Annotated in this window: 50 protein-coding genes and 1 tRNA gene (1 of these 51 cut by a window edge); 15 read left to right on the top strand and 36 right to left on the bottom strand. The window is 66.1% G+C overall.

Annotation, left to right across the window (positions count from 1 at the left end):
* Positions 1-237: 237 nt before the first annotated feature.
* From Q5Z10_RS06270 to Q5Z10_RS06255, 4 genes are all read right to left on the bottom strand, one after another.
* Positions 238-351: a toxin C-terminal domain-containing protein gene (locus Q5Z10_RS06270; RefSeq protein ID WP_303638394.1), complete on the bottom strand. Its 114-nt coding sequence runs from the start codon at positions 349-351 to the stop codon at positions 238-240.
* Positions 352-357: 6 nt separating this feature from the next.
* Positions 358-2,841 carry a hemagglutinin repeat-containing protein gene (locus tag Q5Z10_RS06265; protein ID WP_303638393.1) on the bottom strand — a complete coding sequence of 828 codons (2,484 nt, stop codon included), beginning with the start codon at positions 2,839-2,841 and terminating at the stop codon, positions 358-360.
* A 350-nt stretch (positions 2,842-3,191) separates the two neighbouring features.
* Positions 3,192-3,491, bottom strand: coding sequence for a hypothetical protein (locus Q5Z10_RS06260; RefSeq protein ID WP_303638392.1), 300 nt, complete (start codon positions 3,489-3,491; stop codon positions 3,192-3,194).
* 20 nt (positions 3,492-3,511) lie between these two features.
* Positions 3,512-5,341, bottom strand: a complete 1,830-nt coding sequence (locus Q5Z10_RS06255) for a hypothetical protein (protein ID WP_303638391.1) — start codon at positions 5,339-5,341, stop codon at positions 3,512-3,514.
* A 140-nt stretch (positions 5,342-5,481) separates the two neighbouring features.
* Here Q5Z10_RS06255 and Q5Z10_RS06250 point away from each other — a divergent pair, with 140 nt between their 5' ends.
* Complete coding sequence (locus Q5Z10_RS06250; RefSeq protein ID WP_303638390.1) at positions 5,482-6,096, top strand: hypothetical protein; 615 nt, start codon at positions 5,482-5,484, stop codon at positions 6,094-6,096.
* Between the two features lie 354 nt (positions 6,097-6,450).
* On the opposite strand, the gene Q5Z10_RS06245 is transcribed toward Q5Z10_RS06250, so the two are convergent.
* On the bottom strand, positions 6,451-6,843 hold the full coding sequence (locus Q5Z10_RS06245) for a hypothetical protein (RefSeq protein WP_303638389.1): 393 nt from the start codon (positions 6,841-6,843) through the stop codon (positions 6,451-6,453).
* Positions 6,844-7,034: 191 nt separating this feature from the next.
* On the opposite strand from Q5Z10_RS06245, the gene Q5Z10_RS06240 reads away from it, so the two are divergent.
* From Q5Z10_RS06240 to katG, 4 genes are all read left to right on the top strand, one after another.
* Positions 7,035-7,427, top strand: a complete 393-nt coding sequence (locus tag Q5Z10_RS06240; RefSeq protein ID WP_303638388.1) for a barstar family protein — start codon at positions 7,035-7,037, stop codon at positions 7,425-7,427.
* Positions 7,428-7,560: 133 nt separating this feature from the next.
* A complete protein-coding gene (gene mutS / locus Q5Z10_RS06235; protein WP_303638387.1) occupies positions 7,561-10,152 on the top strand; it encodes a DNA mismatch repair protein MutS in 2,592 nt (863 codons plus the stop codon).
* A gap of 156 nt (positions 10,153-10,308) precedes the next feature.
* Positions 10,309-10,920, top strand: coding sequence for a DUF937 domain-containing protein (locus Q5Z10_RS06230; RefSeq protein ID WP_303638386.1), 612 nt, complete (start codon positions 10,309-10,311; stop codon positions 10,918-10,920).
* Positions 10,921-11,066: 146 nt separating this feature from the next.
* Positions 11,067-13,307, top strand: coding sequence for a catalase/peroxidase HPI (gene katG / locus Q5Z10_RS06225; RefSeq protein ID WP_303638385.1), 2,241 nt, complete (start codon positions 11,067-11,069; stop codon positions 13,305-13,307).
* Positions 13,308-13,499: 192 nt separating this feature from the next.
* On the opposite strand, the gene Q5Z10_RS06220 is transcribed toward katG, so the two are convergent.
* The 3 genes from Q5Z10_RS06220 to Q5Z10_RS06210 all read right to left on the bottom strand — a co-directional run bounded on the left by Q5Z10_RS06220 (position 13,500) and on the right by Q5Z10_RS06210 (position 15,458).
* The gene (locus tag Q5Z10_RS06220; RefSeq protein ID WP_303638384.1) at positions 13,500-14,693 is read right to left on the bottom strand and encodes a glycoside hydrolase family 5 protein; all 1,194 of its coding nucleotides are present in this window, start codon (positions 14,691-14,693) and stop codon (positions 13,500-13,502) included.
* Between the two features lie 108 nt (positions 14,694-14,801).
* The gene (locus tag Q5Z10_RS06215) at positions 14,802-15,209 is read right to left on the bottom strand and encodes an RNA-binding S4 domain-containing protein (RefSeq protein WP_303638383.1); all 408 of its coding nucleotides are present in this window, start codon (positions 15,207-15,209) and stop codon (positions 14,802-14,804) included.
* Between the two features lie 9 nt (positions 15,210-15,218).
* Positions 15,219-15,458 carry a hypothetical protein gene (locus Q5Z10_RS06210; protein ID WP_303638382.1) on the bottom strand — a complete coding sequence of 80 codons (240 nt, stop codon included), beginning with the start codon at positions 15,456-15,458 and terminating at the stop codon, positions 15,219-15,221.
* 62 nt (positions 15,459-15,520) lie between these two features.
* Between Q5Z10_RS06210 and Q5Z10_RS06205 the strand changes: the two genes are divergently transcribed.
* Complete coding sequence (locus Q5Z10_RS06205; protein ID WP_303638381.1) at positions 15,521-16,993, top strand: MATE family efflux transporter; 1,473 nt, start codon at positions 15,521-15,523, stop codon at positions 16,991-16,993.
* A gap of 9 nt (positions 16,994-17,002) precedes the next feature.
* On the opposite strand, the gene Q5Z10_RS06200 is transcribed toward Q5Z10_RS06205, so the two are convergent.
* From Q5Z10_RS06200 to ffh, 11 genes are all read right to left on the bottom strand, one after another.
* Complete coding sequence (locus Q5Z10_RS06200) at positions 17,003-17,413, bottom strand: DUF1801 domain-containing protein (protein ID WP_303638380.1); 411 nt, start codon at positions 17,411-17,413, stop codon at positions 17,003-17,005.
* 42 nt (positions 17,414-17,455) lie between these two features.
* Entirely contained in the window at positions 17,456-17,890 is a 435-nt protein-coding gene (locus Q5Z10_RS06195) for a DUF1801 domain-containing protein (protein WP_303638379.1), read from the bottom strand.
* Positions 17,891-17,971: 81 nt separating this feature from the next.
* A complete protein-coding gene (locus tag Q5Z10_RS06190) occupies positions 17,972-18,349 on the bottom strand; it encodes a DUF6404 family protein (RefSeq protein ID WP_303638378.1) in 378 nt (125 codons plus the stop codon).
* 81 nt (positions 18,350-18,430) lie between these two features.
* Entirely contained in the window at positions 18,431-18,832 is a 402-nt protein-coding gene (gene rplS / locus Q5Z10_RS06185; protein WP_303638377.1) for a 50S ribosomal protein L19, read from the bottom strand.
* A gap of 154 nt (positions 18,833-18,986) precedes the next feature.
* Positions 18,987-19,745: a tRNA (guanosine(37)-N1)-methyltransferase TrmD gene (trmD, locus tag Q5Z10_RS06180; RefSeq protein WP_303638376.1), complete on the bottom strand. Its 759-nt coding sequence runs from the start codon at positions 19,743-19,745 to the stop codon at positions 18,987-18,989.
* 8 nt (positions 19,746-19,753) lie between these two features.
* Positions 19,754-20,266 carry a ribosome maturation factor RimM gene (gene rimM, locus Q5Z10_RS06175; protein WP_303638375.1) on the bottom strand — a complete coding sequence of 171 codons (513 nt, stop codon included), beginning with the start codon at positions 20,264-20,266 and terminating at the stop codon, positions 19,754-19,756.
* Between the two features lie 44 nt (positions 20,267-20,310).
* Positions 20,311-20,571 (bottom strand): 30S ribosomal protein S16, encoded by a 261-nt coding sequence (rpsP, locus tag Q5Z10_RS06170; RefSeq protein WP_303638374.1) that lies wholly within the window; start codon positions 20,569-20,571, stop codon positions 20,311-20,313.
* Between the two features lie 190 nt (positions 20,572-20,761).
* Entirely contained in the window at positions 20,762-21,364 is a 603-nt protein-coding gene (locus Q5Z10_RS06165; RefSeq protein WP_107433542.1) for a suppressor of fused domain protein, read from the bottom strand.
* Positions 21,365-21,493: 129 nt separating this feature from the next.
* The gene (locus Q5Z10_RS06160) at positions 21,494-22,276 is read right to left on the bottom strand and encodes an aminotransferase class IV family protein (protein ID WP_303638373.1); all 783 of its coding nucleotides are present in this window, start codon (positions 22,274-22,276) and stop codon (positions 21,494-21,496) included.
* Positions 22,273-23,349 (bottom strand): NAD(P)H-dependent flavin oxidoreductase, encoded by a 1,077-nt coding sequence (locus Q5Z10_RS06155; protein ID WP_303638372.1) that lies wholly within the window; start codon positions 23,347-23,349, stop codon positions 22,273-22,275. The genes Q5Z10_RS06160 and Q5Z10_RS06155 overlap by 4 nt, the downstream gene beginning before the upstream one ends.
* A gap of 91 nt (positions 23,350-23,440) precedes the next feature.
* On the bottom strand, positions 23,441-24,817 hold the full coding sequence (ffh, locus tag Q5Z10_RS06150) for a signal recognition particle protein (RefSeq protein WP_303638371.1): 1,377 nt from the start codon (positions 24,815-24,817) through the stop codon (positions 23,441-23,443).
* A 122-nt stretch (positions 24,818-24,939) separates the two neighbouring features.
* On the opposite strand from ffh, the gene Q5Z10_RS06145 reads away from it, so the two are divergent.
* Positions 24,940-25,734: a cytochrome C assembly family protein gene (locus Q5Z10_RS06145; protein ID WP_303638370.1), complete on the top strand. Its 795-nt coding sequence runs from the start codon at positions 24,940-24,942 to the stop codon at positions 25,732-25,734.
* Positions 25,735-25,764: 30 nt separating this feature from the next.
* On the opposite strand, the gene Q5Z10_RS06140 is transcribed toward Q5Z10_RS06145, so the two are convergent.
* A complete protein-coding gene (locus Q5Z10_RS06140; RefSeq protein ID WP_442758940.1) occupies positions 25,765-26,223 on the bottom strand; it encodes a YqhG/Tai3 family protein in 459 nt (152 codons plus the stop codon).
* Positions 26,224-26,307: 84 nt separating this feature from the next.
* A complete protein-coding gene (radA, locus tag Q5Z10_RS06135; protein WP_303638369.1) occupies positions 26,308-27,684 on the bottom strand; it encodes a DNA repair protein RadA in 1,377 nt (458 codons plus the stop codon).
* 148 nt (positions 27,685-27,832) lie between these two features.
* Here radA and Q5Z10_RS06130 point away from each other — a divergent pair, with 148 nt between their 5' ends.
* Entirely contained in the window at positions 27,833-29,890 is a 2,058-nt protein-coding gene (locus Q5Z10_RS06130) for a putative bifunctional diguanylate cyclase/phosphodiesterase (RefSeq protein WP_303638368.1), read from the top strand.
* Between the two features lie 125 nt (positions 29,891-30,015).
* Here the strand turns inward: Q5Z10_RS06130 and cyoD are convergent, their stop codons facing one another.
* The 4 genes from cyoD to cyoA are packed head-to-tail and all read right to left on the bottom strand — an operon-like array spanning position 30,016 to position 34,032.
* A complete protein-coding gene (gene cyoD / locus Q5Z10_RS06125) occupies positions 30,016-30,357 on the bottom strand; it encodes a cytochrome o ubiquinol oxidase subunit IV (RefSeq protein ID WP_303638367.1) in 342 nt (113 codons plus the stop codon).
* The gene (gene cyoC / locus Q5Z10_RS06120) at positions 30,357-30,995 is read right to left on the bottom strand and encodes a cytochrome o ubiquinol oxidase subunit III (protein WP_303638366.1); all 639 of its coding nucleotides are present in this window, start codon (positions 30,993-30,995) and stop codon (positions 30,357-30,359) included. The genes cyoD and cyoC overlap by 1 nt, the downstream gene beginning before the upstream one ends.
* On the bottom strand, positions 30,992-32,989 hold the full coding sequence (cyoB, locus tag Q5Z10_RS06115; RefSeq protein ID WP_303638365.1) for a cytochrome o ubiquinol oxidase subunit I: 1,998 nt from the start codon (positions 32,987-32,989) through the stop codon (positions 30,992-30,994). Before cyoB ends, cyoC begins: the two co-directional genes overlap by 4 nt.
* Positions 32,990-32,991: 2 nt before the next feature.
* Entirely contained in the window at positions 32,992-34,032 is a 1,041-nt protein-coding gene (gene cyoA, locus Q5Z10_RS06110; RefSeq protein WP_303638364.1) for a ubiquinol oxidase subunit II, read from the bottom strand.
* Positions 34,033-34,366: 334 nt separating this feature from the next.
* On the opposite strand from cyoA, the gene Q5Z10_RS06105 reads away from it, so the two are divergent.
* A complete protein-coding gene (locus tag Q5Z10_RS06105) occupies positions 34,367-34,795 on the top strand; it encodes a VOC family protein (RefSeq protein WP_303638363.1) in 429 nt (142 codons plus the stop codon).
* 185 nt (positions 34,796-34,980) lie between these two features.
* Here Q5Z10_RS06105 and Q5Z10_RS06100 read toward each other — a convergent pair.
* The 3 genes from Q5Z10_RS06100 to Q5Z10_RS06090 all read right to left on the bottom strand — a co-directional run bounded on the left by Q5Z10_RS06100 (position 34,981) and on the right by Q5Z10_RS06090 (position 39,132).
* Positions 34,981-35,056: transfer RNA gene (locus Q5Z10_RS06100), tRNA-Thr, on the bottom strand.
* 84 nt (positions 35,057-35,140) lie between these two features.
* Positions 35,141-36,145 carry a 2-hydroxyacid dehydrogenase gene (locus Q5Z10_RS06095; RefSeq protein WP_303638362.1) on the bottom strand — a complete coding sequence of 335 codons (1,005 nt, stop codon included), beginning with the start codon at positions 36,143-36,145 and terminating at the stop codon, positions 35,141-35,143.
* Between the two features lie 101 nt (positions 36,146-36,246).
* Positions 36,247-39,132: an autotransporter outer membrane beta-barrel domain-containing protein gene (locus Q5Z10_RS06090; RefSeq protein WP_303638361.1), complete on the bottom strand. Its 2,886-nt coding sequence runs from the start codon at positions 39,130-39,132 to the stop codon at positions 36,247-36,249.
* Between the two features lie 288 nt (positions 39,133-39,420).
* Here Q5Z10_RS06090 and Q5Z10_RS06085 point away from each other — a divergent pair, with 288 nt between their 5' ends.
* The 4 genes from Q5Z10_RS06085 to Q5Z10_RS06070 all read left to right on the top strand — a co-directional run bounded on the left by Q5Z10_RS06085 (position 39,421) and on the right by Q5Z10_RS06070 (position 44,501).
* Positions 39,421-39,900 carry an RNA polymerase sigma factor gene (locus Q5Z10_RS06085; RefSeq protein ID WP_345783983.1) on the top strand — a complete coding sequence of 160 codons (480 nt, stop codon included), beginning with the start codon at positions 39,421-39,423 and terminating at the stop codon, positions 39,898-39,900.
* Positions 39,897-40,865: a FecR family protein gene (locus tag Q5Z10_RS06080; protein ID WP_303638360.1), complete on the top strand. Its 969-nt coding sequence runs from the start codon at positions 39,897-39,899 to the stop codon at positions 40,863-40,865. The genes Q5Z10_RS06085 and Q5Z10_RS06080 overlap by 4 nt, the downstream gene beginning before the upstream one ends.
* A 10-nt stretch (positions 40,866-40,875) precedes the next feature.
* A complete protein-coding gene (locus tag Q5Z10_RS06075) occupies positions 40,876-43,656 on the top strand; it encodes a TonB-dependent receptor (RefSeq protein WP_303638359.1) in 2,781 nt (926 codons plus the stop codon).
* Between the two features lie 164 nt (positions 43,657-43,820).
* The gene (locus Q5Z10_RS06070) at positions 43,821-44,501 is read left to right on the top strand and encodes a hypothetical protein (RefSeq protein ID WP_303638358.1); all 681 of its coding nucleotides are present in this window, start codon (positions 43,821-43,823) and stop codon (positions 44,499-44,501) included.
* Between the two features lie 31 nt (positions 44,502-44,532).
* Here Q5Z10_RS06070 and Q5Z10_RS06065 read toward each other — a convergent pair whose 3' ends face one another.
* Both Q5Z10_RS06065 and Q5Z10_RS06060 read right to left on the bottom strand, forming a co-directional pair.
* Positions 44,533-45,198 (bottom strand): lysoplasmalogenase, encoded by a 666-nt coding sequence (locus tag Q5Z10_RS06065; RefSeq protein WP_303638357.1) that lies wholly within the window; start codon positions 45,196-45,198, stop codon positions 44,533-44,535.
* Positions 45,195-47,078: a M61 family metallopeptidase gene (locus Q5Z10_RS06060; protein ID WP_303638356.1), complete on the bottom strand. Its 1,884-nt coding sequence runs from the start codon at positions 47,076-47,078 to the stop codon at positions 45,195-45,197. The genes Q5Z10_RS06065 and Q5Z10_RS06060 overlap by 4 nt, the downstream gene beginning before the upstream one ends.
* 447 nt (positions 47,079-47,525) lie before the next feature.
* Here Q5Z10_RS06060 and Q5Z10_RS06055 point away from each other — a divergent pair, with 447 nt between their 5' ends.
* Positions 47,526-48,326, top strand: a complete 801-nt coding sequence (locus Q5Z10_RS06055; protein WP_303638355.1) for a hypothetical protein — start codon at positions 47,526-47,528, stop codon at positions 48,324-48,326.
* 144 nt (positions 48,327-48,470) lie between these two features.
* Here the strand turns inward: Q5Z10_RS06055 and ispH are convergent, their stop codons facing one another.
* From ispH to murJ, 5 genes are all read right to left on the bottom strand, one after another.
* Positions 48,471-49,421, bottom strand: coding sequence for a 4-hydroxy-3-methylbut-2-enyl diphosphate reductase (ispH, locus tag Q5Z10_RS06050; RefSeq protein WP_303638354.1), 951 nt, complete (start codon positions 49,419-49,421; stop codon positions 48,471-48,473).
* A gap of 27 nt (positions 49,422-49,448) precedes the next feature.
* Positions 49,449-49,973 (bottom strand): signal peptidase II, encoded by a 525-nt coding sequence (gene lspA / locus Q5Z10_RS06045; RefSeq protein WP_303638353.1) that lies wholly within the window; start codon positions 49,971-49,973, stop codon positions 49,449-49,451.
* Positions 49,973-52,804, bottom strand: a complete 2,832-nt coding sequence (gene ileS / locus Q5Z10_RS06040) for an isoleucine--tRNA ligase (RefSeq protein ID WP_303638352.1) — start codon at positions 52,802-52,804, stop codon at positions 49,973-49,975. Before ileS ends, lspA begins: the two co-directional genes overlap by 1 nt.
* Positions 52,801-53,748, bottom strand: coding sequence for a bifunctional riboflavin kinase/FAD synthetase (locus Q5Z10_RS06035; protein ID WP_303638351.1), 948 nt, complete (start codon positions 53,746-53,748; stop codon positions 52,801-52,803). Before Q5Z10_RS06035 ends, ileS begins: the two co-directional genes overlap by 4 nt.
* Positions 53,749-53,821: 73 nt before the next feature.
* On the bottom strand, positions 53,822-55,426 hold the full coding sequence (gene murJ, locus Q5Z10_RS06030) for a murein biosynthesis integral membrane protein MurJ (RefSeq protein ID WP_303639143.1): 1,605 nt from the start codon (positions 55,424-55,426) through the stop codon (positions 53,822-53,824).
* A gap of 116 nt (positions 55,427-55,542) precedes the next feature.
* Between murJ and rpsT the strand changes: the two genes are divergently transcribed.
* Positions 55,543-55,812: a 30S ribosomal protein S20 gene (rpsT, locus tag Q5Z10_RS06025; RefSeq protein WP_135272729.1), complete on the top strand. Its 270-nt coding sequence runs from the start codon at positions 55,543-55,545 to the stop codon at positions 55,810-55,812.
* Positions 55,813-55,973: 161 nt separating this feature from the next.
* On the opposite strand, the gene obgE is transcribed toward rpsT, so the two are convergent.
* On the bottom strand, positions 55,974-56,984 hold the 3' portion of the coding sequence (gene obgE / locus Q5Z10_RS06020; protein WP_303638350.1) for a GTPase ObgE. It continues 42 nt past the right edge of the window; the window shows 1,011 of its 1,053 coding nt (coding positions 43-1,053); the start codon falls outside the window, past its right edge; it ends in the stop codon at positions 55,974-55,976.

Raw genomic sequence — 56,984 nt, 5'->3', positions numbered from 1 at the left:
ACTCAAGAAGCAGCCCAGAAAGAAAGACTGAGGAAATACCTAGCACTAAGCGTCATCACCGAAATAGAACAGCACGCACTTCCCTCCATCTTTCCCAACCAAGCTTATCGGCCGAACGGTATCACCACCATCAACTGAAATCTCTACATACATACCTTGATCCTCAAAAGTCATAAGCTCCTCAATTAAATCCTTGATTGTCTTACCACGAACTACCCAAGAAGACCCACTCAAAGTTCACCCCCCTATCCTTTTCAAACTGGAATCAAACGTACCAAGCCGGGTATCTCGGCTACCTAGCGCCTTCACCGATTTCGCTGCCTTCCAGGCACCACCATTATGGCCATCCACATCCCTTTAAATAAATATCTTTCCATTCGTAAAGACAAGCTCACCATCGTGAGCAGTCTCCTTTACACGCCTAAAGCCCAAAGCCGTGGCAGCGGCAGTCGCCTCCTTATTCGTTGCATAGACTGGCCCAGACGTCGCTCGCGGCAGTGCTTCGGAACTGCCCGCCTTCGCCCCCTTCCCGAAGCCTCCGCTCCCTTCGATTATGGTAACAGCGCCATATTTTCGAAGCAGTACCTTCGCAAGTCTAAGCCCCAGCTCAGCTGACGATTCCTTCGAGAAGAGGCCGTACTGATCAATCGTCCTGTCAAGATTCCCAGTCCACTCCGCCAGTGCAGCTACAGTGTGTTCCTGGGGCAGGATATAGACCGGCTGGATCCCCCCGTTCTCAAATATCAGCTCACGATAGGCACGTCCATTCATGGAGTGGGCAAACGAAGAAAGCGCCTCGCTACTGCGGCCGAGATCATCGAACAGGCCAAGCTCTCCGGGCCACGAGCCGTACTTGTAGGAGACGGCCGCATTGACAAACGCCTGACACGCGGGGCTCGCTGAGTTCGCAGTGCACACCGAGAGCAGCTCGTAATCCATTCTCTCCGACAATTGCTTGGCAACGTCGCGCACCGCCTTCTGGCATGACGTGTCGCCGCCGCACTCGTCGAGCTGCTGCTTCAGTACACGAGCCTGGTCCTCTGTAAGGAAGTTGTTCTCAACCGAATTCCTGGCAATCCCCGCATTCAACGCGATCTCAGCCAGATCCTGCCCCGACAGCCCACCTGCCAGCGCTCCCACCGCTTGTGATAGCGCCAGAACCGCCTCCCTTTGCTGCGGGCTGAGATTCGCCGGGTTGCCGCCGAACAACGTGTCCGTCAGGACCTTGGCTGCCAACTCACCACCACCGGCCACCAACGCCCCACTCCCCGCCTTGCCACCATTGGCCTCAGCCAACAGCGCGCCCAGCAGCGCGTGTGACAGCATCTGCATGGCCTCGCTAGGCGCAGCACTCTGCTTGTTCGGATCAAAGGTCTTGCCGATCAGTTCAGCCGCATACGGCGCCAGCGCGTTGGAGCCCAGCTGACCCAGCCCCTGCCCTTCAACACCACCGACCAACGCGCTGGTCACCGCGCTCAGGGCACGGCCGTACTCACCGCCATCACCCCATTTCTTCGCATCGTTATAGGCTTGGCTGTTTGCCGTCAGCACCTTATCGCGTTGCGCTGCGCTAAGTGCATTAAATGCTTTTTTATCGTCGGTTGACAGGCCATCGTAGTACGCCTGGGTTGCCTTCTTGCTCTGATAGGCTTGAACGTCCCAGGCAATCTGCTGGCTGGTGGCCATCACCGTCCCCGCCGCAGCCGCCATCGCCTGCTGGTCCGCTAGCAGCTTGCTCGCATCCGGCAATGCCTCCAGCGCGCGATGCGCTCCACTGGCATCGGTGTTGATGCCCAGCTCGGCCGCCGACGTCTGTTTGCCACCGATGGTGATGTTGCCCACGGTCAAGGTGGCCAAGATGGAGCTGCTGTCGCTGCCCTTTTTCATCATCGGCAGGCCCGGACCACCTCGGGGTGCGACCGTTCCCGGCTTGGGCGTCCAGCCATCCATCTGCCCGCCCGTACCACCACTGATGCTGCCGGAGTTGGCCGTGTAGTCCATGTGGTTCTGCAGGTCGGTGAACGTCAGCGAGCCCGCAGTCAGTTCACTGTTGCCCGCATGGGTGCTGGCAATCGCACCGCCCACCAGGTTCACGTGGCCGGCATCGACGTGGTACCCGCCATTGCCGGCGAACAGGCCGCTCTGCTGGCCAACACCCTGGTAGCTGCCGCTGGCCTTGCCTGCACTGGCATACCCGTCAGCATTCCATGCGGTGCCGATCGACACCTGCACGCGGCCACCCACCTGGCTGTTCCTGGACATGCTCTGGGCGATGTCCTGCAGCGATTCGATGGTCAGCGTCCCGCCGGTCTTGACGTCGATTCGGTCAGCGGTCGCCGTGGCGCCACGCAGCGTGGTATCGCCCTCCGCCTTCATCGAAATGTTCTTGCCGGTCAGCGTGGTGTTCTGCCAGGTAGTGCTGTCCGAGTTCGCTTTGCTGCTGCCCACGCTGGCTTCGGCATACACGTACACGCCCGTCTGCGCGCCCACCACAGCGCCGACGCCCACTTCAGCGCCAGCAGTGCTGCTCTTGCTGCGGTCTGCCATGTGCGCCTTACCTGCTTGCAGCAGGATGTCGCCCGCCGAATCCAGGCTGAGCGTGTTGCCCGCGCTCAGGTTGCCCTGCACCACGTGGATGTCGGCCGTGGTGCCGGTCAGGTTGACGTTGCCGCCGCCCTGGATGGTCGAGCCGCGCGAGACCGTGCTGCTGCCATCGGCGCTGCTGTTGGCCGTCTTGAAGCCGATGCCGGCTTCAGCCCGCTGCGACTGCAACTTGCTGGAGAAGCAATTGCCTGCCTCGGCCCAGAACTCCAGTCCCGCGAATTCTGCTTGAACAAGCACATGCTTCCGGAATGCATGACCGTCTTAGATTTTCTGAGCAATCAATTGAGCACGAGGCGTTGCCGCATCGACTGGGCTTTAGACTCCCGTAGCGTTCACTTCCCGGCTGGCGGTGGCGTTCTTATCGAATGTTATGAACCAACGAAGTTTGACGAAATCATGCTGCGACAACGTTAATGGCAACTCGACTGCATCGCGCGAGATTCCGGGCGACTACAGATCTGCCCATCCCGTGCAATGCTCGACCTCACGCCAAACCAAGACTATTGATCAGAAACTCCAGCAGCTCAGCGCATCGCCACACTCCCCAACCAACACAGCAACGACTAAATTCATCCACGATGACACCATCAACTCATAGTGCGAGCCATTTCGATATCAAATCTAAACGAAGCGGGTAATTTTCTATTCATTCTTAAATAATCAGCTATCGAGGAAACCGAGAAGTCTTCGACACCACTGGACGAAACCTCCACTTCGACGATTGATGAGCGATCCACCATCAAAACAAAGTACTCCTCCGCCTGACCAAAGTGATGATGAAGAACCACGACGGTTTGGAAGCCACCTAATTCCGCAATAAGCCGCTTCCTGATCAAATCCCCGTCCGGGGAATTAATCCAGCCACTTGTTGATTTCAGCCTATTCACGACCAAATCCCTATTCATATTCAGATACCCGGAAATGCGGTGACTATATTCCCATACTTGTCACTCATAGTGGTTATAAAGTTTGTAGGAGCGTTCCCTTTAAGATAATCAGAACCCACAATCCTGCCCATATCAACGCGCCGGATATATAAATATCCGTGACTCTTACTCTCCACAACTTCAACAATCGGGGAGCTAACGAGCCTCCGGCTTTGCAGAACCCCCCTAAGCTCGGCCTCGGATATGCTGAACTGACTCTTGTTTAGCTTTCCACTGAGGTGCTGCTTAATAATATGAATCATTCCGAATTTGCTATTGCCAGATGCGAGATTTATTCGGGATTGCACACTACCTGTTATAGGATTATTCACCACATCAACCAGACCGACTACTGTCCTTGCATTAGCCCCGGCCTTTTTGCCCGCACTTTTGACGACCTGTGACGCTAACGTCTCCGCGACCTCCGCTGCGACCTTCCCACCCGGGAGCTTGGTAGCGATTAACAGAGGAATTGCCGCAAGGCCCGCAGACTCGCCATCCCCCTGGGCCAGACTCTTGATGAAACTCCCCAACCCGCCAATTTCACCACTGAAAGTCTCGAGAATTCCTACGCCGTCCCTACCGCGCGCACTCGTGGCCAACTCAGCCAATTGCAGATTGTAGTCTAGCCTCACAGCTGCCTCTGTCATACCTCCCTCCCGAAGGGCGGTGGTAAGCAGATCGAATTCGTTTCTACGACTTCCTAGCAGATCCTTGTACAAGCTATGATCACTGCGCCGCCCGCTATCCAGCTCGATTAGTCCCTCATGCTGCTCGCCATCTGGTCCGACGAACGTCATCGGGTGCGAGCCAATGAAGCTGGACGCCGCACCGTCCGAGTCATAATCTCCATATATTGCATCTACACGCGCATAAGCTTCGCGCAACAAGCGCCCCCTCGCCTGCCTTACCTGATCAGCGCTACATATCTCCCCGCACCCGAAGAGCAGAGCGGCAAACTCCTCTGCTTTCCCGGCTAGGAAATTGATTTCATCAGGGTGCAACTGACGATTGAACCGATCTCCCAGCAACGCGACCGCTGCACCATCACTGCCACCTATCACGCCCCCCAGTGCAGCACTGGCCAACTCAATCAAACTGTTGAACTCAGCACTGCGCGGATCCATTCCCTGCCCCGTAAGGAACCTGATCATCGCGTCCTTGGCCAGCTCGGAACCGGCTGCGCCAGCTGCAGCGCCACCAATATCTCCACCGCTCAATGCCGCCACCGCTGCGCCGGTCAGGCCATGCAACAACACTTTGTTGCGTCCGCCCTCACCCCACTGCTCAATCCGCCGAAGCGCATCGACCTCGGCCTCGGCATCGCCATTGGCACGCGCCACTTCCAGGTCTGCATTTGCCTGGGCAGTCTTGTTTGCGGCCAGGTTGCCGATCACTTCAAAGCCGATGGCACCCAGCATCTGGGTCAGTTCCTGCCTCTCCTGCACCTTTCTCTCGTCAAAGATCGGCGCAAAGCCATTGGCGTTGTCCAAGCCCGTCACGCCACGCTGCAAACCTGCCAGTGCGGAGTCGTCACCGCTGCGGATCTCGACCGTTCCATCTGCCAAGCCACTGCGAGTTGTGGAACTCTTGCTGTCCCCTGTCGGCAGACCGGGCACCAGTGACGGATCGAACGAGAAGCCATCCGAGGGATTGCCACCGCCGCTTGTACCGCCACTGACGGACGCAGAAAGGAACTCGGCACGATTCTTCAGCTCCTCGAACGACAGGCTGCCCGTAGATAGCTGATTCTTGGACGGATCGGCAGTACTGCCGATCACAGCACCAGCGAGGTGGGTATTGCCCCCCACCTGCAGCTGGAATCCACCGCTACCCGCCGCGATTCCTGTCTGCTCGCGAACACTGCGATAGTCACAGATACTCCAATGCGCCACGAGACGTCCCGACTTCAGCGGACGAAGCGACTGACGCAGGTGGTGCTTTCCCACCCTTGGCCAAGGCTCCGCCCTTAACACCCGCAGCACTTGTGATCAGTGCGGGAGAACTCGCTTCTACTGCTGATCGCCTGAGAACGAATCAGCAGTTGCGGGCCGCGCTTCCCAAGAATCTGTACACCGATAGTGACGAAGCAACCATCGGGTTGTTCGAGAAGAACTTCAGAGCGAACGCGGGATCCTTCGGCTACACAAGCGTCGCCAACATCAGGGATGTCAGTATCAGCGACAAATCATTGACGCCGTCACTGAGCGACATTGAACTCCGGGAGTATCGCCAGAGGCCTGACATCAAATCTGAATCCAGCGCGAGTGACTTTGTTCGCCTGATATGGGCCTACCTTATTGCCCTCTATCAGGCTTCGGAGATGAGCAAGCCCAAGGGCCACCACCCAGGGTTCCTGCTCCTGGACGAGCCTGGCCAGCACTCGATGAGTCAGGAGAGTCAGCGGGCACTGTTCAAAGCACCCATTGCATCTCCAAACCTTCAGAGCATCGTCGCGGCGTCGTTCGATGAGTCCCCCACCATTTTCAGCTACGTGACAGACGGCGTCGCTCACAAACCTATCTCGTGGGAAGGGAAGCTCATTGCCCCACTTGATATTTCCTAGCATCTATCGAACGGAAATCCATGCAGTTGGGTATGTTCAACAGCAATCCGCGCGAATGTGGACGGCAGTCATATCAGGCAAGGAATTAGCACATACGCGCACGGCACGCCACGGAAGAAGCTTACCCCCGAGGATCTTGCCAAGCCCTACAAACGCGACGTGGAGATGCACCAACGCATCCACAAGGAGACCGAGTTCACGCAGCAATCGCTTCTTCTGTCCAGGCAGATCATCTCGGGCGCAATCGCCCTGCGCTGGATAGCGGAGACATCCACCCTCAGACAGATAGCTCCTTCGCCAGCGCTGCGCGGTTGGCGGCCATCTTCGCCCCACTCACTCACGTGCATCAAAGCATCACCGGCGCTCATCCACGGAAATTGACTCCCAAGATGGAGCAATCGAATTCTCCTCAAGATACGTCTCAAGATCCCTGAACGGAGAAACGCCGATATCCATCAAAGAAAACCAGAAGGCATCACATTCGTCGCAGACAACTATCTGAACACCACTCTCCTTGACGTGAGCCTCGAGCATCTCACCTTGCTCACAAAGTGGACAGATCAACGAGCACCTCACCGTACAGTGACACCCGAATTTTATTTTGCTGGCACCAGGTTCAACAATAGTTCTTGCGTTGTTCCCGCCAGCAAGGCCGATCACTCGCCCCGTTGGGCCGATGTGTGCTCCCGAATCTCCAGGCACCGCCGTTCCCTTCATTCTCCCGGTCTCGCCAACGAGAGAAATCAACCTGGCTCCATCCGCAACGAAAACGGCATGCGTCGACGTTGCAGGGTTTGGAAGCGCATGTGTCATTGCATGCTTGACACGCTTTCCAGTCGTAGAACCGATTCCATGGTCAAGGCCGCCCGGACTATCCCGGGTCCTGGTTCCTGCGTTGAAGGCCAGCGGAGGGCCGCAGGCAACGCTACAGTGGGCGCATGAAACTCGTCCTACAGATTGAAGGCGCCGCCATCAATGACATCGCCAGCCTGTACGCGGAGATCAACCGCGTGTTCATGGCCGGCGAAGACTGGCAGCTGGCGCCCAGCCTGGATGCGCTGGATGACCTGCTGTACGGCGGGTACGGCGCGTTGGCCGGCCAGGCACAGGCCACGCTGATCTGGCGCGACATCGCCCACAGCCGCACGGCGCTGGGCATGGAGACCACCCGCCAGTGGCTGCAAGCCAAGCTGGACACACCGGGCAGCTTCAATACACAGGCCATTGCCCGCCAGCTGCAGGCCCTGCAACAGGGCGAAGGCACGACCTACTTCGAGATCGTCATGGAAATCTTCAGCGGCCACCGGCAGATCACCCTGGTCCCGGCCTGACCCCTTGCAGTGCCGTACCGGCCTGCCATCGGTGGCGGCAGCCCTGCGCCCCAGCAGTTACCATGGACGGCCCTGTACCCGCTCCGCTGCCGCCGCCCTCCGGCGCGGCCGGACGCCCAGATCCACGAGTCCCATGTCCAAAGACAAGTCCGCCGAACACACCCCGCTGATGAAGCAGTTCTTCGCAGCCAAGTCCGAGTATCCGGACCTGCTGCTGTTCTTCCGCATGGGCGACTTCTACGAACTGTTCTACGACGATGCGCGCAAGGCGGCGCGGCTGCTGGACATCACCCTGACCCAGCGCGGCAGCTCCGGTGGCGCCCCGATCCCGATGGCAGGCGTGCCGGTGCATGCCTACGAGGGCTACCTGGCCCGCCTGGTGGCGCTGGGTGAGTCGGTCGCCATCTGCGAACAGATTGGCGACCCGGCCCTGGCCAAGGGCCTGGTCGAGCGCAAGGTGGTGCGCATCGTCACCCCCGGCACGGTCACCGACGAGGCGCTGCTGGACGAGCGCCGCGACACCCTGCTGATGGCCCTGTCGCGCAGCAAGAACGGCTATGGGCTGGCCTGGGCCGACCTGGCCGGCGGCCGCTTCCTGGTCAACGAAGTGGACACCGATGACGCGCTGGAAGCCGAACTCGCGCGCCTGGAGCCGGCCGAACTGCTGGTGCCGGACGAAGAGAACTGGCCGGAGTTCCTGCGCCAGCGCACCGGCGTGCGCCGCCGTGCGCCGTGGCTGTTCGATGCGGACAGCGGCCGCCGCCAGCTGCTGGCGTTCTTCAAGCTGCATGACCTGAGCGGTTTCGGCATCGATGACAAGCCGCGCGCCACCGCGGCGGCCGGCGCCCTGCTCGGCTATGTCGAAGAGACCCAGAAGCAGCGCCTGCCGCACCTGACCTCGATCGCGATGGAAACCGCCGGCGAAGCGATCGCGATGAACGCGGCAACGCGTCGCCATCTGGAACTGGACACCCGCGTCGACGGCGATACCCGCAATACCCTGCTGGGCGTGCTCGACAGCACGGTGACGCCGATGGGCGGCCGGCTGCTGCGCCGCTGGCTGCATCGGCCGCTGCGCCTGCGCGAGGTGCTGGTGCAGCGCCACCACGCGGTGGAAACACTGATCGACCGCGGCGCGGACGCAGACATCCGCGAACAGTTCCGCCGCCTCGGCGACCTGGAACGCATCCTTACCCGCGTTGCCCTGCGCTCGGCACGGCCGCGCGACTTCTCCACCCTGCGCGATGGCCTCGGCCTGCTGCCGGCCGTGCGCGAGGTGCTGGCGCCGCTGGACTCCCCACGCCTGCAGACCCTGCACGCTGCGCTCGGCGAACACGACGAATGCGCCCACCTGCTGGCCAGCGCGATCGCCGAGATGCCGCCGCTGAAGCTGAGCGATGGCGGCGTGCTGGCCGATGGCTTCGACGAAGAGCTGGACGAGCTGCGCCGCCTGTCCACCCACGCCGACCAGTTCCTGGTCGACCTGGAACAGCGCGAGCGCGAAAGCAGCGGCATCGCCACCCTGAAGGTCGGCTACAACCGTGTGCACGGCTACTACATCGAGATCAGCAAGGGCCAGTCCGACCGCGCACCGGTGCACTACACGCGCCGGCAGACGCTGACCAACGCCGAGCGTTACATCACCGAAGAGCTGAAGGCCTTCGAGGACAAGGTACTGTCCGCGCGCGACCGTTCGCTGTCGCGCGAAAAGTATCTGTACGAGCAGCTGCTGGACACGCTGGGCACGCAGCTGGAACCGCTCAAGCAGTGCGCCGCCGCATTGAGCGAACTGGACGTGCTGGCCGCCTTCGCCGAACGTGCGCAGGCGCTGGACTGGTCACGCCCGCAGCTGCAGGCCGAGCCGTGCCTGAAGATCGAGCGCGGCCGCCACCCGGTGGTCGAAGCCGTGCGCGAGCAGCCGTTCGAACCGAACGATCTGGACCTGCACCCGAACCGCCGCATGCTGGTCATCACCGGCCCGAACATGGGCGGTAAATCGACCTACATGCGGCAGAACGCGCTGATCGTGCTGCTGGCCCACATCGGCAGCTTCGTGCCCGCCAGCCGTGCGCTGATCGGGCCGATCGACCGCATCCTGACCCGCATCGGCGCCGGCGACGACCTGGCCCGCGGGCAGTCGACCTTCATGGTGGAAATGGCCGAAACCAGCTACATCCTGCATCACGCCACCGCGCATTCGCTGGTGCTGATGGACGAGATCGGCCGCGGTACCTCCACCTACGATGGCCTGGCGCTGGCCGACGCGGTGGCCCGTCACCTGGCCTACCAGAACCGCTGCTACACCCTGTTCGCCACCCACTACTTCGAACTGACGGCCCTGGCCGATGAGCAGCACGAGGGCGGCCGCAGCGGTATCGCCAACGTGCACCTGGATGCGGTCGAACATGGCGACGCACTGGTGTTCATGCACGCAGTGAAGGACGGCCCGGCCAACCGCAGCTTCGGCCTGCAGGTAGCGGCGCTGGCCGGCCTGCCGCGCGCCACCGTGGCACAGGCACGTAGGCGCCTGGCCGAGCTGGAACAGCGCGGCGGGGAAAGCCACGCCGCCGAGCTGGCGCCGCAGGCGCTGGACGCGCCGCAGCAGTTCGGCCTGTTTGCCGCCCCGGCCAACAAGGCACAGGAAGCCCTGGCCGCGATCGATCCGGACGAGCTGACCCCGAAGCAGGCGCTGGAAGCGCTATACCGGTTGAAGGCGTTGCTGTAACGGCGTCCGCCGGGCCGGGTGATCGGCCGCCGGGCATGGCCCGGCGCTACCGGTGATGGGTCGTCGGTGGGGCCCGGCGGCATGAAGCCTTCGCATTCCCGTAGTGCAGGCGGCGTTATGCTCGGGCGGTTCTTCCTTCACAGACTGGAGACCGCCATGAACACCGAATCGCTTGCCGCCACCCTCTTCCAGCAGCTGCAGCAGGGCCAGGGCCTGCAGCAGGTATCGCAGCAGCTCGGTCTGGACAGCCGCCAGGCAACCCAGGCGGTCGGCAGCGCCCTGCCGCTGCTGCTCGGCGCGATGGGCCAGAACGCCAGCGAACCGCAGGGTGCGCAGTCCCTGCTCAACGCCCTGCAGCGCGATCACGCTGGCGCGGCCGGCGGTGGCGGCTTCGACCTGGGCAGCATCCTCGGCGCGGTGATGGGCGGCGGTGGCGGCAATGCCACCAACGGCGCCGGCATCCTCGGCCATGTGTTCGGCGGGCAGACCCCGCAGGCGGCCGAGGCGCTGGGCCAGAAGACCGGCCTGGACAGCGGCACCTCCGGCAAGCTGCTGGCGATCCTCGCCCCCATCGTGATGTCCTTCCTCGCCCAACGCTTCGCCCAGGGTGGCAACGCCGGCGAGCTCAGCCAGGCGCTGGGCCAGGAAACCCGGAATGCCGGTGGCGGCCTCGGCAGCCTGCTCGGCGGCACGCTGGACCAGGACGGCGATGGCCAGTTCGGTGCCAGTGATCTGCTGAAGCTGGGCGCGGGCCTGCTCAAACGCTGATCGCGTCACAACCGTCCAAGCCCTGCCGATCATAGGCAGTCACTATCGCATCGGTTGAATCAATCGAATTTACCCATCCTTAGGTGGTGCCTATGGTGGGTGGGCATCCCCGATTCCACCTTTCGCCAGTCCACAGGTAGAGACCCATGAAAAGCGAAGCGAAGTGCCCCTTCAACCATGCCGTCGTCGGTGAGGCGACGACCAACCGCGACTGGTGGCCGAACCAGCTGCGCGTGGACCTGCTCAACCAGCACTCCTCGCGCTCCAATCCGCTTGATGCCGGCTTCGATTACGCCAAGGCCTTCAACGGCCTGGATTACGACGCACTGAAGGCCGACCTGAAGGCGCTGATGACCGATTCGCAGGACTGGTGGCCGGCCGACTTCGGCCACTACGGCGGCCTGTTCATCCGCATGGCCTGGCACAGTGCCGGCACCTATCGCATCGACGATGGCCGCGGCGGTGGTGGGCGCGGCCAGCAGCGCTTCGCGCCGCTCAACAGCTGGCCGGACAACGTGAGCCTGGACAAGGCGCGGCGCCTGCTGTGGCCGATCAAGCAGAAGTACGGCCAGGCCATTTCCTGGGCCGATCTGCTGATCCTCACCGGCAATGTCGCGCTGGAATCGATGGGCTTCAAGACGCTGGGCTTCGCCGGTGGCCGTCCCGACACCTGGGAACCCGACCAGGATGTGTACTGGGGCCGCGAAACCACCTGGCTCGGTGGCGACGTGCGTTACAAGCACGGCTCGGAAGGCGTGGAAGAGGATCACGGCGTGCTGGTGTCCGATGACGACGCCGACGGTGACGTGCATTCGCGCAAGCTGGAAAACCCGCTGGCTGCCGTGCAGATGGGCCTGATCTATGTGAATCCGGAAGGACCGGACGGCAACCCGGACCCGGTGCTGGCCGCGCACGACATCCGCGACACCTTCGGCCGCATGGCCATGGATGACGAGGAAACTGTCGCGCTGATCGCCGGTGGCCACAGCTTCGGCAAGACCCATGGTGCCGGCCCGGCCGACAACGTCGGCAAGGAACCGGAAGCGGCCGGCCTGGAAAGCCAGGGCCTGGGCTGGGCCAACAGTTTCGGCAGCGGCAAGGGCGGCGACACCATCACCAGTGGCCTCGAAGTGACCTGGACGCGCACGCCGGCGCAGTGGAGTCATGACTTCTTCGAGATCCTGTTCGGCAACGAGTGGGAACTGACCAAGAGCCCGGCTGGCGCCCACCAGTGGGTGGCCAAGGGCGCCGACGCGGTCATCCCCGACGCGCACGATCCGTCGAAGAAGCATCGCCCGACCATGCTCACCACCGACCTGTCGCTGCGCATGGACCCGGCCTATGAGAAGGTCTCGCGGAAGTTCCTCGACAACCCCCAGGCCTTCGCCGATGCGTTCGCGCGTGCCTGGTTCAAGCTGACCCATCGCGACATGGGCCCGCGTGCGCGCTATCTCGGCCCGGAGGTTCCGTCCGAGGAGTTCATCTGGCAGGACCCGATTCCCGAAGCGAAGCATCCGCTGATCGACGCCAAGGACATCACCGCGCTCAAGCAGAAGATCGCCGCAACCGGCCTGAGCGTGGCCGAACTGGTGTCCACCGCGTGGGCGTCGGCCTCGACCTTCCGTGGCTCGGACAAGCGCGGTGGCGCCAACGGTGCGCGCATCCGCCTGGCCCCGCAGAAGGACTGGGCGGTGAACCAGCCGCAGCAGCTGGCCAAGGTACTGGCCGCGCTGGAGAAGGTGCAGGCCGAATTCAATGGCAGTGGCGGCAAGCAGGTCTCGCTGGCCGATCTGATCGTGCTGGCCGGTGGCGTCGGTATCGAACAGGCGGCCAAGGCCGGTGGCCATGAGGTCAGCGTGCCGTTCACCCCGGGCCGCACCGATGCCAGCCAGGAACAGACCGACGTCGACTCGTTCGCGGTGCTGGAACCGGCCGCCGATGGCTTCCGCAACTACCTCAAGGGCGCCTACAGCGTGCCGGGCGAAGCGTTGCTGATCGACAAGGCACAGCTGCTGACCCTGACCGCGCCGGAGATGACCGCACTGGTCGGTGGCCTGCGCGTGCTGGGTGCCAATGCCGATGGCAGCAAGCACGGTGCATTCACCGCACGCCCCGGCACGTTGAGCAACGACTTCTTCGTCAACCTGCTGGACATGGGCACGCAGTGGACGGCGACCGGTCGCGAACGCTACGAAGGGCGCGGACGCAACGACGGCGCCGCCCGCTGGACCGGCACCCGTGCCGATCTGGTGTTCGGCTCCAACGCGGTGCTGCGAGCACTGGCCGAGGTCTACGCGAGCGTCGATGGCGAGAAGAAGTTCGTGCAGGACTTCATCGCCGCCTGGACGCGGGTGATGGAGCTGGACCGCTACGACCTGCACGGCTGACCGGCCCCGGGTGTCGCCGGGCATGGCCCGGCGCTACCTGGACACGGGCGGGACGCAACGGCGTCGCCGGGCATGGCCCGGCGCTACCCGGACACGGGCGTGACGCATCGGTGTCGCCGGGCATGGCCCGGCGCTCCCCCTGCATATATCGGTAGCGCCGGGCCATGCCCGGCGAGCGCAGCGGTTGCCGTTTCAACGCGTCCCGTTCTTCAACCGCTGCAGGATCGGCGCGAACAACGGCGCCTGCATCGAGCGCGGTGGCTGCACTGCACTGCCCTTCTCCACCGCCTGCCAGTACGACCACGGCAGCGCCTTGTCGCCCAGTTCGTAATCCATGCCGTCCCAGCCATCCTCGCGGAAGGCATAGAACGCCCAGTGCACCTTCTGCTGCTCGGCCACGGCCACGACATCGCGCAGGTACGCGCCGCAATCCGGCCAGCGCCGCATGCAACCGAACTCGCCCACCACCATCCGGTTCGCACCGATGCCATGGCGCTGGGCCCAGTCGATCGGCTGCTGCAGGTAGCTGCGCACGCGCGCGGCATCCCACGGCTCCCTGCCCGGGCCGAACGGCACCTCGGCCGGATAGCGGTACGGTGTGGCCCGCTTCTGATTGGGCGCGCTGGTGGCGGCATACGGCTCGTACATGTGCACGCTGTACAGCAGCTTCGCGTCCTCCAGCGGTGCAGGCCAGTAGTCGAAGGCATCGGCAGCGGCATACCAGCCGGCATCGAGCATCAACGGCATGTCCGCATCGACTGCACGCACGCTGGCGATCAGACTGCGGTACAGCACGCGCAGGTCGCGCGGGCCGTCCTGCACGCTGGCATACCACCGCTGCATGGCCGCGCGCGGCGCGTGCTCGGCCAACGCAGTGCCGTATTCGGGTGCCGGTTCATTGATCAGGTTGTACGCCGCCAGCGCCGGGTGGCCTTTCAGCGCGGTCGCCAGATCGCGCCAGAAACGCTGTGCGGGCGCATGGTTGTCGATGGACTGCCACAGCCGCTGGTCGACCACGTCGCCGTTCTTCTGTTTCCAGCGCAGCAGGGGCAGCGACAGGGGGACCAGCACCACTTTCAGGCCTACGGCATTGGCGTCATCCAGCGCGCGGCGCAGGGTGGCCACGTCGGCCTGCACCAGCCCCTGGTAATGGTCGGCATCGCCCATCAGGAAATCGCGGCCGCCAGCACTTTTCCACTTGTCCGGGCTCAGCCGTACCCAGGTCGCGCCGGTGTCACGCAGTGCCTGGAAGTAGGCGCGGTCGGGCGGCGCCTGGTTGAAGCTGTTGCCACCCCGCTGCGGCGTGTCCCAGAAAGTGATGTCGGCGGCGAACACCGGGGCGGCGGTGGCGAGGGCAAGGCACAGCAGACTGCGGCGCAGGCGCATGGCGATCTTCCATGACGAGGGGCAACCAACGTGCAGGACGCGGACCGAACGCGACCTGAGTGTGCGCAGCACGGCGCCGCCAGGTGGGCGACCAGTGGTCGCCCGACGTCAGAGCGCGTCCAGATCGCCCAGCGCCCGGATCAACCGCCGCGCGCGCTTGTCCGGCTTGTGCTCCGGCGGCTGGAACCCATCACGGGCGGCAATGCGCAACGCACGCTGTTCGGCGCGGCGCGCCTTGGACGCTTCGCTTTCCGCGTACAGCTGCTGGGCAACCGGCGCCGGCCCGCGCTGGTCGCTCACGCCCAGCACCCGCACCTCGAAATGCTCTTCGCCCCGGTCGACCTGCAGCTGCTCGCCCACGCGCACCGCGCGCGAGGATTTCGGGCGTTGCCCGGCCACGGCCACCTTGCCGGTCTCGATGGCCTGCTTGGCCAGGCTGCGGGTCTTGAAGAAGCGGGCTGCCCACAGCCAGATGTCCAGTCGGACGCTGGGCGGCAGCGGGGAAAGCTCAGGCATGGGGCGGTACTACTCCGGTGGCTTGTTGAGAGGACGAGGGTTGTCCGGATCGACCCGGCAGCCGGTGCCGCCGATCAGCGGCCGGACGCCGGAGGCCAGATCCTCGCGCTGGCTGCCGACCAGGCATTCGGGCCGGTCGGTCGGTCGGATCTGGGTATCGCCCAGCCGATCGTCCATCGAACATGCGGCCGCTGCAACGCCGATCAAGGCCAGCGCCAAGCTCCGCTCCACCCGCAGTCGTCGATGCATTGCCACATCCTGCAAACCGGCTTGATGCTAGTGTGCGCCTCCCGGATTCCGATCACCAGCCCATGGCCAAAGCGCCGCTTGACCTGACTTCCGGCCCGATCGGCCGCAACCTGCTGCTGTTCGCGCTGCCGATCCTGGCGGGCAACATCGCCCAGTCGCTGAACGGATCAGTGAACGCCGTCTGGGTCGGGCGCTTCCTCGGCGAAGCGGCGCTGACGGCGACCGCGAACGCCAACAACATCATGTTCTTCCTGATCGGCTCGGTGTTCGGCTTCGGCATGGCCTCGAGCATCCTGATCGGCCAGTCGATCGGTGCCCGCGACATCGCGCAGGCGCGCCGCGTGGTCGGTACCAGTGCGTCATTCTTCATCGGCCTGTCGGCCATCATCGCCGTGGCCGGCTGGTTCCTGGCCCATCCACTGCTGGCGGCCATGGGAACCCCGGCCGCCTCGCTGCCGCTGGCCGAGGCCTACCTGCGCATCATCTTCCTGGCGATGCCGACGCTGTATGCCTTCGCCTTCCTCAGCGCCGCCCTGCGCGGCGCCGGCGACTCGCGTACCCCGTTCCGCTTCCTGCTGGTTTCGGTGGCGCTGGACATCGCCTTGAACCCGGTGCTGATCTTCGGCCTCGGCCCGTTCCCGGCCCTGGGCATCGCCGGCTCGGCATGGGCCACGCTGGTATCGCAGACGCTGTCGCTGGCCGGCCTGCTGCTGTACATGCGGCACAAGCGGCACATGTTGTGGCTGGGCCGCGCCGACATGCACCTGTTCAAGCTGGACCTGTCCATCCTGCGCGCGCTGGTGGTCAAGGGAGTGCCGATGGGCCTGCAGATGGTGCTGATCTCGCTGTCGGTGATCATGCTGATGACCATGGTCAACCAGTACGGCACCGACACCGGCGCCGCCTATGGTGCGTCGCTGCAGTTGTGGAATTACGTACAGATGCCGGCAATGGCGATCGGCGCGGCGTGCTCGTCGATGGCCGCGCAGAACGTCGGCGCGCAGCGCTGGGACCGGGTGCGCGGTACGGCACGCCAGGGCATCCTGTTCAACTTCCTGCTGACCGGCGCGCTGATTCTGCCGCTGGTGCTGCTGGACCAGTATTCCCTGGCCCTGTTCCTGCCGCAGGGCAGTGAGTCGCTGCAGATCGCGCGGCACCTGAACCACATCGTGATCGGCTCGTTCCTGTTCTTCGGCGTCAGCTTCGTGATCTCCGGCGTGGTGCGCTCCACCGGCGCGGTGATTCCGCCCCTGCTGATCCTCGCCGCTTCGTTGTGGGGCGTGCGCGTGCCCTTTGCCGAACTGCTGCAGCCGTACTGGGGCGCCGATGCGATCTGGTGGAGTTTCCCGGCCGGCTCGCTGGTGTCGATGCTGCTGTCGCTGGCGTACTACCGCTGGGGCGGCTGGCGCAGGGCGACGATGATGCGCACGCCGGTGCACGCCGAGGAACTGGCCACGCCCTCGGAAATCCCGGCCTGCCCGCCCTCGCCGGTGGCCGATCCGGATGCGGCGCTGGAAACCGTTCCGCCGCGTTGAACTGCGGCGCTACCGCTTTTTCTTTTTCGCCGCGTTGTACGCCGCCGCCGCGCGCAGCAGTGCTTTCAGGGCCGCGGCATCCGGCCGGTCGCCGTCGTGGATGTCGATGGCGCGGCGGGTGTTGCCGTCCAGACTGGCATTGAACAGGCCTTCTGGGTCGGGCAGTGCCGCGCCGTTGGCGAAGGTCAGCTTCACCGCCTGCTTGTAGGTCTCGCCGGTACACAGGATGCCGTGCTGCTCCCAGACCGGCGTGCCCCGCCATTTCCAGGTCTCCTCCACCTCCGGCAATGCGTCGTGGATCACCCCGCGCACCCAGGCCAGGGTCTCGCCCCGCCAGTCACCGAGCTCGGCAATGCGGGCATCAATCAGGGCGGCGGCGGGCAATGCAGCGTCTGCGGGATCGGGCGTGTGCGTGGCCATCGGACGGCTCTCGTCGGAAAGGGAAGGAAACCAAGACGCGGGCTACATGCGCTCGCCGGGCAAGGCGCTGGCCTGGCGCAGCCACGCCAGGAACTGCGCCTCATCCAGCAGGCCATCCTCATGGATGTGCAGGTAGCGCGTATCGGCACTGCGGGAAGGCTCCGGCGGCAACGGCGTCAGTGCAGCGCCGCGGAAGAAGGCCACCTTGATGTAGCGGGCGAAGCAATGGAAGCTGAGGAACCAGCCAGCCCCGGCCGCCACGGCATACATCGGCGAGTTCCACTTCACCGCCTTGTGCACCCCGGGGACGGCCTGCTCGATCAGCGCATCCAGGCGCTGGCCCACGGCCTGTTTCCAGCCGGGCATGGCGGCGATGTAGGCCTGCACCGGGCCATCGCCCTCGCCTTTGGCGATCTGCGGGTTGCCGCCCGACAGCAGCTTGGGTGCGGCAGGCGGGGCGGATCGCTTGGCAGGCATCGCGCGCATGACCGTAGGGGGCTGGAGTTCGCAGCGTACCCCCTGGCCCCGGTCGGGGTCACGGCGCACTGCGCCATGCGCTCATTCCAGGGAGGCGCGGAACTGCCGCCAGCTCGGCAGCTTGCGGCTGCCCCGCAGGACCCACATAAGGGTCGCCATCACCACCCCGAACAGGGCCCCGGCCAGCAGGCCAGCCACCAGCAGCAGGTCCAGCGAGGTGATCCGTCCCTGCCACAGCAGCAGCCACATCAGCAGCGTCCAGAAACCGGCAAACAGGATCCCCTGCAGCAGGGCATTGGTCACGAAGCCGGCCAGGATCGGCGGCGGCAGCACGATGCCGGCACGCCACAGCAGGCGGTGCAGCAGGGGCGCCGCCTCGCGCCGCGGAACACCGGAGCGGTCCAGGAAGCGCAACGCCACCTGGATGGCAGCCGGGTAGCGGGCGTCGATCTCATCCATCCCTTGAACCTACCCAGACGGACGCGCAAACGCAAACGGCCGCCCGAAGGCGGCCGTCGCGGCAACAACCGGAGTTGTCTATCAGGCCTTGTCGGCCAGACGGGCAGCCTTGGCGGCAGCAGCGGCAGCCAGGTCTTCCTTGATGCGGGCAGCCTTGCCTTCCAGGCCACGCAGGTAGTACAGCTTGCCGGCGCGGACCTTGCCACGACGCTTCACTTCGACCGAGTCGATGATGGCGCTGTGGGTCTGGAAGACGCGCTCGACGCCGTAGCCGTGCGAAATCTTGCGGACGGTGAACGAGGAGTTCAGGCCGGCGTTCTTGGTCGCGATGACAACGCCTTCGTAGGCCTGCACGCGCTCACGGGTACCTTCCTTCACCTTCACGTTGACGACAACGGTGTCGCCCTGGCTGAACTTCGGCAGTTCGCGGGTGATCTGGGCGGATTCGAATTCCGCGACGATGGACTTGTTCAGCTTGCTCATGGGTTACACCGATTCTTGTTCGGGTGGGCGTGTCGTTTCGACAACGTGGGCTGATGCAGTCACTGGACTGTGCTGCACGTTTGTTGTGGGTACTGCGCGCGCCGGCCGGGGCTGGCGGTAATTGGCCATGATAGCCGAAAAAGCAGGCCCTGCGCTAGGGGTCTGCCTGTTGCGGGCGGGCCTTGCGGGCCTGCTCCAGCAGCTTGCGGTCGGCCTTGCCCAGCGCCTGTTCATCCAGCAGGTCCGGGCGCCGCTGGGCGGTGCGGATCAGCGACTGCTGGCGCCGCCAGGCGGCGATGGCCGCATGGTTGCCCGAGCGCAGCACCTCCGGCACGTCCCCCAGCGGATGCTGGGCCGGCTGGCTGTAATGCGGGCAGTCGAGCAGGCCGAGGTCGCCCTCGAAGCTGTCCTGCGCGGCCGATTCGGCATCGTTCAGGGCACCGTCCTGCAGGCGGGCAACGGCATCGATGATGACCGCCGCGCCCAGTTCACCGCCGGACAGCACGTAATCGCCGAGGGAAATCTCCTCGTCGACATTGGCCTCCAGGAAGCGCTCGTCGATGCCTTCGTAGCGGCCGCAGAGCAGGACCATGCGCGGCAATGCCGCCAGTTCCCGCACCTTGGCCTGGGTCAGCGGAGCGCCCTGCGGGCTGAGATGGATCACCCGCGCCGGGGTCGGATCGGCATCGCGGATCGCCTGCAGGCAGGCCTGCAGCGGCTCGATCAGCATCACCATGCCCGGGCCACCACCGAACGGACGGTCGTCCACCCGGCGGTAGTTGCCTTCGGCGTAATCACGGGGATTCCAGCCGTGCAGGCTGAACAGCCCCTTCTCCTGCGCACGTCCGACCACGCCCAGCCCGGCGGACTGGGCGAGGAATTCAGGGAACAGGGTGATGACATCGAAACGCATGCTCACACTCAGAACTCGGGGTCCCAGTCGACCACGACCAGGTTGGCCTCGAAGTCGACGGACTTGACGAACTCCGGCAACACGAACGGAATCATCCGCTCGCGATCACCGCGGACGACCACCACATCGTTGGCGCCGGTACTGAACAGGTGCGAGACCTGGCCCAGGGCAACGCCCTCGGTGGTCTTCACGTCCAGGCCTTCCAAGTCCACCCAGTAGTACTCGTCGGGCTTCGGCGGCGGCAGTGCACTGCGGGCCACGTAGATCTCGGTGCCGTGCATCGCTTCGACGGTGTCGCGGTCCTCGATGCCCGGGAAACGGGCCACCAGGTGCTTGCCGCTGTCGCGGCCACGGGCGCCCTCAAGCGTCGATTCCTGCCCGTTGGGGCTGCGCAGGATCCACGGCTGGTAACGGAAAATAGCGGAACGCGGCTCGGTCCAGGACTCGAGCTTTATTTCGCCGCGCACACCAAAAGCGCCGACAATCCTGCCCAGCAGGATGCGGCGCTCGTTATCCTTCATCTGCGTTCAACCAGACGGGCCGCGCCAGGCGCGGCCCTTCGGGATCAGGCCGCAGCGGCCTGGGACTTGGTCGCTTCCTTGATCAGGTTGCGAACCTTTTCAGTCGGCTGGGCGCCGTTCTTGACCCAATGGTCAACACGGGCCAGATCCAGCTCGATGCGCTTCTCGGCGCCCTGGGCGACCGGGTTGTAGAAGCCGACGCGCTCGATGTTGCGGCCGTCGCGCGCGCTGCGCACGTCGGTCACGATGATGTGGTAGAACGGACGCTTCTTGGCGCCGCCGCGGGTCAGTCGAATCTTGACCATGGTGGTAGTTCCTCTATTGCCCAGTCGCCAGGATGGCGCGGTAAGCCGGCGATTATAGCGGCAGAGATCGGCCGAGCCAACCCCGGGGTGAATCCGCCTTCACGGCAGCGCCGAGCCATGCCCGGCGGCTTTCGTTCAGCAACGTGATCAATCTCCGACCGCCCCCGCCGACGCCCCCAGGGCAATAGCGTCAGAGTGCTCCAGTGACAGGCGCCCGATGCATGCCCAGCACGTCCATCTCCTGCTGCTGCAACAGGTCATCAAATGCATCACTGCCAATCCGCTCGACAAGTTGCCGCTCGGATTCGTGGATGGCGATGCACTGCAGCCAGTTGATCGCCACCGGCGGGAACTGCAGTCCCGGGAACCTGGCGTCATTCCAGAAGAAGGGCGGCACCAGATAGACGTGAGGCATCCGGGTCGATGGGAAGTAGTCCTGCAGGATGTTGGGAATCACACTTCCGGGTTGCACCGCTGCGCGATCGCGCATGATCGCAAAGGCCGTCGAGGCGACGACGTTGTCCCAATGCAGCGCGTCCTGTTCTGCACACGCACACAGTTCGACGCGCGTTTCCAGTTCGTGCCCCTCCGCACGACGTAAGACAAAGTCCGACAGCCCGATGGACGCGATGGACTTCAGCCCTGCTTCCGGAGAGCTGAACGTCGTGAGGATATCGACCGAACGCTGGCGATGATCATCGTGAAAGGCCTGGACCTTGGGCCGTCCCTCACCGCCCATGATCTTGATTGCGTGCATCGCTACCGCACGATGCTGCTCGGTGACCGTGCCCATGACTGATTGGATCTCCTGAGGGGTTCTGCGCTGCGGAGGCATCCGCCGGGCATGGCCCGGCGCTACCGATTACGGCTTGCCACGGTAACGCCGGGTCATGCCCAGCGACCGGTAACCCGCGCGCCCCGTTCAGGAAAGCGGCTGCCACGGCACACTCGCAAGCACCGCCCTTCCCTGTTCAGCCAAGGCCTGCGAGCCGGGCAGGACATGCCCGTCAATGGCCTCCAGCGCCCACAGGCCGCTGGCGTTGCAGGCAAAAGCGGCGTTCATACCTATCAGGTCCGCCAGCCGCAACGGCTGCGTGGCCTGCGCCCCCGGCCAATGCTGCTTCAGCAGCGCTTCGGCGGTCCCGCGCAGGGCCGACGCCTGAGGCCAGAGCAGCCGGTCACCATCGTGCACGGCCAGGTTCCAGGTGCTGCCTTCACTCACCTCGCCATCGGCGGTCACGAACAGCACATCGTCAAATCCTTCCGCCATCGCAGCACGGCGTTCGGCAAACAGGCCGAAGGTGCCGACATGCTTGATCTGCGGCAGTTCACGCTGCCAGGTCACGCTGCGAACGCGCTTGGAGGCGGTCAGCGTCACCGGCGCGGACACCGCCACCAGCACGTCCACCGGCACGGCCGCCAGCGGATTGCGGAAATCGAAGTGGCGCGAATACACCGTCACCCGCAACGAGGCATCGCCCTGCCCTGCCTGCTGCAGCGCCTGCGCCATCCAGGCCTGCACCTGCACGACATCCAGTTCGCTGCCGAACAGCTCGCGCGTTGCCTGCGACAGCCGCGTCAGATGCAGATCCAGCCCCTGCACGCCATGCCTACGCACCTGCATCGAGGTGAAGTGGCCGTAGTTGACCAACGCCGGCAGCAGATCGTCCACCTGCGCCGGCCGGCCATTGCAGGTCACCGTCATCGCAGCAGCGCCTGCGCCTGTTGCCACATGTCGCGCAGCACGTCGGCGGCGGGTGCTGCCGGCGCCATCCACGCCGATTGCCCGGCCCAGGCCTGCATCGCCGCCAAGCGGTTTTCCTGCGCCGCCTGCTTGCGCATCGGCGCGGTCAGGCCGCGCTGCACCGGGTACGGGCGAGGCGCCGGCGCACCCTCGGCGGCAGCGGCGCGCACATACGGCGTGGCCAGGCCGCGGCCGAGACGCCCACTGAAGGCGCGGGTCGGCCAGGTATCTTCGGGTTCGGTTGCGGCCAGGCCATCGGCCCAGGCCGAGGCGATCGCCGCCTCCGGCGTGCGCAGGAAGGCGGTGCCGATCTGCACCGCGCTGGCGCCCAGCGTGAGCGCCGCCGCGATGCCGCGACCATCGGCGATGCCACCGGCGGCGATCACCGGAATCTGCAGGTGGTCGGCCAGGCGCGGCAGCAGCGCGAACAGACCCACCAGCTGGCGCTCGGCCAGGCTGGGGTCGAATGCACCACGATGGCCACCGGCTTCGGCGCCCTGCGCCACCACCGCGTCGGCACCGGCATCCTGCGCCGCGCGCGCTTCCGCCAGCGTGGTCGCGCAGGCGATCCAGGCGATGCCGGCGTCCTTCAACTGCTGCACGTGACGCGGCGACAGTACGCCCATGATGGTCGAGGCAACGGCCGGGCGCGCGGCCAGCAACGCAGCGAACTGTTCGTCGAAATCAGCCGGCGTGGCATCGGCGGCACTGGCAGGCACGTCCGGGCCCCATTGAGCGAGGAAGGCGCGGCTGGCGGCTTCGGCGGTGACATCGCGAACGGGTGCCGGATCCGGCAGCCACAGGTTCACCTGCGCTGGGCCGGCGGAGGCGGCCCGGAAATCATCCATCCAGCGCCCGATGTCGGCAGCCGGCGACAGCACCGCACCCATCGCGCCCATGCTGCCGGCATTGGCCAGCGCGGCCGACAGCGGGACCGGGCACGCACCGGCCATGGGTGCCAGCAGGATCGGAACCTGCAATGAAAAACGCCGACAGAAGGTGTCGGCGCGTTCAAGAATCGGCGATGCGTTCACGCGACCTGCCTGTGAAAGAAGTCGTCGCCCAGCATACGCCAGTCCATGTGACCGGGGTCGGACGCCCAGCGGCACCGGCCCCGCGGCGCACTCAACGGAACGGCATGCCACGGCCGCCCATGGCGCCCATCATGCCCTTCATGCTGCGCATCATGCCCTTCATGCCGCCGCCGGCCATCTTGCTCATCATCTTTTCCATCTGCATGTACTGCTTCATGAGCTTGTTGACGTCGGCCGGGGTCACGCCCGAACCGCGGGCGATGCGCGCGCGGCGCGAGCCGTTGAGCAGGTTCGGGTTGCGCCGTTCCTTCTTGGTCATCGAGCTGATGATGGCGATCATGCGCGGCACTTCCTTGCCCTGGCTGACCTGCGCCTTGAGGTGCTCGGGAATCTGGCCCAGGCCCGGCAGCTTGTCCATCAGGCCACCGATGCCGCCCATGTTCTGCATCTGCTCGAGCTGGTCGCGCATGTCGTTCAGGTCGAACTTCTTGCCCTTGGCGACCTTCTCGGCCAGCTTCTGCGCCTTGTCCTTGTCGACCTGCTGCTCGACCTGCTCGACCAGCGACAGCACGTCGCCCATGTCGAGGATGCGGCTGGCGATGCGGTCCGGGTGGAACACATCCAGGCCGTCGGGCTTTTCGCTGACGCCGACGAACTTGATCGGCTTGCCGGTGATGTAGCGCACGCTCAGCGCGGCACCGCCACGGGCGTCACCGTCGGTCTTGGTCAGCACCACGCCGGTCAGCGGCAGCGCATCACCGAAGGCCTTGGCGGTGTTGGCTGCGTCCTGGCCGGTCATGGCATCGACCACGAACAGGGTCTCGGCCGGATTCACCGCAGCGTGCAGGGCCTTGATCTCGGCCATCATCGCTTCGTCGATGGCCAGGCGGCCGGCGGTATCGACCAGCAGCACGTCGACGAAGGACTTGCGCGCATCGTCGATGGCGGCGCGGACGATGGCTTCCGGCTTCTGCTCGGCACTGGACGGGAAGAACAGCACGCCGACCTGCTCGGCCAGGGTCTTCAGCTGCTCGATCGCGGCCGGACGGTAGACGTCGGCCGACACCACCATCACCTTCTTCTTGCGCTTTTCCTTCAGGTGCTTGGCCAGCTTGCCGACCGTGGTGGTCTTGCCCGCACCCTGCAGGCCCGCCATCAGGATGATCGCCGGGGCCGGCACGTTGAGGTTCAGGTCGCTGGCAGCAGCGCCCATCACCGAGGTCAGCTCGTCACGCACGACCTTGATCAGGGCCTGGCCCGGGGTCAGCGACTTCAGCACTTCCTGGCCGACCGCGCGCACCTTGATGCGCTCGATCAGGGCCTGCACCACCGGCAGCGCGACGTCGGCCTCAAGCAGGGCGATGCGCACTTCACGGGTCGCCTCGCGGATGTTCTCCTCGGTCAGGCGGCCACGGCCACGCAGGCGCTCGATGGTGCCGGAAAGGCGCTGGGTCAGGGACTCGAACATGCGGCGCAACCTGTCTGAAAGCGGGGGACAATAAGGCAGACAGTATAACGGGTCCGCCGCGCTCCCCGGGCTGCGACGCCCGGGCCGTCGCCAGCACCCCGGGGGTATGCGAAACTTCAACGATGACAATCGTTCTCATCGCCGCCCTGCTCTATCTGGCCGCCAGCGTCCTGCTGGTGCGTGCGCTCGGCCGCACCGACGGGGTGAACTCGCCGGCCTGGCTGTGGCCGGCGCTGCCGGCGATGCTGCTGCATGGCGGCTACCACGTACTGGTGGCGATGCGCACCAGCGGCGGGCCCGACATGCACTTCTTCGCCGCGCTGTCGCTGGTCGGCCTGGGCATGGCCTGGCTGACCTCGCTGGTCGGCGCGCGCGGGCGCATGTCGGCCCTGGGCGTGGTGGTGTTCCCGCTGGCCGCGGTGCTGCTGCTGGTCTACCACGGCTACGGCCACGAACCGAGCAAGGTACTGGGCTGGCGCCTGGCCAGCCACGCCTGGCTGGCACTGCTGGCCTACGCCACGCTGAGCATCGCCGCGCTGCTGGCGATCATGCTGTGGCTGCAGGAACGCGCCTTGCGCCGCCGCGAATTCCGTCCGTGGCTGCGTGCGCTGCCACCGCTGGCCGACCTGGAATCGCTGCTGTTCCGGGTGATCACCGTCGGCTTCGCGCTGCTCACCCTGACCCTGGTCACCGGCGTGCTGTTTGTCGATGACCTGCTGGCGCAGAAGCTGGTGCACAAGACCGTGCTCAGCGTGCTGTCGTGGATCGTCTTCGGCGTGCTGCTGATCGGTCGCCGCCGCTACGGCTGGCGCGGCACCAAGGCCGTGCACTGGACGCTGACCGCGATGCTGCTGCTGTTGCTGGCGTTCTTCGGCAGCCAGTTCGTGATCGAGCTGGTGTTCGGGCATTCGCGCTGAGCGAAGACCGCCTCCACGCAGGGCGTGGATCTACCGCATTCCAGGCACCGGCTGGGCCAAGATGCTGCGTACGGAGCGGCCGCTGTTGCTGAGGATGTCATCGACCTGCCAGCAGCCCTCGCCCTTGCGCACCATCGGCAGGCGGGTCAGGTAGGCCTTCTTCCACACCGAATAGCGCATCTCGACCTGGCCGGCCGTGGCCGACGCCTGGACCCAGCGGTACCGGACCGGGCTGTCGATGTCGCCGTCCTGGGCGTCCAGCCACGGGTCGGAATCGATGGTGCAGATGCCCTCCTCGCGCTGCCGGCAGGCACGTTCGGCGTGCAGCGCCCGCAGCAACGCCGGGCTGACCAGCGCGGTTGGAGGCGCCAGCAGATCGCCCCCGCCGGAGGTCGCCTCGAACAACGCGCGCGCAACCTCCGCCGCATCGCGACAGACCGGCGCGGCCTGTACGGCGGGCGTCAACAGCACCGTCAGCATCACCGCCATCCCCCTCCTGTGCATCACGCTGTCATCCCTGTGTGGCCCATGTCGTTGCCCGCTCGCCGGGCACGGCCCGGTGCACGCGTCAGACTACGCCGCGTCGATGGCCTCGGACAGGCGTTCGACCGCGATCACTTCCATGCCCTTCACCGAGCCCCCCTTCGGGGCATTGGCGCGCGGCACGATGGCGCGCTTGAAGCCATGCGTGGCCGCTTCGCGCAGGCGATCCTCGCCATTGGGCACGGGACGGATCTCACCGGACAGGCCGACCTCGCCGAAGGCGATGGTCTTCTCGGCCAGCGGCCGGTCCTGCAGCGACGACAGCACCGCCAGCAGCACCGGCAGATCGGCCGCGGTTTCCTGCACGCGGATGCCGCCCACGACATTCACGAACACGTCCTGATCGCCGACCAGCACGCCGCCATGGCGGTGCAGCACCGCCAGCAGCATGGCCAGGCGGTTCTGCTCCAGGCCGACCGCGACGCGGCGCGGGTTGGACAGCGGCGATGCATCCACCAGCGCCTGCACTTCCACCAGCAGCGGCCGGGTGCCCTCGCGGGTGACCATCACGCAGCTGCCCGGCTGGTGGGTACTGGCACCGGACAGGAAGATCGCCGACGGATTGGAGACCTCCTTCAGGCCCTTGTCGCCCATCGCGAACACGCCCAGTTCGTTGACCGCACCGAAGCGGTTCTTGAACGCACGCAGCAGGCGGAAGCGGCTGCCGCTTTCGCCTTCGAAATACAGCACCGCGTCGACCATGTGCTCGAGCACGCGCGGGCCGGCGATTCCACCCTCCTTGGTCACGTGGCCGACCAGGAACACGGCGGTGCCGGTCTCCTTGGCGAACCGCACCAGCCGCGCGGCACTTTCACGCACCTGGCTGACCGACCCCGGGGCGGCAGTCAGCGTCTCGGTCCACAGGGTCTGCACCGAATCGGCCACGATCAGCCGCGGCCCCGCCTTGGCGGCATGCTGCAGGATCGCTTCGACGCCGGTCTCGGCCAGCGCGTTGACACCATCCAGCGGCAGCTCCAGCCGATGCGCGCGGCCGGCCACCTGGGCCAGCGATTCCTCGCCGGTGACGTACAGGACCGGCAGCACTGCGGCCATCTTCGCCACCGCCTGCAGCAGCAGCGTGGACTTGCCGATGCCCGGATCGCCGCCGACCAGCACCACCGCGCCCTCGACCAGGCCGCCGCCGAGCACGCGGTCGAACTCGCCGATGCCGGTGCTGACCCGGTTGTGTTCGGTCTGCACCACATCCTTCAGCGCGGTGATCTTCGGCGGATCGATCTTGCCGGCCCAGCCGGCCCGCCGCGAGGCCGGCGCCTTGGCGGCGGCGGCAGGCTCCAGCACGATTTCCGACAGCGCGTTCCAGGCATTGCACTCGGTGCACTGGCCCTGCCACTTGCTGTATTCGGCGCCGCATTCATTGCAGACGTACGCGGTGCGGGCTTTGGCCATCGGGGAATTCCTGCTGGGGCAACGAGCGTGGCAGGATAGCCGAGCCGGGTCGCAGCTGCTGCGACCACTCAAGTCCCACCCGCCGCTGCCGATAGTCGTCGCGGGCGTGCGCCTTGCGGGCGCCCCTCCCTCTCCCACTGGATTTCCCATGACTGGCAGTTACAGTCAGAGCCTGGTCGCCATCTCGTTGCTGGTGGCGATCCTGGCTTCGTATACGGCGCTGGACATGGCCGGCCGCCTGGCCACCACCACAGGCCGCGTCGCACGCTGGTGGCTGGCCGGCGGCGCCACGGCGATGGGCCTGGGCATCTGGTCGATGCATTTCATCGGTATGCTGGCCTTCGACCTGCCGATCCCGATCGGCTACGACCTGGCCATCACGCTGTACTCGCTGGCCGTCTCGATCGGCGCCTCGGCCTACGCGCTGTGGCTGGTGTCACGCCCCAGCCTGCCGCTGCGCCGCCTGGCCGCCGGTGCGGTACTGATGGGCCTGGGCATCGCCACCATGCATTACCTGGGAATGGCGGCGATGCGGATGCAGCCCGGCATCGACTATCACCCGGGCTGGTTCGCCGCTTCCATCGCGGTGGCGATCGGCGCGGCCGGTGCTGCGCTGTGGATCGCCTTCCGGCTGCGCACCGAGCAGCACAACACGGTGCGCCTGCGCGCCCTGGCCTCGCTGGTGATGGGTCTGGCCATCGTCGGCATGCACTACACCGGCATGGCCGCTGCCCGCTTCCCGGCCGGCAGCGTCTGCGGCGCGGTGGGCGGCGGCGCGATCGATACCCGCTGGCTGGCGATGCTGGTGATCGTGACCACCGTGGCTACGCTGGGCATCGCACTGGTCGCCTCGCTGTTCGACCGGCAGATGCGCGTGCGCACCGGGCTGCTGGCCGACTCGCTGGCGCACGCCAACGACAAGCTGATCCAGGCCGCGCTGCACGATCCGCTGACCCAGCTGCCCAACCGCATGCTGCTGCAGGACCGGATCGAACAGGCGATCGAGAAGGCCCAGCGCCGCGGGCACTCGGTGGCGGTGATGTTCTGCGACCTGGATGGCTTCAAGGCGGTCAACGATGCCTATGGCCACCAGCTCGGTGATCGCCTGCTGGTGGCCGTGGCCCAGCGCATCGGCGCGCAGCTGCGCCCGCAGGACACCCTCGCCCGTCTGGGCGGCGACGAGTTCGTGATCGTGCTGGCCATCGACACCCCCGATGATGCGGTGGTGGTTGCCGAGCGTGTCATCGCCGCCGCCGGTGAAGCGTTCGTGCTGGATGCGGCGGAACTGCAGGTGACCGCGAGCCTGGGGATCGCGCTGTACCCGGACGACGCCGGCAACGAACGCGAGCTGATGGCGCACGCCGATGCGGCGATGTACCACACCAAGGACACCGGGCGGAACGGCTACACCTTCTTCACGCCCTCGATGCAGCTCAGTGCCAACCGCCAGCTGCGCCTGCTGCAGGACCTGCGCAAGGCGATCGCACGCAACGAACTGCTGCTGCACTACCAGCCGAAATTTCCCGCCGCCGGTGCGCCGGTCAGCGGCGCCGAAGCGCTGCTGCGCTGGCAGCACCCGGAGCTGGGCCTGCTGGCGCCGGACGTGTTCATTCCCATCGCCGAACGCAGCGGCCTGATCCTGCCGATCGGCGACTGGGTACTGGACCAGGCCTGCGCGCAGCTGCGGGCCTGGCACGACGGCGGCCACAGCGAATGGACGATGGCGGTGAACCTGTCCCCGCTGCAGTTCGCATCGCCGGCGCTGCTGGACAGCGTGCGGGCCGCCCTGCAGCGCCATCGCATCGAACCGGCGCGGCTGACCCTGGAGATCACCGAGACCACGGCGATGAAGGATGTGGATGCCAGCCTGGCGATCCTCAACGACCTGACCGCAATGGGGGTGCACATCGCCATCGATGACTTCGGTACCGGGTATTCCAGCCTGCTGTACCTCAAGCGGATGCCGGCCACCGAGCTGAAGATCGATCGCGCCTTCGTGCACGATCTGGAGTGCAATGACGAGGATGCGGCCATCGTGTCTTCGATCATCGCGCTGGGCCGCACCCTGCAGCTGCAGGTGGTGGCCGAGGGCGTGGAGACCCAGGCCCAGCGCGATTACCTGAGCGAGCTGGGGTGTGACCAGCTGCAGGGCTACCACCTGGGACGGCCGATGGAGGCCGGGGAGTTCCTGCGCAAGGTGGGGTGACAAGGTGGTTCCCGCCGGGCATGGCCCGGTGCTACCAGGGAGAGGCGCGCACCGGTAGCGCCGGGCGCTCCAAACAGAAAGGCCGCCCGGGGGCGGCCTTTCTGCGTGGCAACGTCGCGGGGACGTCAGTGCATCATGTGCACGTTCATGTTGTGCATGACCCACAGGGTGCCGACCACGATGATGCCGATCACCACCACGGTGAAGGCCGCCGCGTTGACGTTCCAGCGGCTCTCCGAAGAGCGGTCCAGGTGCAGGAAGAACACCAGGTGGACCAGCATCTGCAGCACCGCGGTGATGGCGATCACCACACCGTTGACGGTGCGCGAGAAATCACCCGACATCACCATCCAGAACGGGATGACGGTCAGCACCACCGCCAGCACGAAGCCGATCAGGTACGACTTCACGGTGCCGTGGCTTTCGCCGCCGGCGGCGTGGTCGTGTGCATGGTTGTCATGTGCCATTACAGCGCTCCATTGAGGTAGACGACGGAGAACACGCCGATCCAGATCAGGTCCAGGAAGTGCCAGAACAGGCTCAGGCACGCCATGCGGGTCTTGTTGGTCGGGGTCAGGCCGTACTTCTTCAGCTGCACGAACATCACCAGCAGCCACAGCAGGCCGGCGCTGACGTGCAGGCCGTGGGTGCCGACCAGGGCGAAGAACGCCGACAGGAAGGCACTGCGGTCCGGACCGTAGCCCTGGTGGATCAGGTGCTGGAATTCCCACACTTCCATGCACATGAAGCCGAAGCCCAGCAGCCAGGTGATGCCCAGCCACAGGTACATCTGCCCCATCTGCTTGCGGTGCATGGCGATCATGCCCAGACCGAAGGTCAGCGACGAGGTCAGCAGCAGCGCGGTTTCCCACGCCACGAACGGCAGTTCGAACAGGTCCTTGGCGCCGGGGCCACCATCGGTACCGCCGGCCAGCACCACGTAGGTGGCGAACAGCGAGGCGAAGATGAGGCAGTCGCTCATCAGGTACACCCAGAAACCGAAGACGGTGTTGCCGCCGGTGTCGTGGTGCTCGTGGTCGTCATGGCCATGGGCCGCCGCGTGTGCGGCGTGCCCGTGGCTCAGGGTCGAGGTATTGGTGCTCATGCCTTCAGCTCCGACTTCACCAGGCCCTGGGCTTCCAGGTGCTTGCGGTGTTCATTCTCGATGCGTTCCACCTCGGCGGCCGGGACCCAGTAGTCCACGTCCTGGTCGAAGGTGCGGTAGATGAACGTGGCGATCATGCCGACGAAGCCGACGATGGCCAGCCACCAGATGTGCCAGATCATCGCAAAGCCGAACACCAGGCTGAAGGCACCAATGACAACGCCGGTGCCGGTGTTGCGCGGCATGTGGATGTCGGTGTACTTGGCCGGCTTCGGCCAGGCTTCACCACGCTGCTTGCGCTCCCAGAAATCGTCCAGCTCGGTGACTTCCGGCAGCGTGCCGAAGTTGTAGAACGCCGGCGGCGAAGAGGTTTCCCACTCCAGCGTACGGGCATCCCACGGGTCGCCGGTGAGGTCGACGGTCTTCTTGCGGTCGCGGATCGACACGGCCACCTGGATGATCTGGCACAGGATGCCGGCACCCACGATGAAGGCGCCAACGGCGGCGACCAGCAGGAACGGCTCGTAGGCCGGGTTGACCGTGCTCTGCAGGCGACGGGTCATGCCCATGAAGCCCAGCACGTACATCGGCATGAAGGTCACATAGAAGCCGATGAACCAGCACCAGAACGCGCACTTGCCCCAGAACTCGTTGAGGCGGAAGCCGAACATCTTCGGCCACCAGTAGGTGATGCCGGCGAACATGCCGAACACCACGCCGCCGATGATGACGTTGTGGAAGTGGGCGATCAGGAACAGGCTGTTGTGCAGCACGAAGTCGATGGCCGGGATCGCCAGCATCACGCCGGTCATGCCGCCGATGGTGAAGGTGACCATGAAGCCGATGGTCCACAGCACGGGCGTGGTGAACTGCACGCGACCGCGGAACATGGTGAACAGCCAGTTGAAGATCTTCACGCCGGTGGGGATCGAGATGATCATCGTCGTGATGCCGAAGAAGGCATTGACGTTGGCACCCGAGCCCATGGTGAAGAAGTGGTGCAGCCACACGATGAACGACAGCACGCCGATGCAGGCGGTGGCGTAGACCATGCCCTTGTAGCCGAACAGCGCCTTGCGCGAGAAGGTCGCGATGACTTCGGAGAACACACCGAACGCCGGCAGCACCAGGATGTACACCTCCGGGTGGCCCCAGATCCAGATCAGGTTGATGTACAGCATGGCGTTGCCGCCACCGTCATTGGTGAAGAAGTGCGTACCCAGGTAACGGTCCAGGGTCAGCAGCACCAGGGTGATGGTCAGCACCGGGAACGCAGCGACGATCAGCACGTTGGTCACCAGGGCGGTCCAGGTGAACACCGGCATCTGCATCAGCTTCATGCTCGGGGTACGCATCTTGAGGATGGTGATGAAGAAGTTGATACCACTCAGCGTGGTACCCAGACCCGCCACCTGTAGTCCCCATATGTAGTAGTCCATACCTACATTGTTGCTGTACTCGATGCCCGACAGCGGTGGGAAGGCCAGCCAGCCGGTAGCGGCGAACTCACCGATCCACAGCGACAGCATGATCAGCACCGCGCCGGACACGAACAGCCAGAAGCTGAGCGAGTTGACGAACGGGAACGCGACGTCGCGCGCGCCGATCTGCAGCGGCACGGCCAGGTTCATCAGGCCGGTGATCAGCGGCATCGCCACGAAGAAGATCATGATCACGCCGTGGGCGGTGAAGATCTGGTCGTAGTGGTGCGGCGGCAGGTACCCCTCGGACCCGCCAACGGCGATGGCCTGCTGGGTACGCATCATGATGGCGTCGGAGAAACCGCGCAGCAGCATGACAAAGGCGACGATGAGGTACATCACGCCGATCTTCTTGTGGTCCACCGAGGTGAACCACTCCTTCCACAGATAGCCCCACAGCTTGAACTTGGTGATCAGGGCGAGGATGCCCAGGCCACCAAGGACCGCACCGACCAGGGTGGTCAGCACGATCGGATCGTGGGGGATCGACTCAAGAGAGAGTTTTCCCAACATGTTCATTCTCCCGAACCCGCGTGGCCAGCGTGGCCTGCGTGTTCGTGTTCGGTGGCATCCAGGTTCTTGCCCGATTCCTTGGAATCATGGGCATCGCTCGGGGCGTGGCCCTCGTGCGCTTCGTGGCTGGCAGCGTCGGCAGCGGCCGCACCGGCATGCGAGTGCTTCATGCCGTAGTGCCGGTTGTCGCCCATGTGCTTGGCGATGACCCAGTCGAACAGGCCTTCTTCGGTCTTGCCGAAGTAGGTGACCGGGTACCACTCGGAGTTCTTCGCTTCACCCAGCGCCTTGAACGAGGCCTTGTCCAGGGTCTGCTCGCCGGCGCGGACCTGGTCCAGCCACTGGCGGTACTGCGCATCGGTGACCGAATAGGCAGTGAAATGCATCTTGGCAAAGCCCGCGCCGCTGTAGTGCGAGGACATGCCCGGGAACTCACCGAGCTCGTTGGCGATCAGGTGGAGCTTGGTCTCCATCGCCGCCATCGAGTAGATCATGCTGCCCAGGTGCGGGATGAAGAACGCATTCATCACCGTATCGGAGGTGATCTCGAAGTTCAGCGGGGTGTTGACCGGGAACTTGATCTCGTTGACGACCGCGACCTTCTCTTCCGGATAGATGAACAGCCACTTCCAGTCCAGCGAGATCGCCTGGATGGTCACCGGCTTGACGTCCGATTCCAGCGGCTTGTACGGGTCCAGCGCGTGCGAGGACCGCCAGGTCAGCACGGCCAGCACCAGCACGATCATGCAGGGGATCGACCACACCACCACCTCGATCGCCGTCGAGTGGGACCACTTCGGCTCGTAGCGGGCCTTGGTGTTGGAGGCGCGATACTTCCACGCGAAGGTCAGGGTCATGATGATGACCGGGATGACCACCAGCAGCATGAGCACGGTGGCCGTGATCAGCAGGGTCTTTTCATCCTGGCCGATCTGGCCCTTCGGACTGAGGATGGCCACGGCATCGCAGCCGGTGAGCATCACCAGCAATGCGAGCAGCAGGCCCGGGCGCAACCAGCGCCCAAGGGTTTTCAACGGAATCATCGGTCGATCCAATTGCGAGGGAATGCCGTTCCCCGTCCTGCCCGCTCCGGCCAAAGCCGGTCCCGCCTGTGGTTGAGACAGGCAGTGAGGTGGGGTCGAGTCAGCCCTTCAATTTTAGGCCGTCACCCACCATTTAAGAAAGGCATTGACAATGATCCGGCGCAGGAAAGGCCCGAATCTGGCTGCGACACGTTGTCGCACCGCGCGGCGGCGGCGGGCAGATCGCCCGTTCGCGGCATCGTAGCATCGCGCTGCAGGGCGCGGTGGCGCCCGGTTCGGCACAGTCGCCTGAACCTGTTCAGGCATATCCCGAAGTACCGGCAAGGAGGACGCAATGGCAAGACCCTTCGTAGTGCAACGGATCGACCATGTGGTGCTGCGGGTACGCGACCTGACGCGGAGCGAGCGCTTCTATGCCCAGGTACTGGGCTGCGAGGCGGTGCGCCGGCGTGACCATCTGGGCCTGGTACACCTGCGCGCCGGCAGCTCGATGATCGATCTGATCAGCCTGGATGGAACGCTGGGCCGCCGCGGGGGCGCCGGCGCGGGCAACGAAGGCCGCAATGTCGACCATCTCTGCCTGCGCATCGACCCGTTCGACGAGGCCGCGCTGGTCGCGCACCTGCAGGCGCACGGCGTGCAGGTGCACGACGCCGCGACGGTCAACTTCGGCGCCGAGGGTGATGGGCCGTCGTTGTACTTCCAGGATCCCGACGGCAACAGCGTCGAACTGAAAGGGCCCGCCGACGGCGCGACGCGGTAGTTGCTGGGCGCATCGGCCTGCTCAGCGACAGCGCCCACGGGATCGATGCGCTGTTCGATCCCGCCGCCTCGTTGACTGCGGGTGTGCTTCGCTGCGATTTCAGCAAGACACGAATACGGACGGAGGGGACAGCCCCTTTCCTGCAAACGAAAAGCCCCGACCAGGGCCGGGGCTTTTCATGCAACTGGTGCCGGAAACAGGAGTCGAACCTGCGACCTACGCATTACGAATGCGCCGCTCTACCAACTGAGCTATTCCGGCGAAGCAGGCAATTTTACGGTCGGCCGGCCCCGGTGGTCAATCCGCTCGTGACGGGTTGCCCCTGTGTCTGCGCCTTCGGGGCTTTCAGCCGGCCTGGACCCGGTTCGCACACCCCCGCCCCGCCGCGAAATCGGCCAGATTGCCCAGCGTGATCGCCGAGATTTCCTGCAGGGCTTCCACGGTGAAGAAGCCCTGGTGCCCGGTCACCAGCACGTTGGGGAAGGTCATCAGGCGCTGGAAGGCCTCATCGTCGATGATCTCGCCGGACAGGTCCTGGAAGAACAGCGCGCTTTCCTGCTCGTACACATCGATGGCCAGATGGCCCAGCCGGCGCGACTTCAGCGCGCGGATCACCGCATGGGTATCGACCAGGCCACCACGCGAGGTGTTGACCAGCATCGCGCCGGGTTTCATCCGCGCCAGCGAGGCGTCGTCGATCAGGTGCTGGGTATCGGGGGTCAACGGACAATGCAGCGAGACGATGTCCGCGCGCGAGAGCAGTTCGTCCAGTTCAACCATCGCGCCGATCCCGGCGAACGCCGGCGAGGGATACGGGTCGTGCCCCAGCACGGTGCAGCCCATGCCGTGGAAGATCCGCGCAGTGGCCAGCCCGATCTTGCCGGTACCGACGATGCCCACGGTCTTGCCGTGCAGGGTGCGTCCGAGCAGGCCATCGAGCATGAAGTTGCCTTCGCGCACGCGGTTGTAGGCGCGGTGGGTCTGCCGGTTGAGGGTCATCACCAGCGCCAGCGCGTGCTCGGCCACCGCTTCCGGCGAGTAGGCCGGCACGCGGGCGACGAACAGGTCCAGGCGCGCGGCCTCGGCCAGATCCACATTGTTGAAGCCGGCACAGCGCAGCAGCACCGCGCGTACGCCCAGTGCCTGCAGGGCCTGCAGCACCGGCGCATCGAGCCGATCGTTGACGAACACGCAGACGGCGGCGCAGTCCTGTGCCAGCGCAGCAGTGTGCACGTCCAGTGCCGCGTCGAAGTACACGAACTGGAAATCCTGCCCTGCCCGCTCGCGCGGGTTGGCTTCCTCGAGAAAGCGGCGGTCGTAGGGACGGGCACTGAAAACGGCGATCTGCATGGCAAGGTCTGCGCGGACATCCGCCACGACCATAGCGCACCCGCACACCGATGGGGATGGCACCGGCGGCGCGACGGCCGCCGGTGCCGGTACTGCCCTGGTCAGAAGGTATAGCCCAGGCCCAGCATCACGCCGTTCTGCAGCTGGCCGTCGCGGCGCTCGCCCACGTAGTCGACCATCACCGACAGGCGATCGGTGGCGCGGCTGGTCACGCCCAGGTTCCAGGCCAGCACCTGCTCGCCGACGGTCTGGCTGCTGGCGCCGAACACCAGGTCAGGCGCAGCGGCAAAGCCAGTGCTGTAGCGCGCCTGGGTATCGCCCAGCTCCTTCTGCCAGACCACGCGCGCGCGCGGGGTGATGCGCTCGCCGTTGTTGCCTTCGAAGGTCTTGAACAGCTGCAGGCCCGCACCGACACGGATGCTTTCCAGGCTGTCACCCCGACCCACCAGTGCACCAGCGCCCTGCCCTTCATCGAAGCGCGTGGCCGAGGTACGGGCGTAGTCGACCACCGGCAGCAGCGGCTGGATCACCAGCCCCTTGCCGGTGGTGAACGAGAAGCCGTGTTCCAGCCGGGCCGAGATCGCATCGTTGTTGTATTTGGCACGCAGCGGGCTCTCCAGGCCGTCGATGCCGGCGATGCTGCGGCGGGTGTCGTGGCGCAGGTCGGTATAGCGCACCGAGGCCGACAGGTAACCCCGCGAATAGGTGGCATCCAGGTAGCCGCCTGCATCCAGCGCGCGCACATCGCCGGTGAACCCGGAACCGTCGCGGCCCTTGGTCGACATGTCCGCTGCAGCAACGCTGACGCCCAGGGTGACCCGGTCATCGGCCAGCTGCGTATCGGCACCGAGCACGATGCCGCCGACGGTGTGGCTCAGGCCGGCCACGCCGCCTTCGCCGTCGATGCGGCCATGGCTGCCGAAGCCGCGGCCCCAGAAACCGTGGCTGCGGGGCGCTTCGCCGCCAAAGTTTGTGCCGCCAGCGCTCCCTGCGGGCTCCACCAGATGCATTGCCAACTGGTTGAACAGGCTGCCATTGGCCATGCCCGGCTGCGCCGACGCCGCCTGCGCGGCCTGCGCCGCCAAGCCACCGGCGTCACCACTGCCGCTGCGTCGTGCGGCCTGGTGTTGCTGCACCACATTGCCGATGCTGCCGACCAGGGCGTTGTCGGCCAGGCGCAGGCTGGCATGCGCATCGCCGCGCAGTGCACCGGCCTGCTGCGCGATGACGTCGCGGTCGGCGAACTGCAGCGCGCCCAGCAGCGGCTTCAGCCGTGCATCCTGGCGGTCGCCCGCCGTGGCCAGCGCGCGACCGAGACCATCGCTGCCGTTACCGGCAGTGAGCTGCGCCAGCTGGTCGAATCCGGGGTTTGCCGTCAGCGACAGCCCGTCGGCGGTCTGGTGGATGTTGAAGCTCAGCAGCGAGTTGTGGCGCGGGCGGAACACCTCGCCGTCGGTGATGCTGGCGCTGTAGCCGGTGTCGCCCAGGCGCACCGCATCGGTGAAGCCGCCCTGGTAGATCGGACCGCTCACCAGCTCGCGCTGGTAGGTGCCGGCATAGAAGCCCTGCGCCACGTTCAGTTCCAGGTGCGCACCCGGCGAGATCACCAGCGCGCCTTCGTTGGCACCGTCGTCGTAGAACTCCCCGACCCGCAGGCGGCCAGTGCCGGCGCCGCCCGCCTCGGTCACGTCGAACAGCACCTTGCCGCCGGGCATGATGTTGACGTAGCCGTGGCTGACCAGGTCGCCACCGCGCGGCATCAGCGTGCCGTAGACGCGCAGGCGGTTGAAGCCATCCTCGCGGAACGATGGACCGGTGCCGTCGAACAGGGCGTCCGAGTCGTTGGCAACCGAGGCGATGTCACCGTGGCCGACCACCATGCCCGCCGCCAGCACGCGCAGCTCGGGCGTGCGCAGCGCGCCGCCTTCCAGCGCGATGGTGCCGTTCTCCACCAGCATGAAATCGGCGCCGGTGGTGTCAGCGGTGCGCCAGGTGGCGCCCTTGCTCACCCGGATGACGCCGGCCGAATTGCCCAGCGTGGACGCGTCCAGTTCGGACAGGCGCAGGCGCGACAGCAGGTCGGCCTGGATGTCGGGATCGCTGAGGAAGTCCTGTACCGAGAACGTGCCGATGCCGTTGGGGCCACGGGCGGCAGCGTTGTAGATGGTGACCGCCTGGTTGATGTAGGTGGTGCCGAAGTCGGTGTCGTTCCAGCGCGCGAAATCATCATCGACGAAGGCCTGCAGCTGGCGCGCGGTGCGCAGGTAGCCCGGATTGATGTCGCCGCTGACATTGGCGGTGACCGTCAGCGTGTCACCCGGTTCGCGATAGCCGGCGGCAGTGATGATGTGGTTGCTGTAGATATCCTGGCCGGGGAAGGTCTCCAGCTTGCGGCCGCTGCCGTCGGGATCGAAGCTGACCGAGGCGCCGCTGGTGCGGGCCGGATCGCGGAACACCAGCAGGCCATTGGGCTGCACCACCTCGTACATGGCCTTGTGCAGCAGGCCGGCGTCCATGCCGCCACCGTAGTTGCCGGTGTAGATCTCGGTCATCCGCGGCGACGGCGTGTAGATCACCTTGCCGCCACTGCTGGCCGCGTGGATCTGTACCGAATCGACCAGCGGCAGGTCACCGGCCAGGTAACGCTCGACGCCACCGGACTGCATGATCGAGCACGACGAGATGCAATGGCCGGAGACGATGGTGTTCAGGCCATGGGTGCGGATCACCCCCTGCAGCCACTCACCGGCAATCAGCGCGCCACCATTGGAGGTGCGCAGCACGATGTCGCGGATCGGGCGGCCTTCGGCCTGCGCCTTGGCCAGCAGCGCTGGCAGCGCGACCACGTCGGCGACCGTGACACCACCGCTGAGAACGATGCGATCGCCCTGTACGTGATAATTCATCGCCATGACGTCATGCGCCTGGCCGAGGCCCGCGAGACCGGCCACAGCTGCCAGGGCGATGCTCAACTTCGAATGCTTCATTGCGTTCTCTCTCTCCCCCCGCACCACGCGGGTCGAAAGCAGAACGCGCCAGCAGCACGAACGCCCCCAGTGCTGGCGCGGAAAAAACATGAATGCATTCACAATGGAAAAGCCGGGGAAACACAGGCTTCCCCATCCGGTCACCGTCGCGTAAAACTCGATCTCGCGTCCGTCATTGCCGTCCGAGGCCCTCCCCTGTCCGTCCCCTCCCCTCTGCTCCGTCCTGCACCGGACCTGCCCGGGGTTCCGGACGCGTTCATTGCGTTCGTCCGCGAGGAACGCGCACCGCTGTGCGCCTTCCTCCGCGCGCGCGGCGTCGGCCCCGACGATGCCGAGGACATCGCCCAGGACTGCATGGAACGGCTGATCCGCTACCGCGCGCATGGCGCAGAAGAACTGCGCCTGCTGTTGTACCGGATCGCGCGGAACCGGCTGGCCGACCGTGGGCGCTCCACGCAGTCCCGCGCGCACCTGCCGCTGGCCGACCGCGATGACAACGAAGAAGCAATCAGTGCTTCACCGGATCCGCTGCGTCAGGCAGAATCCGGGCAGATGCTCGCCCTGCTGCGCCAGGCATTGTTCAAGCTGCCCGAACGTGCCCGCGAGGTGTACCTGCTCAACCGCATCACCGGCATGAGCTATACACAGATCGCCCAGCATTGCGGCATCACCGCCAAGACCGTGGAAAAACACATTGCCCGCGCATTGCAGGGCCTGCGCAAGGAGCTGGGCCCCGATCCTCTCCACAACGATGGAGACACCGAATGAGCCGCAACGACAACAAGGATGATCCGTTGCTTTTTGAACGCGCGAGCGCCTGGGTGGCGCGCCTGGAAGCCCCCGACTGCAGTCCTGCCGAAAGGGAATCCTTCGAGGACTGGCTGGCCGAGGACCCCGCCCACGTCACCGCGTGGGCGCAGGCCGAACAACTGCATCAGCGCAGTGCCGGGCTGGCCGCTGACCCGTGGCTGCGCACTGCGGCCGCGCGCGCGGCACGCCGCCCGCAACGGCGCTGGCTGCCGGGCGTGGCGTCCGCCGCCGGTATCTGTCTGGCCGTCGGCCTGGGCTGGATGCTGTACACCGACGGCAACCCCGCGCTGCTGACCTATGCCAACCCGGGCCGCCAGCCCCGGTTGCAGACCCTGGACGACGGCAGCATCGCCACGCTCGATGCCGGTAGCACGCTGACCGCACGCTTCGGCTGGCGCAAGCGCGAACTCGTGCTCGAACAGGGCCGCGTCCAGCTGCAGGTCGCCCCGTCCTCGCGTTCGCTGCGGGTGCAGGCCGCCGGCAGTTCCATCCGCGATATCGGCACCACCTTCCAGGTCGAACGGCTGGGCGATGGCCGGGTCGAGGTCGCCCTGCTGGAAGGCGCGGTGGAAGTCACCAGCGGCAGCGCCCAGCACACGTTGTCACCCGGCCAGCAGCTGCAGGTGCTGGCATCAGGCAGGATCCAGCCCGGTCCGCAGCTGTCGTCCACCGCCGCCGCCGAAGGCTGGCCGCAGGGCAAGCTGGTGTTCGACGGTACGCCGCTGGCCACCGTGGTCGAGCGCATGAACCGCTATGGCAGCACGCCGCTGGTGGTCGCCGATCCGGATATCGCCGACCTGGCGGTCAGCGGCACCTTCCGCGCCGGCGACGCGCATGAACTGCTTTCCGCCTTGGAACTGGGGTGGTCCATTGCCGGCCAGCCGCGCTCGGATGGCGCGCTGGAACTGCGCCGCACCTACTGAGGCGCGGCAGATGCCGGCACCGGGAGTGCTGCGCGGGGGCCTGCTGCAGGCCCTGCTCTGGCTCACGCTGACCCTGGGTGCGGTGGCCGCAGCCAGCGGGGGTGAAGCGGCGGCGGTCGACTACCGGATCGCTCCCGGCCCGCTCCCTGCAGCCCTGCAGCAGTGGGCCCGGCAGAGCGGCATCGCGCTGGTCTTCGACGCCCGCGAACTGGCCGACCTGCGCAGCACCGGCACGGCCGGCACACTGGCCCCGGCCGCCGCGCTGAAACAGCTGGTCGCCGGCATGCCGGTGAACATCCTGCAGACCCCGGGCGGCGGGTTCGTGGTGCGCCGCCATGTGCCTGTTGCGGCACCGGCGAAACCGGCACCCCGGGCACCGCCGGTGGCCGCCGCCCTGGCACCGGTGCAGGTCGACCTGGCGCCGATCCACGTCACCGGCAGCCGCCTGCCCCGCACCTCGGTGCAGACCACCCTGCCGATCACGGTGATCGACCGCGATGACATCCTGCGCAGCGGTTACGGCACGTTGTTCGATCTGCTGCGCCACCTGCCGGGCATGAACGGCCATCCACCGCTGAGCACCTCGCGCAGCGGTGATTCGCTGTACCTGCCGGTCGGCGCGGCGGCCACCACCAGCCTGGACGGCATGGGGCCCCGCGCCACCCTGTTCCTGGTCAACGGCCGCCGCCTGCCCCGCTATCCGATGGTGTCGCTGGAAGAAGGCGGGTTGACCGACCTGGGCGGCATTCCGCTCAGCTTCGTCGAACGCATCGAGCTGGTGCGTGGCGGTGCCTCGGCCATCTACGGTGCCGATGCCATCTCCGGGGTGGTCAACATCATCCTGCGCGACCAGGCCGAGGGGCCAGAAGCCACGCTGCAGTCGGGAGTCAGTGGCCGCGGCGACGGCGACCAGTACCGCGTGCAGGCCGCCACCGGCGGCGTGCGTGGCAACGGCGACCGCTGGTTCGCCGGTATCGACCTGCACCGCATCCAGCATGTGGCCGGTGACCAGCGCGACTGGCATGCGGAAACCTCGCTCTATCCGATCGGCCTGATCATGGCCAACGGCGATTACTACCCGGCCACGCAGTGCCACCCGCCGCTGCAGCGCGAAGAGGATGGCTGCTGGTTCGACAACGCGCGCCCGCGCTCGCTGCAGCCCGCCTCGGACACCCTGTCCGCCTACCTGCGCTATCGCCATGAACGCGGCGAGGGGCGCTATGCCTACGTGGAGGCACGTGCCAGCCACAACCGCCAGCGTTTCGAGCTGGGCCCCACTGCGGTCGCGCTCAACTTCAACCGCGGCGCGGTCCTCAACGTGGTGCTGCAGGAAGGCGGTGAAGTGCGCCCGACGGTGCGCGCGACCGAAGCCGACCTGACCGTGGGCGTGGGCCGCGAGCAGCCCGGCCGCAGCTGGGATGCCGGCATCAGCGCGCAACGCAACCAGGTGGACCTGCGCACCGAAGGCACCGTGCGCAGCGAGCGGCTGCTGGAAGCAGCACGCACCCTGGATTTCCTGCCGGGGTTCTCGACGCTGCCAGCGGGATTGGCCGCAGAACTGTTCCCCGCCATCCGCAACCGCGGGCGAACCGAGCAATGGCAGGGCTGGTGGGGCGTGCAGCGCGAACTGATGACGCTGCCCGGCGGCGCGGCGCAGCTGGCCACCGGCATCGACCTGCGCCGCGAGCGCTGGACCTCGTTGCCCGACCCGCTGCTGGGCAAGGGCGAACTGGCGCTGGGCCTGCCGCTGGAACAGCGCCACCTGACCCGCCAGAGCAGCGCCGCGTACGCGGAAGTGGGCCTGCCGCTGGCGTCCACGCTGCGCCTCGACCTGGCCGCGCGACTGGATCGCGATGGCGGCGACAGCGCGTTCTCACCCCGTGCCGGGCTGCGCTGGACACCGACGCCACACTGGTCCTTCCTGCTGGCCAGTGGCCGCGGTTACCGCGCGCCGAGCCTGTTTGAACGACGACGCCCGCCCGGCTACTTCGGCCTGCTCGGCCTGCCCGCCTCGGATACCCTGCCGCCCTGCGCGCGGCCGCTGCGTGGCGGTGGCTGCGCCGTGGAAGTGGAGGTGGTGGAGAACGATGCACTGAAGGCGGAGACCTCGCGCAGCCATTCGCTGGCGGCCAGCTGGACGCCCAACGATGCCTTCTCGCTGACGCTGACCCACAACATCGTCGAACTGCGCAACGAGATTCTCGCCCTGCAGCCCAGCGATGCGCTGTGGAACCCGGCAACCTGGGAGCTGGACGAACAGGGCCGCCTGCGTGATCTGCGCCTGTCGTTCGACAACATCGGGCGCACCACGTCGCGCAACTGGCTGCTGCGCGGCGAGTACCGCATCGATGCCGGGCGCGACGGACAGTGGCTGTTCGCGCTGGATGGACTGAAGCAGCAGGAACTGCGTCGCGACCGCAGCCACGATGGGTCGGTGGACCTGCGCGGGCACGTCACGCCCACCACCGCCGGCATCCTTACCGTGCAGTGGCAGAACCCCACCTGGGACATCGCCCTGCGCGGCAACCGCGTCGGCCGCACGCGCGCGTGGCTGGCGGGCGAAGACTGCACGCAGCAACAGCATGACCAGCGGCGCTGCATGAATCCGGCGCAGCTGCGCTGGAACCTGCACGTGGCACGCAAGTTGAGCCCGCGCGTGGTGGTCGCGCTGGATGTGCACAACGTACTGGATGCAGAGCCGGTCAACTACCTGGTGGGCAGTGGCGGGCAGATGCCTGGCCTGGACGATCCATTGGGCCGCTATCTGCTGCTGACCCTGCAGTTCCGCTGAGCGTAGTACCCTACGCCGCCCGTTGCACCGGACCCGCTCCCGTTGAAGCCCTACCCCTGGTTGCGGGGCACCCTCCTGCTGTTCTCCGCCCTGCCGTCCCCGGTCCTTCAGGTCGACCGTCTTCAAGCTCCGGATGATCGCCGCAGCGTGCGCAGGCAGTGGGCATGACCTGGCCCGTCTCCTCTCCGCGGGCGTTCGCCGTGGTGCTGCTGGTGCTGGCCGGTGCGGCCGCCGCGGCAGCTGCGTTGCACACCCTCGATGCGCCGCTGCAGGCGTCAGCGCCGCCCGTGCAGCGCGCGCCCGGTGCCCGCTGGGAGGGCGCTTCCGCTGCGGTAGTGCCGGCCACGCCCCGCTATCTGACCGCACCGCTGCGCGCCAACCTGCTGCTCGACCGCGATCGACTGCAGGCCGCGCGGCTGGCTCTGGAGAACCTGCCCGGCCTGGCCGGCCACCGCCTGACGGTGTTCCACAGCATCCACTTCCATGACGATGGCCGCATCAACCTCGAACTGGTCGATCCGCAACGGGCGGGCCATGTCGACCGCTATCACTACGAACGCGGAACATGGCGCAAGGGTGATCCGGTGGATCCCCATCGGTTCGCGCCGACCATTTCGTTGAGCCGCAGCAGCACCGCACTGGCCAGCATCGATTTCGACGCCGTGCCACGCTTCACGCAGGCGGTACAGGAGCGACGCAGGGCACGGATGCGCACGCCCGCCGGGGTCAGCCATGTGCAGGTGATCGTGCGCAAGGGCGGCAGACTGCTCTGGCTGCCGGATGACGTGGCCGATGATCTGCAGACGGAAGGCCGGCGCAACGACGACCGTCCCTCGTTGCAGTAGCCACGGCGCTGCCGTGCCGCTGCAGGCGCGGTCACCTCACCGAACGTGCGATCGCGTACTGCGCGGCGTAGTACGTCGACAGCACCAGCAGGCTGGCCAGCGGCAGGCCGCCGGCAAAGCGGTCCCAGGCCAGCAGTGAATCACTGCTGACGAACAGCAAGGCACCGCCGGCAGCCCAGCGGGCGCTGCGTCGTTCGACGGCATCCGTACGCCGAGGCGCCAACACCCGCGCCAGCGCCAGCACCGCCATCGAAGCAAGCACCACCACGTAGGCCAGCACCGGCACGCGCATCGGCTGCGGCAGATGCGGCCACAGGCCAAGCACATTGATCGTGGCGAACGCAGCCAGCAGCGCGAACGCGCCCCACGATCCAGCACCTGCACGCAGGCCGGCACGGAAGGCCACGATGTAGCAGAGGTGGGCCAGCAGGAACGCCAGCAGCCCCACCACGAATGCATCGACCGGCAGCATCAGCGCGATATCGCCCACGCAGGACAACAGCATGCCGGCCAGCACCGCATGCCGGTAGAACGCATCCTGTGCCGGTCGCACCTGCCAGGCGATCGCGGCGATCAGCAGGGTCGCCGACGGCTTGGCCAGCCAGTGCAGCCAACGACCGTCTCCGCCCAGAAAGGCACCGATGATGGCCAGCACCGCCACCACCAGGATCAGGCCGTCGCGCGTGCGCAGGGTCATCGTGCCTTCCACAGATCGGCAAGCCGATCCGGCGTGCCGGCGATGCGTTCCAGCACCGGGTACTGCAGGCCACCGTGGTAATCGATGCGCATCGTTTCGATGCGGTCGAACTGTTTCACCAGCAGTTCGATCGGCGCCTTGTCCTTGGCCGCGGCAGACACCGCATCCTTCAGGCGCTCGCTGCTGTATTCCCGGCCGCCCACTGCAATCACCTTCATGCCCGGTGCCAGCCCGGCGTTGAAGGCCGGGCTGTCCCAGATCACGTCGCCCACCACGCCGGTGTCGAGCACGGTGGCACCCAGCGAGTACGCCAGCAGCGCGGCCTTGGCGCGCTTTTCCTGCGCCTTGTAGGCCTCGTTCGGCACATCGCGGTAGGCCAGCTTCCAGCCCGCCAGCGCCAGGCCACCGGTCAGCGGCCCGTGCCCGTCCAGGCGCTGGCGCAGGAAGCCGGCCCAGTCGTAGGGTGCAATCCCGTTCAAGGTCGCCACCACGTCATCGAACGTGTACGGATTGACGTCCCAGTCTCCATCGCCGACGCCGAAGAAGGCACGTGCGAAATCATCCAGGCTGCGGCGGTTGCCGGTCAGCCCTCGCAGTTTGCCTTCCACTTCCAGCCACAGCATCTGGCCACCGGAGTAGTAGTCCTCGCTCATCTGGTAATTGCGGTACGGCAGGGTGCGGCGCTGGGCGATGGTCGGATCGTTGGTGGTGTCCTGCAGCGGCCGCCAGGCCAGTCCCGGGCGGCCACGATCGTAGGTCGCAGCGACGTTGGCCAGCATGTCGCGCGCCTGCTCGGTGGACCACAGACCGGAACGCGCGGCCAGCACCTGGCCCCAGAACTGGGTCTGTCCCTCGTACACCCACAGCAGGCTGTCGCCCATCGGCACGTTGAAGTTGGCGGTAGCCAGGTCGGCACCCCTCCGGTACTTGCCGTTCCACGAATGGGTGTACTCGTGCGGCAGCAGGTCACGCATCCACGCGTTGCTGTCCCACTCGGTGAAGTAGCCCGGCTCGGCGCTGTTCTCGCTGGAGCGATGGTGTTCCAGGCCGATGCCGCCCAGACGGTCGGTCAGCGCCAGCAGGAACTCATAGTGGTTGTAGTGGCGCGCGCCATAGAGCTTGTCGGCCTGCTGCACCAGTGCGCGGTGCGCCTTCAGCTGGGCGTCGGTCGGCTTCAGCGATTTGGCGTCGTCGGCGAACACGTTCAGGTGCACCGGCGCTTTCGCGCCCGGGTCGAGATCGATGCGCTGGTAGTGCTCGCCGGCGAACACGGGCGAATCGACCAGGTGGTCATAGGAAATCGGCTTGAACACCACGGTGTCGCCGTCGCGGCGCGCGGTTTCCAGCGCCGTGGCAAACGACCAGCCCTTGGGCAGGGTCACGCTCGCCTGCGTCTGCAGGGTGCGCGCATCGACACCGGCCGGATACAGCGAATTGGCGTTCCACTGCAGGTTGAGCATCTCCGGGGTCATCACCACCCGGCCCTGGCTGCCGCCCTGCGAGGACAGGAAATCGAAGTGCGCCACGATCTCGCTCACGCCGGCGGGCACGTCCACCTTGAACGCGTAGACGTTGTACTGGTCCCGCTGCCAGGCCAGCGGCCTGCCGTTGGCGGTCACGCGCAGGCCGGCCAGCTTGTCGATCGGGCCAGTGGGCGAATGGTTGCCGGGGATCCACTGCGGGTACAGCAGGGTGACCGGGCCGGGCGTGACCGGCACAGTGGCGGTCACCTTGAAGATGCGGCGGGCCAGGTCGCGCGCATCCACATCGATGCGCAGCAGGCCCGGCGCCGCAGCATCGCCCGGTGGTGAGGTCTGCGCCAGCGCAGGCGTGGCGGCCAGCGCGAACAGCACGGACATCACCAGGGCACGGGTTTTCATCGGGCAGGTTCCAGCAGCGGTAGAGGTACCGATGCTAGGCCTGTGGGATGCCATGCCCCATGGCCAAAGGTCATGGACGGTGCGCCTGCCCACGCATGGCGTGGATCCACTGATGTTGACGGACTCAAGCCTGCGACTGGGACTGCCAGGAGAAGCGGTGGTGCCACCCGTTGCGTATCCGAGTTGATGTTGCAGAGCGGTTCCTCCTGCCCAGAAATGCTAGCCGAGGCAATGTCGCGGGCTGCGCGCCTTTCTGGCCCAGCCGACCTAGAGTTCCGAAAAAATACCGGATCGAGATAACGACTTTTGATGTCTCCGGCCTTGGAGCCGCAGAAACTGTCGTCATCGACAGGCATTCAATTTCCGGAAGTATTTTTGCCAACAGATTCTCACTTCACTCTTTCATCCGGCCCTAGCATCGCCGCAAATTGGTTGCATGGAACGCTCATGAACTACAAGGCCGGCGAGTGCATTGAGAGGAACAGTTCCGACCGAAGAGACAGTTTTTTCTGCCCGCGTCCTGCACGCATGGCAGGCAGAAGCAAACGCCTGCGGAGTGCAATGATGAAATGCAATCCATTGTTTGTTCTGGCTGTACTCGCGTTTGGCGCCTGCAGCGAAGGTGGCAAGGGAGGCCAGGAGATAGGCAAGCATGCAGAAGCTGGAGAGGGACCGGTGATGCCACCGCCCGGCTCGCCAGGGGGTGTCCATGGTCGATCGAGCAGCCAGAGATTGGCATCCCCAAACATAAAGGCGCATCTATGCGGCATGGATTGCAGGGATGCGGGACTTCTGGACGCACGCAGTCCCAATGAAGCCGCGTGGCTTTTCAACCACGGCTATCCATCCACACAAGAGAAGGCGCACCTGGAGCAGCTATCGCGTGAGGACCTCAAGCGGGAAGCTGACTCTGGAAATCGCGCAGCGGCGGTTGAATTGGGCCGCCGAGTAGCGCTGGAAGAGAACGTACTTGACGGGAAAATACTGCTACGCAAGCAAGCACAGGCGGGTAACCTCTATGCATACTATGGCCTGGCGGATGTAAGTGCCAAGGCAGATCCGCCGAGCCTCGTCGACACCGCCGCCTATCTGCGAATGGCTTACATGCTTGGAGATGACCGGGCTGCGCAGGAGATCGCGCGGATGAACTTGACCTCTGCCGAACTGGTGGCGGCAGACAAGCGTGCCTCCCACCTCTATGCGGGTTATGCAGGGGAGCAGCTTCGTGATCCCCGCCCGCAGGAATAGTCCGGGAGTTCACCCGGGCGCGGAGTCATCCCATTCGTTGGGATGTTTCCGCCTGGAATGGAAGGATCCACGCTTGGCGTGGATCCACTTCGTCGGCCCCCTGGGGCCGCCTTGGTTGCCCTGCCCGGCGAACACCGTGCCCGCTCAGTCGATCAGGCGCAACCGCAGTTCCTTCGGCAGCGCGAACACCATCGATTCCGGTTCGCCGTCCAGTTCACCCACACCGGAGGCACCCAGCTCGGCCAGCCGCGCCAGCACGCCATCCACCAGCACCTGCGGCGCCGAAGCGCCCGCGGTCACGCCGATATGCTGCTTGCCGACCACCCATTGCGGGTCGATCTCGTGCGCGCCGTCGATCAGGTAGGACTCCACGCCTTCGCGGCGGGCCAGCTCGCTCAGGCGGTTGGAATTGGAGCTGTTCGGCGAACCGACCACCAGCACCAGGTCGCAGCGCTTGGCCAGGTCGCGCACGGCGTCCTGGCGGTTCTGCGTGGCGTAGCAGATGTCGTCGTTCTTCGGGCCCTGCATCGCCGGGAAGCGTTCGCGCAGCGCCTCGATGATGCCGCGCGTATCGTCCACCGACAGCGTGGTCTGGGTGGTGTAGGCGAAGTTGTCCGGCTGGTTGATCACCAGCGTGGCGACCTGTTCCACGTCCTCCACCAGGTAGATCTGGCCGGTACCGGCTTCCCGGTTCCACTGGCCCATGGTGCCTTCCACTTCCGGGTGACCGGCGTGGCCGATCAACACCACGTCACGGCCGGCCCGGCAATGGCGGGCCACTTCGAAATGGACCTTGGTCACCAGCGGACAGGTGGCATCGAACACCTTCAGGCCACGGCGTTCGGCTTCCTGGCGCACGGCCTGGGACACGCCATGCGCGCTGAAGATCACCGTGTTGTTGTCCGGTACTTCGTCCAGTTCCTCGACGAAGATCGCGCCGCGCTGCTTCAGGTCATCCACCACGAAGCGGTTGTGCACCACCTCATGGCGGACATAGATGGGGGCGCCCAGCGTTTCGATCGCGCGCTTGACGATCTCGATCGCACGATCGACACCGGCACAGAATCCACGCGGGTTGGCGAGCAGCACATCCATCAGTTCAGTCTCCCGGCAGCAGCCGGCTTACGGTTTCGGGGAGCCATTATCCGCCTTTTTGGCGGACTTGCCGTCGAACAGGCCGAACAGGGCGATGCCGATGGCACCGGCCACGATGGCCGAATCGGCGATGTTGAACGACGGCCAGACATGCTCGCCGACGTACCACTGGATGAAATCGACCACGTGGCCGTGCACCTGGCGGTCGATCACGTTGCCGATGGCACCGCCGATGATCAGCGCGTAGGGCACCGCCGCCTTCCAGTTGCCCCGGGCGGTGGCGCGCAGCCACCAGGCCATCAGGCCGCTGATGGCAATCGCCAGCACGGTGAAGAAGTGCTTCTGCCAGCCTCCGGCGTCACTCAGGAAGCTGAATGCAGCGCCGGTGTTGTAGGTGCGGTACCAGTTCCAGAAGCCGTCGATGACCACCACCGGCTGGAACTCCGGCAGGCTCGACAGCACCCAGGCCTTGGACCACTGGTCCAGGCCGATGATGACCACCGACAGCAGCAGCCAGACCAGTGCGTTCGGATGCGGACGGGGCGCGGCCATCAGAACCAGCTCCGCACTTCACCGGCACCGGTGATGTTGCTCACGCAGCGACCGCACAGTTCCGGATGATCGGCACTGCTGCCGACGTCGGCACGGTGGTGCCAGCAGCGCACGCACTTGGCCTTGGTGGTGGGCTGGGCGCTGACGAACACCTCGTCGGTGGTCGCCGGGCGCACCTGCACGTCGCCGCTGATGAACAGGAAGCGCAGTTCATCGGCCAGCGGCTGCCAGCGCGCGGCCTGCTCTTCGTTGGCGGCGATGGTGATCTCCGCTTCCAGCGCAGCACCGATCGCACCGTTGGCACGCATCGGCTCGAGCACCTTGGCCACCTGCTCGCGCACGGCCAGCAACTGGTCGAAGTCGGCGGCGTTGAGCTGCGCATCGGCCGGCAGCGGCGCCAGGCCGTCATACCAGGTGGTGAACAGCACGTGGCCCGCCCGTTCACCCGGCAGGTAGCCCCACAGCTCGTCGGCGGTGAAGGTCAGGATCGGCGCCACCCAGCGGGTGAACGCTTCGGCGATGTGGAACATCGCGCTCTGTGCCGAACGGCGACCGTTGGAATCGGTCGGCATCGTGTACAGGCGGTCCTTGGTCACGTCCAGGTACAGCGAGCCCAGGTCCACGCTGCAGAAGTTCAGCAGCAGCTGCACGATCTCGGCCATGTTGTAGCCGTCGTACGCCGCCTTGATCTTCTCCTGCAGTTCCCAGGCACGGTGCACAATCCAGCGGTCCAGCGCGACCATCCTGTCCAACGGCTGCAGATGCGCGGCCGGATCGAAGCCATCGAGGTTGCCGAGCAGGAAGCGCGCGGTGTTGCGCAGGCGCCGGTAGGCGTCGGCGTTGCGCTTGAGGATTTCCTGCGACAGCGACATCTCGTTGCTGTAGTCGGCCGAAGCGATCCACAGGCGCAGGATGTCCGCGCCCAGCTTGTTCATGATGTCCTGCGGCTCGATGCCGTTGCCGAGCGACTTGGACATCTTGCGGCCGTGCTCGTCCACGGTGAAACCGTGGGTGAGGCACTGCTTGTAAGGGGCGCGCTTGTCGATCGCCACGCCGGTCAGCAGCGAGGACTGGAACCAGCCGCGGTGCTGGTCGGACCCTTCCAGGTACAGGTCGGCCGGCTTGCCGAAGCCACGCGCGGCCAGCACGCCTTCATGGGTGACGCCCGAATCGAACCAGACATCGAGGATGTCGGTGACCTTCTCGTAGTCGGCCGCTTCGGCGCCCAGCAGTTCGCTGGCATCCAGCGAGTACCACACGTCGATGCCTTCGGCTTCAACGCGGTCGGCGACCTGCTGCATCAGTTCGACCGTGCGCGGATGGATCTCGCCGGTCTGGCGGTGGGTGAACAGTGCGATCGGCACGCCCCAGGTGCGCTGGCGCGAGATGGTCCAGTCCGGGCGACCGTCGACCATGCTCTGGATGCGCGCCTTGCCCCAGCTCGGGAACCAGCCGACGGTATCGATGGCGGCCAGCGCATCGCTGCGCAGATGGGCCTTGTCCATCGAGATGAACCACTGCGGGGTGGCGCGGAACACCACCGGCGTCTTGTGGCGCCAGCAGTGCGGGTAGCTGTGGCGGATCGGGTGGAAGGCCAGCAGCGAACCGTTGTCGCGCAGCACGCCGACGATGGCGTCCTGTGCCTTCCACAGGTGCTGGCCGGCCAGCACCACGTCACCGGCCGGCGGGGTCGATTCCAGGTACACGCCACGGCCATCGATCGGGGTGATCTGGCCGGCGTTGTACCTGTCCAGCAGGCCGTACTTCTGGCTGACCACGTAGTCTTCCTGGCCGTGGCCGGGGGCGGTGTGCACCGCACCGGTACCGTCCTCGTCGGACACGTGCTCGCCGTTGAGCACCAGGATCTCGCGCTGCGGATAGAACGGATGCGCCAGCAGCTGGTTTTCCAGCGCCGCACCGGTGGTTTCACCGTGCAGCACCACGTTCTCGACACCATAGCGCTGCAGCGCGCGCTCGGCCAGCGCGGCAGCCAGCACCAGCCAACGGCGCTTGCCGTTGTGGGCCGGGCCTTCGGCCAGCACGTAGTTGATCTCCGCGCCCAGCGATACCGCCAGCGAGGCCGGCAGGGTCCACGGGGTGGTGGTCCAGATCGGCACGGCCACTTCCACGTCGTCCGGCAGGCTCACGCCGAAGGCCTGGGCCACGGCCTGCGCATCGCGCGCGGCGTAGGCCACGTCGATCGCCGGCGATTCCTTTTCCTGGTATTCGATTTCCGCCTCGGCCAGCGCCGAGCCACAGTCGAAGCACCAGTACACCGGCTTGGCGCCACGCAGCAGGTGGCCGTTGGCCACGACCTTGGCCAGCGCACGGATCTCGTTGGCCTCGAAGTCGAAGCTGAGGGTCTTGTACGGGTTGTCCCAGTCACCGGTCACGCCCAGGCGCTTGAAGTCGGCGCGCTGGATGTCGATCTGCTCCTCGGCGAACTCACGGCACTTCTGCCGGAACGCGACCGCATCGAGCTTGGTGCCGACCTTGCCCCACTTCTTTTCCACCGCGATCTCGATCGGCAGGCCGTGGCAGTCCCAGCCCGGCACGTAGGGCGCATCGAAGCCGGCCAGGTAGCGCGACTTGACGATGATGTCCTTGAGGATCTTGTTGACCGCATGCCCCAGGTGGATGCGGCCGTTGGCGTACGGCGGGCCGTCATGCAGCACGAACAGCGGGCGGCCGGCGGCGTTGTCGCGCAGCTGCTGGTAGAGCCCCTGCGCTTCCCAGCGCGCCAGAATGCCCGGCTCGCGCTTGGGCAGGTCGCCGCGCATCGGGAATTCGGTGGCTGGCAGGTTCAGGGTGGTCTTGTAGTCCTGGCTCACGCAGTGGCTCGCAATCTGTGTTCGGAAAGGATGGCGCGCGCCTGTTCGGCGTCGCGGTGCATCTGGTCGGTCAGCGCCGCCAGATCATTGAATTTCTCTTCGTCGCGCAGCTTGGCGACGAATTCCACTTCGATGTGGCGCCCGTACAGGTCGCCCTGGAAATCGAACAGGTGGGCTTCCAGCAGCGGCTCGACGCCGTCCACGGTCGGCCGGGTGCCGAAACTGGAGACCGACGGCCACGGCTGGTCGAACACCCCATGCACCCACGTCGCATAGATGCCCGACAGCGCCGGGGTCTTCGGGAAGCGCAGGTTGGCGGTCGGGAAGCCCAGCGTGCGGCCGAGCTGGCGCCCGCGCACCACCCGCCCGCTGATCGCGTAGGGGCGCCCCAGCAGGTCGCCGGCGCGGGCGAAATCGCCGTCCTGCAGCAGCTGGCGGATGCGGGTGCTGGAGATGCGCTCGCCGTGCAGGTCCACCGCTTCGATCTCGCCGGCACTGAAGCCCAGTTCAGCGCCCATCGTCTGCAGCAGGGCCAGGTCGCCGCGGCGGCGGTTGCCGAAGCAGAAGTCCGGCCCGATCCACACCTCGCGGGCGTTCAGGCGCTGCACCAGCAGCTGGCGCACGAAGGTCTCGGCCGGCATCGCCGCCATCGCCGCGTCGAAGCGCAGCAGGCCGACCGTGTCGACGCCGAGTTCGCGCAGGATGCCAACCTTGCTGCGGGCCAGGGTCAGCCGCGGGGGCGGCGTGCCCTGGGCAAAGAATTCACGCGGCAGGGGCTCGAATGCCACAGCCACCGCGGGCACCCCCAGGGCGCGTGCGCGCGCGACCGCGTGCCGCACCAGCGCACGATGGCCCAGGTGGAGGCCGTCGAATGCGCCGATGCAGACCACGCTTCCGTGCGGGAACAGTTCCCCGCCCTCGACGCTTCTGAACAGCCTGCTCATCTACTCTCGTTCCGGCCCGCAGGGGCCGCTGCTGCAATGGTGTAACCCTGAAGTATAGCCGCCGCGGCCACGATCAATGGCCACGCAGGTCGCGCGGGCGGAAGCCCATGGCCACCATCGCCAGCAGATAGGTCAGGCCGCCGCCGCCCACCAGCAGGGCCAGCGCGCCGATCCGCTGCCACACGCCCATCGCCGAGAAGCCCGGCAGCCAGTACAGCAGCGCCAGCAGCACGCCCACCATCGCGGTGCAGGCCAGCGCCAGCCGCAGCAGGTAGCCGCCCCAGCCCGGGCGGCGCTGGTAGACATCGGTCTTGCCCAGCCAGTACCAGAGCAGGCCAAGGTTCAGGTAACTGGACAGCGCGCTGGCAATGCCCAGTGCCAGGTGCAGGCCCGGCTGCTTGCCGAGCGCCGCCATCACCCCCTGCGCCTTCAGGGCATCGGGCACCATCACCTGGTACAGCACCGCCAGCAGGGCGAAGTTGAACACCATGTTGGCCACCAGCGCGGCCACGCCGGCGCGCACCGGAGTCCGGGTGTCCTGGCGGGCGTAGAACGCCGGCAGCACCACTTTCAGCAGGGCGAACGCCGGCAGGCCGAAGCTCAGGCCGTACACCGACAACGCAGTCATGCGGGTATCGAAGGCGGTGAACTGGCCGTGCTGGAAGATGGTGGCGATGAGCGGCTCGGCCAGGAACAGCAGGCCCAGCATGGCCGGCACCGAGATCAGCAGGGTCATGCGCAGGCCCCAGTCCAGCGAGCGCGAGAAGCCCTCGCGGTCGGTGCTGACATGGTGGCGGGCCAGCGCCGGCAGGATCACCGTGCCCAGTGCCACGCCGAACACACCCAGCGGCAGCTCCAGGAAGCGGTCGGCCAGCGACAGCCAGGACTGCGAACCGTCGGTCAGCTTGGCCGCGATCACCGTATCCAGCAGCAGGTTGATCTGCGCCACCGACGAGCCGAACAGGGTCGGCACCATCAGCGTCATCACCTTGCGCACGCCCGGATGGCGCCAGCCCCAGCGCGGCAGCGTCAGCAGGTTGATGCCTTTCAGCGAGGGCAGCTGGAACAGCAGCTGCAGCACGCCGGCGGCCAGCACCGCCCAGCCCAGCGCCAGGATCTGCTTCTCGGGGGTGCCGCCCAGCCGCGGCGCCAGCCACAGGGCGCCGGCGATCATGCACAGGTTGAGGATGACCGGGGTCAGCGCCGGCATCGCGAAGCGCTGGAAGCTGTTCAGCGCGCCACCGGCCAGCGCGGTGAGCGAGACGAACAGCAGGAACGGGAAGGTCAGCCGGAACAGGTCGACCAGCAGGCCCTGCTTGGCCGGGTCGGTATCCACGCCACTGGAGAACACCGTGGCCAGCTGCGGCGCGAAGATCAGCGCCAGCGCGGTGACCAGCATCAGCACCCCACCCAGGGTGCCGGCGGTGCGGGCCATCAGTTCACGCAGCTCGGCGTGGCTGCGGGTTTCCTTCACCTCGGTGAACACCGGCACGAAGGCGGTGGCGAACGAGCCCTCGGCGAACAGCCGGCGCAGGAAATTGGGTATCCTGAAGGCGACCCAGAAGGCATCGGTGATGGCGTTGGTGCCGAAGGTCGAGGTCACCACCTGGTCCCGGACCAGGCCGAGAACCCGCGAGACCATGGTCATGCTGCTGAACGACAGCAGGCCCCGCAACATCTTGGGTGAACTCACTCAACGTCCCTCTTGACAATCGACTTGACGTACATTTCTTACGCCATCATACTAGCTAGCTTGCTGTTCCCATAACACCGATTTTTCAGGAAACCACCACCGTGGCCAATATCAAGTCCGCCAAGAAGCGCGCCAAGCAGACCGTCGTGCGCAACGCGCGCAACGTGGCTCAGCGCTCGATGCTGCGCACCGCTGTCAAGAAAGTGATCAAGGCGCTGGACGCCAACGATGCCGCCGGCGCCCAAGCCGCCTTCGCCGTTGCCCAGCCGATCCTGGATCGCTTCAGCGCGCGTGGCCTGATCCACAAGAACAAGGCTGCTCGCCACAAGAGCCGCCTGAACGACCGCATCAAGGCCCTCTCGGCCGCCTGATCCGGCCGCCTGCTGGAGCCCCGGCTCCGGCGGCACGCAAAAGCCCGGCCGCTGGCCGGGTTTTTTGTTGCCCGCCACCCGGCAGAGCCACCCCGCAGGAATGCGGCAGGCACAAAAAACCCGGCCGGAGCCGGGTTTTTCGCGGAACGCCCGACCCGGCATCACTGCGCGTTGCGGGCCTCGAGCTCTTCTTCCTTCTGGCGGTCGAAGAAGGCCATGATCCGGCTCATGATCGGGAAGGTGCCTTCACGCCCCAGCGCCGAGACCAGGAACCACGGCTCCTTCCAGCCCAGCTCGGCGACGATCTGCTCGGCCGCGGCCTTGGCCTCGTCCTCGAACATCAGGTCGGCCTTGTTCAGCACCAGCCAGCGCGGCTTGGCCAGCAGCTCCGGGTCGTGCTTCTCCAGCTCACGCTCGATCGCACGCACCTGCTCCACCGGCGAAATGCCCTCCACGCCGCCTTCCATCGGCGAGATGTCCACCAGGTGCAGCAGCAGGCGGGTACGCTGCAGGTGGCGCAGGAACTGCGCGCCCAGCCCGGCACCGTCGGCGGCACCCTCGATCAGGCCGGGAATGTCGGCGATGACGAAGCTGCGGTAGTTTTCCACCTTGACCACACCCAGGTTCGGGTACAGCGTGGTGAACGGGTAATCGGCCACCTTCGGCGTCGCCGCCGAGACGGCACGGATCAGGGTGCTCTTGCCGGCATTGGGGAAGCCCAGCAGGCCGACATCGGCCAGCAGCTTCAGCTCCAGCTTCAGCGTGCGCTCCTCACCCGGCTCGCCCGGCAGCGCCTGGCGCGGCGAGCGGTTGGTCGAGCTCTTGAAATGCATGTTGCCCAGGCCGCCGCGGCCGCCCTTGGCCACCAGCAGGCGATCGCCGTGCTGGGTCAGGTCGCCGATCACTTCGTCGGTGGCCACGTTGATGATCACGGTGCCGACCGGCACGGTGATGACCAGGTCCTCGCCGCCCTTGCCATAGGCCTGGCGGCCCATGCCGTTCTCGCCGCGCTGCGCCTTGAAGATGCGGTCATGGCGGAAGTCGACCAGGGTATTGAGGTTTTCGTCGGCGCGGATCCACACGCTGCCGCCCGCACCGCCGTCGCCGCCGTCCGGGCCGCCGAGCGGAATGAACTTCTCGCGACGGAAGCCAATGCAGCCGTTGCCGCCGTT

Origin of the sequence: Stenotrophomonas sp. 704A1 (assembly GCF_030549525.1) — a bacterium.
GTDB lineage: Bacteria > Pseudomonadota > Gammaproteobacteria > Xanthomonadales > Xanthomonadaceae > Stenotrophomonas > Stenotrophomonas tuberculopleuritidis.
Note: the sequence above shows the minus strand (reverse complement) of the source record. Positions and strands in the feature narration are given on the sequence as shown.

Bases quoted from the DNA above. Each gene is read 5' to 3' on its own strand.
- Q5Z10_RS06240 (WP_303638388.1), top strand. From the start codon at position 7,035: ATGAAACTCGTCCTACAGATTGAAGGCGCCGCCATCAATGACATCGCC.
- mutS (WP_303638387.1), top strand. From the start codon at position 7,561: ATGTCCAAAGACAAGTCCGCCGAACACACCCCGCTGATGAAGCAGTTC.
- Q5Z10_RS06230 (WP_303638386.1), top strand. From the start codon at position 10,309: ATGAACACCGAATCGCTTGCCGCCACCCTCTTCCAGCAGCTGCAGCAG.
- katG (WP_303638385.1), top strand. From the start codon at position 11,067: ATGAAAAGCGAAGCGAAGTGCCCCTTCAACCATGCCGTCGTCGGTGAG.
- Q5Z10_RS06220 (WP_303638384.1), bottom strand. From the start codon at position 14,693: ATGCGCCTGCGCCGCAGTCTGCTGTGCCTTGCCCTCGCCACCGCCGCC.
- Q5Z10_RS06215 (WP_303638383.1), bottom strand. From the start codon at position 15,209: ATGCCTGAGCTTTCCCCGCTGCCGCCCAGCGTCCGACTGGACATCTGG.
- Q5Z10_RS06210 (WP_303638382.1), bottom strand. From the start codon at position 15,458: ATGCATCGACGACTGCGGGTGGAGCGGAGCTTGGCGCTGGCCTTGATC.
- Q5Z10_RS06205 (WP_303638381.1), top strand. From the start codon at position 15,521: ATGGCCAAAGCGCCGCTTGACCTGACTTCCGGCCCGATCGGCCGCAAC.
- Q5Z10_RS06200 (WP_303638380.1), bottom strand. From the start codon at position 17,413: ATGGCCACGCACACGCCCGATCCCGCAGACGCTGCATTGCCCGCCGCC.
- Q5Z10_RS06195 (WP_303638379.1), bottom strand. From the start codon at position 17,890: ATGCCTGCCAAGCGATCCGCCCCGCCTGCCGCACCCAAGCTGCTGTCG.
- Q5Z10_RS06190 (WP_303638378.1), bottom strand. From the start codon at position 18,349: ATGGATGAGATCGACGCCCGCTACCCGGCTGCCATCCAGGTGGCGTTG.
- rplS (WP_303638377.1), bottom strand. From the start codon at position 18,832: ATGAGCAAGCTGAACAAGTCCATCGTCGCGGAATTCGAATCCGCCCAG.
- trmD (WP_303638376.1), bottom strand. From the start codon at position 19,745: ATGCGTTTCGATGTCATCACCCTGTTCCCTGAATTCCTCGCCCAGTCC.
- rimM (WP_303638375.1), bottom strand. From the start codon at position 20,266: ATGAAGGATAACGAGCGCCGCATCCTGCTGGGCAGGATTGTCGGCGCT.
- rpsP (WP_303638374.1), bottom strand. From the start codon at position 20,571: ATGGTCAAGATTCGACTGACCCGCGGCGGCGCCAAGAAGCGTCCGTTC.
- Q5Z10_RS06165 (WP_107433542.1), bottom strand. From the start codon at position 21,364: ATGGGCACGGTCACCGAGCAGCATCGTGCGGTAGCGATGCACGCAATC.
- Q5Z10_RS06160 (WP_303638373.1), bottom strand. From the start codon at position 22,276: ATGACGGTGACCTGCAATGGCCGGCCGGCGCAGGTGGACGATCTGCTG.
- ffh (WP_303638371.1), bottom strand. From the start codon at position 24,817: ATGTTCGAGTCCCTGACCCAGCGCCTTTCCGGCACCATCGAGCGCCTG.
- Q5Z10_RS06145 (WP_303638370.1), top strand. From the start codon at position 24,940: ATGACAATCGTTCTCATCGCCGCCCTGCTCTATCTGGCCGCCAGCGTC.
- Q5Z10_RS06140 (WP_442758940.1), bottom strand. From the start codon at position 26,223: ATGGCGGTGATGCTGACGGTGCTGTTGACGCCCGCCGTACAGGCCGCG.
- radA (WP_303638369.1), bottom strand. From the start codon at position 27,684: ATGGCCAAAGCCCGCACCGCGTACGTCTGCAATGAATGCGGCGCCGAA.
- Q5Z10_RS06130 (WP_303638368.1), top strand. From the start codon at position 27,833: ATGACTGGCAGTTACAGTCAGAGCCTGGTCGCCATCTCGTTGCTGGTG.
- cyoD (WP_303638367.1), bottom strand. From the start codon at position 30,357: ATGGCACATGACAACCATGCACACGACCACGCCGCCGGCGGCGAAAGC.
- cyoC (WP_303638366.1), bottom strand. From the start codon at position 30,995: ATGAGCACCAATACCTCGACCCTGAGCCACGGGCACGCCGCACACGCG.
- cyoB (WP_303638365.1), bottom strand. From the start codon at position 32,989: ATGTTGGGAAAACTCTCTCTTGAGTCGATCCCCCACGATCCGATCGTG.
- cyoA (WP_303638364.1), bottom strand. From the start codon at position 34,032: ATGATTCCGTTGAAAACCCTTGGGCGCTGGTTGCGCCCGGGCCTGCTG.
- Q5Z10_RS06105 (WP_303638363.1), top strand. From the start codon at position 34,367: ATGGCAAGACCCTTCGTAGTGCAACGGATCGACCATGTGGTGCTGCGG.
- Q5Z10_RS06095 (WP_303638362.1), bottom strand. From the start codon at position 36,145: ATGCAGATCGCCGTTTTCAGTGCCCGTCCCTACGACCGCCGCTTTCTC.
- Q5Z10_RS06090 (WP_303638361.1), bottom strand. From the start codon at position 39,132: ATGAAGCATTCGAAGTTGAGCATCGCCCTGGCAGCTGTGGCCGGTCTC.
- Q5Z10_RS06080 (WP_303638360.1), top strand. From the start codon at position 39,897: ATGAGCCGCAACGACAACAAGGATGATCCGTTGCTTTTTGAACGCGCG.
- Q5Z10_RS06075 (WP_303638359.1), top strand. From the start codon at position 40,876: ATGCCGGCACCGGGAGTGCTGCGCGGGGGCCTGCTGCAGGCCCTGCTC.
- Q5Z10_RS06070 (WP_303638358.1), top strand. From the start codon at position 43,821: ATGACCTGGCCCGTCTCCTCTCCGCGGGCGTTCGCCGTGGTGCTGCTG.
- Q5Z10_RS06065 (WP_303638357.1), bottom strand. From the start codon at position 45,198: ATGACCCTGCGCACGCGCGACGGCCTGATCCTGGTGGTGGCGGTGCTG.
- Q5Z10_RS06060 (WP_303638356.1), bottom strand. From the start codon at position 47,078: ATGAAAACCCGTGCCCTGGTGATGTCCGTGCTGTTCGCGCTGGCCGCC.
- Q5Z10_RS06055 (WP_303638355.1), top strand. From the start codon at position 47,526: ATGAACTACAAGGCCGGCGAGTGCATTGAGAGGAACAGTTCCGACCGA.
- ispH (WP_303638354.1), bottom strand. From the start codon at position 49,421: ATGGATGTGCTGCTCGCCAACCCGCGTGGATTCTGTGCCGGTGTCGAT.
- lspA (WP_303638353.1), bottom strand. From the start codon at position 49,973: ATGGCCGCGCCCCGTCCGCATCCGAACGCACTGGTCTGGCTGCTGCTG.
- Q5Z10_RS06035 (WP_303638351.1), bottom strand. From the start codon at position 53,748: ATGAGCAGGCTGTTCAGAAGCGTCGAGGGCGGGGAACTGTTCCCGCAC.
- murJ (WP_303639143.1), bottom strand. From the start codon at position 55,426: ATGTTGCGGGGCCTGCTGTCGTTCAGCAGCATGACCATGGTCTCGCGG.